Genomic DNA, 55,826 nt, shown 5'->3' on the forward strand with positions numbered 1-55,826 from the left:
CCTGACCCGGCTCATCGATTGTTTCGGAAGAAGCTTGCTGAGAGGCTAGGCGTAAATGAACAGGAAATTATAATTGGAAATGGAGCGGCGGAGTGCATGGCGTTGGCCCTTTTGGCTCTTCAGCCTAAGAAGGTAGGGGTCGTCTATCCCTGTTTTTCCGAATATGCCCAGTTGGCTAAGCAATTCGGGTCTGAAGTGGTCGGCATATACGGAAGAGAAGAGCTTCAATTTCGGCCGGATCAGGATGAGATGCGAGCTTTATTCCAAGGGACGGAACTTGTATTTATTGGACACCCCAACAACCCGACGGGGATTCTTTATTCCATGGAGGACTTGACTCGTTTGGCCGAGTGGACGGAAGAATTTGGAACGGGTTTGGTGATTGATGAAGCGTTTATCGATTTTTTGCCCGAAGAGAGACAGATCACTATGCTTTCTCGCCTTGGCCAATTCCCTCGGCTGATTATAGTCCGATCGATGACAAAGTTTTATGCGATACCCGGCCTTCGTCTTGGATTTGCCCTCGGCCATCCTAAGGTCATAAAAGGCATGACGGGAAAACAGGTCACATGGAGCGTTAATAGTCTGGCGCTTCAGGCGGGAGAGCTTTGTCTTCAGGAGCAGGAATATGAGAGGGCTACAATCCGTCTGATCAAAGAAGAGAGGAATTATCTGATCCGGGAGTTAGCAGGCTTTTCAGGTTGGAAGGTATGGCCGGGAGAGGCCAACTTTTTGCTTGTCCGCCTCCCTGCCCATTGGAAGGCGGATGATCTGCAATGGGCGCTTGGCTGCAAAGGAATCATGATTCGCAGCTGCTCCATGTATCCTGGCTTGACTCCGCAGGATATCCGTCTCGCGGTGAGATCGAGGGAAGAAAATGACCGTCTTCTTTCCGCTCTCCAAGAAGCAGATCAGGAAAGGCGGGAATGCCAATGAGCCTCATCCTCGTTACGGGAGGCGTTCGTTCAGGGAAAAGCCAATTTGCCGAAAAGCTAGCCCGCGATCAAGGAGACCGAATTTTGTATGTAGCCACGGGGATCCCATGTGATCAAGAGATGAAGCAAAGAGTTGAATTGCACCAAGAACGCCGGCCAGCAGGATGGGGGTTAGTCGAATCCCCTTATCACCTGGATGCAGTGCTGCCGAAGGCCCATGAATACGATGCGGTATTACTTGATTGTCTCTCTTCCTGGATAAGCAACCGACTAATAGAAGTGCCGGAAGAACGGATAAGGGATCTGCAAACTGCCCGACAAATACGTGAAGATTTGCTTCATTGGCTAGCCTCAGTCCGTCGTCTGCCGATCCCTGTCATTGTCGTTACCGGTGAAGTCGGACTTGGGGGAGTCGCGATGTCCCGTTTGGGCAGGTGGTTCCAGGATGTCTTAGGAGAATCCAATCAGCTGGTTGCAGGAGAGGCGGATGAGGTCTATGCCGTCATCTCGGGGATTCCCTGGAGGATAAAAGGATGAACCCGTTTTTTCATGCCGTGGCTTTCCTGACTCGCCTTCCGGTTCCTCGGCTCAGCGATTCCAAGGAGGACTGGGTAAGGAGCGTTCCTTACTACCCTTTGGTTGGTCTGCTTATAGGCGCCTTGCTCTGGTTGGCCGCAATCAGCTTTAGCTTTCTCCTCACGCCACCCGTTGCAGCTGTGCTGACTTTGGCCGTATGGATTTTTGTGACTGGCGGGCTGCATCTGGATGGTTGGATGGACTTGGCAGATGGGCTGGGCAGCCATCGCCCGCGAGAGGACATGCTGCGAATCATGAAGGATAGCCGAGTAGGGGCGATGGGTGTCATCGCAGCAATTTTGCTGATTCTTCTGAAGGCCGTTCTTCTCTATGAGATCATTCAAAAGGGACTATCGTTTCATCTCGTGCTAGTTCCGGTGTTAGCCCGCTTGATGCTCGTTTTTGCAATATGGCATTGGCCCTATGTCTCGGTTCAAGGGATTGGTACAGGGATGCGGGAAGGATTAACCCGATGGAAGATCGGGATAGGCTTTATTTTTGTGGCAAGCTTGGCACTTCTACTGGAAGGCGTTCCCGGTCTGCTTTCGCTGGTTGTCGTTTTGCTTATGGGGTGGATGTTTACTGTCGGGGTTTGCAAGAAATTAGGAGGTCTGACGGGTGACGCTTACGGCGCACTGGTCGAGTGGACGGAAGCGGTTGGTCTTTTGCTGTTATTCCTGTTTTGGAGGTGGCTCGGGTGAAATGGATTTGGATCCGCCATGGAGAAACAGAACCCAATGCCCAAAGAAAATACTTGGGTCATCTGGATGCCCCGCTTAACGACAGGGGAAAACGGCAAGCCCAAAAAACGGCTAGCCGCTTGAGCAATCTAGCGATTCACCGGATCTACTCCAGCGACTTGGCCAGGTGTATGGAGACGGCAAGATTATTGGGACAAATGCTCAATCTCGTACCGAATGCCATACCATCTCTTCGCGAGCTTGATTTTGGGGAGTGGGATGGGCGAACCTATGAGCAGATTGTGCAGACTAACCGTTCCCAGGTTGAAGCATGGTACAGCAATCCTTTCGATTGCTCCCCTCCTGGGGGGGAAACTCTGCATGCCTTCGGTCAAAGAGTAGACAGGTGGCTAAATCGGCTGTTTCAGGACACGTCCGAAGGAGAGACGATTGCGCTGGTTAGCCATGGCGGGGTTATCCGCTATTTCGAAAGCAAATGGGTGCGGGGCTCTGCGGATAAATTCTGGGATACGCAAGGGCTGCCCCATGGGAATTACCTGGAGGCGACGTGGAACGGCAGCCACTGGTCTGTTCATCGTCCGAATAACGAATGAATGGAGGAAAACGGATGGCACAACCCTTCCAATGGCAAGCAAACTACCGATCACAAGTTTGGCCGGACATTTCCATAGATTATAAGATAGACCATGTTTTAATCAGGTCCCGTGCCCCTCTTGCTTCATGCAGCAGCGCACTCTGGGGAGGCGGGCTTGCCCATGCCCGATACTTTTTCAATGGGTTTGTTTCCCATTCCTATCAAAGCGACGATCCGCAGGGGATGATCAAGGCAGAGCTGGCCCGCCGGGGCTATCCTCTCGGGGAAACCGTAGGATTGCTGACAGCGGCCAAGCTTGCGAATGCTTCTATCCATGAAGAAGCCGGAGACCAATTTCGGCTGGTCTGCTGCGCAACGGCAGGGACAGGAAACGCTGCGAGAGCGGGCATGGCGCGCCAAACCTTTCCTGCCTATCAATTCGGAACGATCAATATCCTGATTATGCTCGATGGCCGCCTTTCATCATCGGCGATCATCAACGGAATTATGACCGCATCGGAAGCGAAGGCGGCCGCGCTTCAGGACCTTCAGATCTGCGATGCGGAGGGAAGGATTGCGACCGGAACGACAAGCGATGCGATCGTTTTAGCGGCAAGCCAGCAAGGAAAAGCGGAGCATGAGCATCAATTTGCCGGAACAGCAACGACGGTGGGGAATGCCATTGGGAGACTGGTGTACCAATCGGTTTATGAAGCCGTTGCGACGCAAGGGAGATAAACAGGATGATTCAAGCCATGACTTTATTTTGCGCGTATCTCTTGGATCGCTTGATTGGAGATCCTCGGTTCCTGCCTCATCCTGTAGTAGGAATGGGGCGGTTGATCACCAGGCTGGAAATAGGGATCAGAGCTATTGGTTTAAAGGAAAAGCAACTGAAATGGGCGGGACTGTTATTTCCCCTGGTTCTCGTAGGAGGAAGCTTTCTTCTCGTATGGCTGTTCCTGATAGGGTTGAGCGCCATCCATCCCTGGCTGGCATGGGGAGTGGAGGTTTGGCTGATCTCGACTACGATTGCTACGAAGGGCTTGGCCGATGCAGGCATGGAGATTTTTCGGCATTTGAAGAGCGGTCAACTGGCGGAAGCCAGAAAAGCCCTTTCCATGGTCGTCGGGAGGGACACGGAGAACTTGGATGAGCCGGAAATTTCAAGAGGTGCGGTCGAAACGGTGGCCGAGAATATTGTGGACGCGATTCTTTCTCCCTTGTTTTATGCAGCCATCGGCGGTGCACCCTTAGCCATGGCTTACCGGGCAGCGAATACCTTGGATTCAATGGTTGGGTATAAGGATGAGCGATACATGAATTTAGGCTGGGCTTCAGCCCGCTTTGACGATTGGGCCAACTATATTCCGGCGCGGCTGGCTGCGGCTGTTCTCGTGGTCGCTTGCTGGATAAAAGGTCATAACGGCACGGCAAGCTGGCAGATCGTCCGGCGTGACGCAAGGCTTCATCCGAGCCCCAACAGCGGGTTCACCGAGGCTGGGATGGCTGGCGCACTAGGGATACAATTGGGGGGCTTGAATTATTATCAGGGAGTTCCGTCCCATCGGGCAAGGCTCGGCGATCCCCTGCGGCCGATCCGGGCTCAGGATATAAGAGAAACCGTACAGGTGATGAAGCTTGTATCCCTCCTGTTTCTCGCCCTGGTTATGATAGGCAGAATGGGATTCGAGAAATTCTGGTAAAGGAAAGAAGCAAATGAAACTCACCCTCTTAAGGCATGGACAGACAGACTGGAATGTACAGCGGCGAATGCAAGGGAGAAAAGATGTTCCGCTTAATTCGACGGGAATTAAGCAAATCCTGGAGATTGGTGAATTTTTTTCAACCCAACTAAACTATCGTTTTGATCGGATGATTGCAAGCCCTCTGCTTCGGACCCAGCAAACCGCGGCGCTTTGCAGCGAGATTCTGCGGCTTCCGGCCGAACTGCGCGACGAGTTTCAGGAGCGCTCCTTCGGGGATCTCGAAGGCCAGACCATCGATGAAATCCGCCAATGCTACCAGATCGAAGATGTGGAGGAAATGGCGGAAGGATGCTACGGGGTAGAGAGCCTGGATTCTTTCCGGGAACGGCTGCAGCAGGGCTTGCGCTATCTGGAGGCAGCCTATCCCAGCGACCGGATTTTGCTCATCACCCATGGCAGTGTAATCAAAGCCATCGCAGGGTTTTACGGGATAGAGACCTGCATTCTGAAAAATGGAACATATATCGAATTGAAATAAGGTGTTGAATGCCAACTGGCTTTTCTGTATGATTTAGGCATATTAAGAACTTTTGACCATATCTATAAGTTGTACAATTGAATAGCGAATGAAGAGATAGGTGCTGAATCTAGGTTCAGCTTAATAGGGAAGCTCGGTGTACAATCCGACACGGTCCCGCCACTGTGATGGACGCTAATGGAAAATTAGCGGCTTTCAGCAACAGCCACTGGAATCATAACTGGGAAGGCGCTGGAAGGAAGTCCTAAGTCAGGAGACCTGCCTATTTCTTTAACACGGTCAACCTACGAGGAATAGGAGAGTGTTAGGATGCAGTCTGCCATTTTGTCTTCTTGATGAAATGATTTTAGTAGCTATTAAAGCATCTCTAACCATTCATGGTTGGAGGTGCTTTTTTGGTTTTGCAGCTTTTTGTTGCAGGAGGTCTCGTTAGCTTTCGAAATAACAGGAGATTTTCCAGCTATTTAAGTGTTTGGCTAGAAAAAGGGCCAAATAATCGGACATATTTCCTGTTAAGCCAGGCAAAACTATCAAATTTTGCGCATTTCAAAGAAATAGCCGGGCTTTTTCCTGCTATTTTCATCGAAAGAACCCTCAAATTTCAGATAGCCGGATTTTCTCCTGTTATTTGATTGACCAACCGTATGGAAAATAAGAAAGGGTGGTACAGCCATGAAAGGGAAGCTGCTAGTCATTGGCTTTGGTCCCGGAAGCTTTGAGCATATAACCAAGAGGGCGCGGGAGGCGCTCCAGGAAAGCGATGTGATCATCGGCTACTCCACCTATGTGGAGCTGATTCAAGGACTGCTTACGGATCAAGAGGTAGTGAGCACGGGGATGACGGAAGAAGTCAGCCGTGCCCGGGAAGCGGTTCGCCAAGCCGAGACGGGAAAGAAGGTAGCGGTCATATCCAGCGGCGATGCGGGCGTCTATGGCATGGCCGGATTAATCTATGAAGTTTTAGTAGAGCAGGGCTGGAAGAAGGAGTCAGGGGTAGAAGTGGAGATTGTCCCCGGCATATCTGCCATCAATTCCTGCGCGGCGCTGTTAGGGGCTCCTATTATGCATGATGCCTGCACCATCAGCCTAAGCGATCACCTGACTCCCTGGGATCTGATCGCGAGACGGATTGAAGCGGCAGGCCAGGCAGACTTCGTGATTGCCTTATACAATCCGAGAAGCGGCAGAAGAACGAGGCAGATCGTGGAAGCGCAGAAGATTCTATTAAAATACCGATCCCCGGACACTCCGGTTGGCCTTGTCAAAAGCGCCTATCGGGATCGCCAGCATGTTATCGTCACCACGCTTGAAAGGATGCTGGACCATGACATCGGGATGCTGACGACGGTAGTGATCGGCAATACATCGACATTCCTTTATGACGGGTTGATGATTACCCCCCGCGGCTACCAGCGCAAATATACGCTCACGGCTGATGAACAGCCCTTAAAGCCGCATCAGCGCCTAAAAGCAGAGAACGAGCCCTGGGCCTTGGAACAGGAGACCTTCGAAACGCCAAAAACTCCTTTAGAGTGGGCGACTGAGGCGCTCTCCCTCATCAATCCGCCAACAGGACAGGCAAATCACCAAGCGGAACCGATATTGCAGCAAGAATCCATTTTTGAATTCGCCGTCAGCCCGGGCGTTGCCAACAAGAAATTCACGCCCCGGCAGATGATTGCCCTTGCGGAGGTTGCAGGGGAAAAGGGGAGCATTGAGTATACTCCGCATCACCAAATCATTTTGCGGATTCCCGCTGCACAGCCCGAGGAGGTTACGGAACGTTTAAGGACAGAAGGATTTATCCTAGCGCCCATCGGGGACGTGATTCAGGTAAAAGCCTGCGATTTCTGCGATGGGGAAAAGAATGAGCCGATCCCCTATGCGGAGCAGCTTCAGCAATCTTTAGGCGGAATGGAAGTGCCCAAAGAGCTCAAGATCGGGTTCAACGGTTGCGGAATGGCTTGCTATGGGGCGGTTCAGGAAGATATCGGCATCGTATTCCGGAAAGGAAAGTTTGACTTATTCCTGGGAGCGAAAACCGTAGGAAGAAACGCCCATTCCGGCATACCGGTCGCGGAAGGCATTGAGCCGGCAGAGATTGTTCCGCTAGTGGAAGAGATCGTGGCCCAGTTTAAACAAAATGGCTATCCGAACGAGCGGTTCCATAAGTTTTTTAAGCGAGTAGGAGAAGTCAAGGGATTTAGGTATCAGGAAATGCCGGCCGTCAGTATTGAACCTGCTGCTTGCGGCGATTAAACATGGGGGTGTAAGGAATGAAGGCCATTTTATTTGTCGGACACGGGAGCAAGGATGCGCAGGGAAATGAGGAAGTCAGGAAGTTTGTGGAAGGGGTTCTGCCAGAGCTGGAAGTACCGATCGCAGAAACGTGTTTCCTGGAGTTTGAGCAGCCGACTGTCATGCAGGGGTTGGAAGCCTGCGTCAAGCGAGGGGCCAGCGAGGTGGCAGTGATCCCGATGATGCTTTTTGCCGCTGGACATGCCAAGATCCATATTCCGGCAGCCATCGATGAAATCAAGGAACGTTTCCCTGGAGTGAAATTTACGTATGGGCGCCCGATCGGCATTCATGAAGAGGTGTTGAGCATCTTAGCCTCCCGGATGAAGGAGTGCGGATTCGATCCGCTGCAGGAAGATCCAGATATTGCGGTTCTGCTTGTCGGCAGGGGAAGCAGTGATCCCGATGCGAACAGCGACCTTTTCAAGATGGCTCGCCTGTTCTGGGAAAGAGGCAAAGCCAACTGGGTAGAACCGGCCTTTATGGGGGTAACTGCGCCTTTAGTGGATGAAGGGGTGGAACGATGCATCCGCTTGGGGGCAAAGCACGTCATTGTCTTGCCCTACTTCCTGTTTACCGGGGTATTGATCAAGCGCATGGAAGCGATGGTACAGCAGTACAGAGACCAATACCCAGATACCCGATTTACGCTTGCTCCCTATTTCGGATTCCATCCTCAGTTGAAAGAGGTCTTTAAGGATCGGGCGATTGAAGCGCTGGGCGGAGAAGTGAAAATGAACTGCGATACGTGTCAGTACCGAATCGCAGCGATGGAACATATCGATCACCATCATCATCACGACCATGATCATGGGCACCACCATCATCACCACGATCACGATCATCATCACCATGACACGGTACCAGTGAAGTAAGGGAAAGGAGGGAATAACGTGATTCTAGTATTGGCCGGAACAAGCGATGCCAGGGAATTGGCCCTAAAAATCAAGGCGGAAGGATTCCCGCTAATGGCGACAGTTGTCACCGAAAATGCGGCAAAAGCAATGGAAGAGGCGCAAATCCCAGTCCGTGTAGGAAGGTTAACAGATTCCGAGATCACCGAGCTCATCCAGAAGCAAGGATTTCAAGCTGTCGTCGATGCAAGTCATCCTTACGCAGAGGAGGCTTCTAAAAATGCCATGGCTGGGGCTCAAACTGTCGGAGTGCCGTATATCCGCTATGAAAGGGAAAATTTGGCCTACCCGAAGCATGAGCTGGTCACGGTCGTCGAGGATTATGTCCAAGCGGCAGAGCTTGCGGCAAAAAAGGGCGGCAACATCATGCTGACCACAGGCAGCAAGACCTTAAAAACATTTGCTGATCGCCTCTTAGGTTTACCGGGAACCAATCTAATTGCCCGGATGCTTCCGCGAAAAGACAATATGGAAAAATGCGAGGAGCTGGGCGTTGAGCAAAAAAATATTATCGCCATGCAAGGGCCTTTTACGAAGGACTTGAATAAAGCGCTGTACAGCCAATATCAGGTGACGCTCATGATAACCAAAGAAAGCGGAAAAGTGGGAGCAGTGGACGAAAAGGTGGAAGCGGCATTGGAAATGGAAATTGAGACGATCATTATCGCTCGTCCCCAAATTCAATACGGTACCAAGTTTTCCGACTTTGACGGTGTATTGTCGCAACTCAACCAAACCTTGAAAGGAGATCAGGCACATGGAATTTCATACGGAGTTTAAACCCCTAACGGTACAGCCCCAGGAAATTGAAGAAAAAAGCTTTCAGATCATTACGGAGGAATTGGGCGAGCATCCCTTTACCGAAGAGCAATATCCAGTGGTCCAGCGCGTTATTCATGCTTCTGCGGATTTCGACCTGGGACGAAGCCTCGTGTTTCATCCGCGAGCAGTTCAAGCCGGAATAGAAGCGATCCGCAGTGGCAAAATCGTTGTGGCTGACGTGCAAATGGTCCAAGTGGGAATCAGCAAGGGGCGGATCGAAAAATACGGCGGGGAAGTAAAGGTGTTCATTTCCGATCGGGATGTGATGGAGGAAGCGAAACGATTGAATACAACGCGCGCCATCATCTCAATCCGCAAAGCCATTAAAGAGGCAGAAGGCGGGATCTTTGCGATCGGAAACGCACCGACGGCTTTGCTGGAACTCATCCGCCTGGTCAAGGAAGGAGAGGCCAAGCCGGGACTGGTCATCGGCATGCCCGTCGGTTTCGTATCGGCAGCGGAGTCGAAGGAGGAATTGGCTAAGCTGGACATTCCCTTTATCACGAATATGGGCCGAAAGGGAGGAAGTCCTGTAACGGTTGCAGCTCTCAATGCCATATCATTAATGGCTGAACGGTTGGGGTAGAGGAGTATGGAGGAAAAAGAGCCGAAATCCCTGCGGCATGGTTATACGACGGGTGCTTGCGCGACAGCCGCGGCAAAAGCGGCACTTATAGCTCTCATCCGACAGGAAACCCCGTGCGAGACCACGATTTCCCTGCCGGTGGGACAGGAGGTCACATTTACCATCGAGAGAAGTGAATATAGCGCGGAAACGGCGATGGCCGGGGTAATTAAAGACGCAGGAGATGATCCCGATGCGACGCATGGGGCGCTCATCCTCGCTGAGGTTTGCTGGAACAAGGAGATGGGCGTAGAGCTTGACGGGGGAATCGGGGTAGGCCGGGTGACGAAGCCTGGATTGCCTGTTGCAGTCGGAGAAGCGGCGATCAATCCGGTACCCCGCATGATGATTCGGGAGACGCTTCAAGGGGTTTTGGAGGATTATGATTTAACTCGTCGGGGGGTAAAGGTGGTCATTTCTGTTCCCGACGGAGAAGAAATCGCAAAGAAGACGTTAAATGGACGCCTCGGCATTATCGGGGGAATCTCGATCCTCGGAACCCGCGGCATTGTCGTTCCCTTTTCGACCTCCGCCTATAAGGCGAGCATTGTCCAGGCGATTAACGTCGCGGTACAAAACGGCTGTGAGCATTTGGTGCTCTCGACCGGAGGCCGAAGCGAAAAATACGCCATGGAACTTTACCCAGGGCTCGCGGAGGAGGCCTTTATCGAAATGGGGGACTTTGTCGGCTTTTCCTTGCAGCAATGCAAACGGAAAAACGCAAAAAAGGTCACGCTGGTGGGGATGATGGGCAAGTTTTCGAAGGTGGCCCAAGGGGTGATGATGGTCCATTCCAAGAGCGCTCCCGTGGATTTCGGCTTTTTAGCCCAAGTGGCTCGAGAGTCTGGCGTTCCGGATGAGCTTGTTGCCGAAATCGCGGGTGCCAATACCGCTTCACAGGTAGGGGACCTGATGCGAGAAAGTGGTTACGAATCTTTTTTTCACACCCTCAGCGAATACTGCTGCCGTTCCGGATTGCAAGAAGTAAGGGGCGGAATGGAAATGGAAACCGTACTGACGACCTTGAAAGGTGAGCTGCTAGGAAGGATGAGTCTACATGGATAATCGAATGAAAGTCATTGGAATCGGCGATAACGGCAAGGAAAGTCTTCTCCCTATCTATTTGAACTGGATTAAGGAAAGTGAAATTCTGGTTGGCGGGGAGCGGCAGCTGGATTTTTTTCCGGAATATACAGGGGAGAAGATCGTCATTAAGGGGGGCCTAACGGCCTTAGCGGATCGACTCCAATCGGAAACCAGGCGAACCGTGGTCCTCGCCTCCGGAGACCCTTTATTTTATGGGATCGGAGGATATTTGTCCAAAAAATGCAACGCAGATATCTTTCCGAATGCCAGCTCCATCCAGCTCGCCTTTTCAAGAATAGGTGAGTCCTGGCAGGATGCTTACGTGACCAGCGTGCACGGAAGAAGCATCAAAGGGCTGGCCCAGCGCATAGATGGGAAAGCCAAAGTGGCTCTGTTAACGGATCAGGAAAATAGTCCCCCGGAGATTGCTAAATATCTGATTTCTTTTGGGATGGTAGAATATCAAGCATTTGTCGGTGAAAATCTGGGCGGTCAGCAGGAAAAAGCAGGCTGGTATTCCCTTGAGGAAATGTTGGATCGGTCGTTTTCCGAACTAAATGTCGTAATTCTCATCAAGAAGGGAAAATCACCCGCTTGGTCCCTCGGGATACCGGATGGAGAGTTTGCCCAACGAAAGCCTGATAAGGGATTGATTACGAAAAAAGAAGTGCGCGTGTTGAGTTTAGCCCAGCTGAACCTTCATTCCGCCAGCGTGGTTTGGGATATTGGGACATGCACGGGTTCCGTAGCGATTGAAGCGGCAAAGATCGCCAGAGAAGGCGCTGTATTTGCCATTGAGAAGAATGAAGGAGATCTGGAAAATTGCCGCCAAAATATGAGCAAGTTCCGGGCGGATCTCACGGTAATCCATGGCAAAGCACCAGAGGGGCTGGATCAGTTTCCCGATCCCGATGCCGTTTTTCTCGGGGGAACCGGTGGGGAAATGGAAGAGCTCTTGCATATTTGCTGCACGCGTTTGAAGCCGAACGGAAGAATCGTGCTGAACGCAGCAACGATCGAAAATCTTTATGATGCGATGCAAGCTTTTGGGCGAGAAGGGATGGATACGGATGTCATTCTGGCACAAGTATCCCGAAGCAAGCCGATCTTGAACATGACCCGCTTTGAAGGTCTCAATCCGATTTACATCATCACGGCTCAGCGCAAAAAAGGAGGACTCATCGAATGAGTAGAATAGGCACGCTATATGGTTTAGGTGTAGGGCCAGGGGATCCGGAATTAATCACGGTAAAGGCTTTTCGACTTTTAAAGGAGTCGCCGGTTATCGCTTACCCGAAGAAGCGAATGGGGAGCAAAAGCTATGCTCATCGCATCATGGAAATGTATGTAAACCCCAATGAAAAAGAGATGCTGGGTCTCGTCTTTCCGATGACGAAAGATAAGGAGATTTTGGAACGGGAATGGACAAACACGGTCCACCTGGTGTGGGAGCATTTGCGCCAAGGGAAAGATGTGGCCTTTGTCACCGAAGGGGATCCCATGTTTTATAGCACCTTTATCCATATGATGAGGCTCATGAACGAACTTTATCCGGAAGTGGAAGTCAAATCGGTGCCGGGCATCTCTTCTTTTCTCGGTGCAGCCTCGCAGTTAGGCCTACCGCTTGCAGACGGGGATGAGCAAATTGGGATCATTCCAGCCACAGAAGATATGGAGGCCATGCGAAAAGCGCTTCTTGACCACGATTGCGTCATCTTCATCAAAGTGGCGAAGGTGCTGGACAGCATTCTCATGGTCTTGCGTGATTTGAACTTAACGGATAAAGCTTCGGTCGTGACAAAGGTGACCTCTTCCGAAGAAATGATATGGAGAGATGTCCGGGAGCTAGAGCGGGCGGAGCTGGAATACCTAACTTTAATGGTGGTGAGAAAATGATGAAATTATATATTGTTGGGGCTGGCCCAGGGGATCCGGATCTGATTACGGTCAAAGGCTTGAAGCTGCTGCAGCAGGCAGACGTAGTGATGTACACCGATTCCTTAGTCAATGAAGAGCTGGTAGCTAAGGCAAAAGACGGAGCGGAGATTCTGAAAAGCTCAGGGATGGCCCTAGAGGAAATGGTTGAAACCATCGTCGACCGCCTTAAACAAGGCAAAACCGTCGTTCGTCTGCACACGGGAGACCCTGCGGTATACGGAGCCACGATGGAGCAGGTCGCTTTGCTTAAAAAGCATGGCGTGGGCTATGAGATTGTACCGGGAGTAAGCTCGGTGTTTGCGTCCGCCGCGGCTGTGGGGGCGGAACTGACGATTCCGGATTTGACCCAGACGCTTATCCTTACCCGAGCCGAAGGAAGAACGCCGGTACCGGATAGGGAAAAGCTGCAGGATTTGGCTTCCCATCATTGCACGCTGGCGCTTTTCTTAAGTGCCACCTTGACCAAGAAGGTAGTGAAGGAATTGGTTGCAGCAGGATGGAGCGAGGATACGCCAGTAGCTGTCGTCCAGCGGGCCACCTGGCCGGATCAGGTGATCGTGAGAACGACTCTTCGGAATTTGGATGAAGACATGCGAGCCAACGGAATTCGCTCGCATGCGATGATCTTAGCCGGCTGGGCGCTGGATCCCGATATCCATGAGAAAGACGAATACCGTTCCAAGCTGTATGATAAAGAATTTACCCATGGATTCCGCAAAGGTGTGAAGAACGCATGATTTCATTAAAAGAAGGCGAAATCCCATCCATCCGCCAGCAAGGGGACTATGCGATCATTGCCATTACCAAGCATGGAGTGGAACTGGCCAGAAACCTGAGCCAAAAGTTTTCCCATGCAGATCTTTATTATATGGAGAAATTTGCCCGCGGGGATGAAGCAACTCGTGCCATCCAGATGTTTAACGGCAGCGTCCGGCTGCTTTTTCCTGCGCTCTGGCCTGCCTATAAGGGACTCATCATCATTATTTCCTTAGGTGCAGTGATCCGCATGATTGCCCCTCTTCTCCAGGATAAAAAGACGGATCCTGGGGTAGTGGTCATCGATGATAAAGGAGAAAACGTGATTAGCGTTCTTTCCGGACATCTGGGAGGAGCCAATGAGCTCGCCCGTGAAGTGGCGGCGGCGATGGGGGCCAGACCGATTATTACAACCGCTTCTGATGTACAGAAAACGATCCCTGTTGACTTGTTTGGCCGTCGCTTCGGCTGGGAGTGGGATTCGGCAGAGAAGCTGACGCCAGTGAGCGCTTCGGTCGTGAATGAAGAACACGTGGCGATCGTACAGGAGTCAGGAGAAAGCCAGTGGTGGATGCATGATACCCCCATGCCAAGCCATATCCGGTTATATCCTTCAATAAATGAAGCCTTGGCAGCGCAGCCTCAGGCGGCGCTAGTGGTGACTCACCGCTTGCTCGATCGGGAAGAGGAAGCCATTTTGGATAATGGAGTGCTTTACCGTCCGAAGGTTCTAGTACTGGGAATGGGCTGCAATCGGGGCACGTCAGCGGAAGAGATTGAGGGAGTCATAAAGGAAACGCTAGATGACCTGCAGTTTTCAATTCGAAGTGTAAAAGCGATTTGCTCCATTGATTTAAAAAAGGATGAAGAAGGGTTGATCGCTGTCACTCAAAAATATGGCTGGGATTTTGTAACGTATTCCCCTAAACAGTTAAACGAAGTTTTCATAGAAGATCCATCGGATACCGTCTTTAAATACACGGGCGCTTATGGGGTAAGCGAACCTGCTGCCAAGCTGTATAGCGGTGCCGATCCGCTCGTATTGAATAAGAAAAAGTCCGGTAACGTCACCATCTCAGTAGGAATCATGTCGTTTGCATAAAGAGAAGAAGAGGCGGAGGGGTTTGCATGACACAGAGAAGAATCGTGATCGCTGGGACAGGGAGCGGTGCCGGAAAAACAACCTTAACCATTGGGCTCATGGCGGCTTTGCAGAGGAAAGGCTATAAGGTTCAAGGATTTAAGTGCGGGCCGGACTATATTGACCCGACCTACCATACAGCTGTCACGGGCAGAGCTTCGCGCAATCTGGACAGTTGGATGCTAAGGGAGGATATGGTAAAGGAAATCTTTCAGAGAGGCAGCCATGGGGCCGATATTTCGATTATCGAGGGTGTCATGGGCTTCTATGACGGCAAGGAAGCAACCAGCAATAAAGGGAGTACAGCTGAAATCAGTGCTTTGCTGCAGAGCCCTGTTATCTTGGTGGTGAACTGCCAGAGCATGGCTCGCAGTGTGGCTGCTGTAGTCAAAGGATTTCAATGCTTTAGCGAACAATCCCGAATCGCTGGAGTCATTGCAAATAAAGTCGGAAGTGAAGGACATTTCCGGATTGTTAAAGCTGCGATTGAGCAGGAGTGCGGCATTCCTGTCCTAGGATATTTAATGAGAGAAGAGGAAGTGGAAATTCCGGAACGCCATCTGGGATTAGTGCCCTCGATTGAGCGGGGAGAGCTGGAGCCTTTATTTCAGAGACTGGCAGACCTGGTTTCCGCAACGGTTGACCTGGATGAGATCCTGAACATAGCGGAATCTGTACCATTGGTGGAAGCAGAGACAAAGTTTTTTTCTAAAAAGCCCGAACCTTGCGTCACTATTGCCATTGCGAAAGATTCAGCCTTTCACTTTTACTATCCGGAAAATATCGAACTGCTGGAGTTGTACGGAGCCAAGTGCTTATTCTTTTCTCCACTAGCTGGAGAGGGCGTACCGGAGGAAGCGGATGGTTTGTATATCGGGGGAGGATTCCCCGAGGAATTTGCCGAGCAGCTTTCTTCAAATGCGGAAGTACTGGAATCTTTTCGTACAGCCATCAAGAGGGGGCTGCCTACCCTGGCGGAGTGCGGGGGATTCATGTTTTTAACTCGACAAATCAAGACCACGGACAACCGGGCATACCCTATGGTTGGCATAATTCCGGGCAGCGTAACCATGCAAAAGCGCTTAGCAGCTTTGGGCTATCGCGAGGTAACGGGGACTGAAGGCAACTTCTTGCTGGGGGATGGAGATCATGTGAAAGGACATGAATTTCATTATTCCACGTTTGCTGCAGACGCGGAATTAACCCATGCATACCAAACCAAAGGATTACGCGGAACGAAAACCGAAGGGGTTGTTCAAGGAAATTTAGTTGCAGGCTACACTCATCTGCACTTTGCTTCAAATCCTGAGATGGTGAAGCGTTGGATCGATAAATGCTTGGAGGTAAAAGTCCATGGCTAGAGCTTTGCCCCTAATGATTCAAGGAACAAGCTCCGATGCGGGGAAAAGTGTTCTGGTTACGGCCCTTTGCAAGATTTTTGCGCAAGACGGATGGGCTACGGCACCTTTCAAGTCGCAGAATATGGCCTTAAATTCCTATATTACCGTAGACGGAAAGGAAATTGGCCGTGCCCAGGGCGTTCAGGCAGAAGCCGCAGGAGTGCTTGCCACGACGGACATGAATCCAATACTGATCAAGCCCACGAGGGAAAACGAGTCGCAGATTGTTGTTCATGGTAAGCCCTACCAAAACATGAAGGCCAAAGCCTATCGCAGTGAGTTTTTTCCGATCGGCATCAAGCTGATTGAGGAAGCCTATCATCGCTTGGCTGCAAACTATGATAGAATCGTGATTGAAGGAGCTGGAAGTCCCGCGGAAATTAATTTGAATGACCGGGAAATGGTGAATATGCGAATTGCCAGAATGACCAATTCACCCGTGATCCTAGTCGCCGATATTGAACGCGGCGGAGTCTTTGCCAGCTTAGTGGGCACCTTGCAGCTGCTGGAACCGGAGGATCGGGAGCGGGTGATCGGTGTCATTATCAACAAGTTTCGCGGAGATGTTACCCTGCTGAAATCCGGTCTGGATTGGTTCGAGCAATATGCGGGAAAGCCAGTACTTGGCGTGATCCCGTATATCAAGGATCTGTATATTGATGCCGAGGACTCCCTCATTTTGCAGCAATACCGCACACATTATCAGGAAAGAAAAGAGCTCGATATCGCTGTTGTCCAATACCCGAGGATATCCAATTTCACAGATATGGACCCCTTCTCGGTAGAAACGGATTGCCAGCTTCGTTTCATTACCCGAAAGGAAGAATTGGGTGAACCGGATTTGATTATCCTGCCGGGGAGCAAAAACACAATAGAGGATCTGCTTTATTTAAGGGAAAAGGGCTTAGATGAAAAGATTCTCGATTTCCAACGCAAAGGGAAGTCCATCGTCATGGGAATCTGCGGGGGATATCAGATGCTGGGCCAAAAAATACGCGATCCGTATGCTGTGGAATCTCCTTGCGGGGAGATAGAGGGGTTAGGATTACTGCCCATTGTGACGACCCTGGAAAAGGATAAAGTGACTACCTGTTCGGCAGGTACCGCTTATTTTGCCGGAAGAGCATATCAGGTTGAAGGCTATGAGATTCATATGGGACAATCTGAACGCATCGGATCCGTTTCCCCTTTTATTCAAATGGACATTCGAGAAGAAGGAAGCTGCAATGAAGAACAAGATGTGATTGGCACGTATTTTCATGGCATTTTTCATAACGATTCCTTTCGGCATGCATTGCTGGATGGATTGCGGATCAGAAAAGGGCTGGCACCCCTGGAGGAACGGGCTTTTTTCCAGCAGCTTCGGGAGGAAGGCTTCGTGCGGCTGGCCGATCATGTCCGAAGTCATCTGAACATGGACCGTATTATAGAAATGATGATAAATTTCCAATGCCAGAATCGCGAGACTAGGGTATGATAAGATAAATAAAGGAGCGGGAGAAATCAACATTCTCTTCTGACAATGGTTTTCTTAGACTAGACTGGAAAGGGAAGAGAGCATATGAAAGGTAAAGTATACTTAGTGGGGGCAGGACCAGGAGATCCCAAGCTGATTACGGTTAAAGGTTTGGAATGCATCCAAGCGGCCGATGTCATCATCTATGACCGATTGGCTAACCCGCTGCTCCTTGAACATAGGAAAGAAGAAGCAGAACTGATCTATTGCGGAAAGCTGCCCCATCATCATACGTTGCGCCAGGAAGCGATTAACCAGCTGCTTGTGGAAAAGGCCCTCGAGGGAAAGATCGTTACCCGGCTGAAAGGCGGAGATCCCTGCGTCTTCGGCCGTGTGGGAGAAGAAGCAGAGGAATTGGCAAACAACGGGATTGAGTTCGAGATCGTTCCAGGTGTTACGTCGGGGATTGCGGTTCCTGCCTATGCAGGAATTCCTGTAACCCATCGGGACTATGGGTCCACCTTTGCCATGGTCACGGGTCATTTGGGTCAGGATAAAGATGATTCCGAGGAAAGATGGATGTCCTTAGCCCAAGGCATCGATACGATCTCCTTCTATATGGGTGTGGCTAATCTTCCGCATATCTGCAGTCAGCTAATCAAGTACGGTCGCCGACCAGACACCCCTGTCGCGGTCATTGCCTGGGGAACCATGCCTCAGCAGACAACCGTCATTGGCACCCTAAGCACCATCCAAGAAATCGTGGAAGCAAGCGAAATTTCAAACCCTGCTATAATCCTGGTTGGGGAAGTGGTCAAGCTGAGGGAGAAAATAAAGTGGTTTCAGGAAAATCGTGAATCCGTACCAACCAACTAGGGCTGTCCTCACTATGTAGAGGCAGTCCTTTCCTCTTTTATGATGGGACATGACCATTGGGAATTTGGTATAATGTGTTAGAAAATGGAACGAAGGAGTTGGGGATTCATGAAGATAAAAATTGAGCACGTGGCACTGATTGTCAGCGATATGGATGCATCGATCGAATTCTATTCGACCTTATTCGGATTTGAGCTGAGGACCAGGGGGCAGAGCCCGACCCGCGAAATGGCCTTCCTGTTTAATAGAAATCAGCCAGGGATGGAGATTGAACTTATTCGGGACCTTGATCCGACCCAGCATACGTATTCTGATAAGGGGATCGTCAATCATTTAGCTTTCACTGTTGATAATATGGAGGAAGCGATTTCGCATTATCGAGCAAAGGGAGTTCAATTTCAGACCGAACAGCCGAATACATCGATTGATGGTGGCAAGAACATCTTTTTTTACGGACCAAATCGAGAGCTATTACAGTTGGTTCAACCAGCAAGTTTATTATAAGGAGTAAATTAATATGAACTTTCATTTGGAAAACAAGGTAGCCTTAGTTGTTGCGTCAAGTCAGGGCCTAGGAAAAGCGATGGCTATCGAGCTTTTGAAAGAAGGAGCTCGCGTGATGCTGAGCGGAAGAGACGAAGAAAAGCTGCAACAGGTGCAGCAGGATCTGCAGCGATTGGGAACGGGATCGGTTGCGTACTGCCGTGCTGATATCACCAAGCTGGAGGATGTGCAGCAGTTAGTTCAAGCGACTCGCGATACATATGGAAAAATAGATATCTTGATTAACAATGCAGGGGGACCTCCTGGGGGCAGCTTTGAACAGCTATCGGATGATCAGTGGCAGCAAGCCTTTGAGCTTAACCTCCTGAGCTATATCCGCATGATCCGCGAGGTTCTGCCTGATTTGAAGCAGAGCGGCGGAAGAATTATCAATATTGCTTCTTCTTCTATTAAGCAGCCGATTCCTGGCTTAATCTTATCCAATACGTTCCGCACAGGTATCGTTGGTTTGACAAAAACATTAGCTGAGGAGTTAGCACCCTACAAGATTCTAATCCACACGGTGGCCCCCGGTCGCATCGCGACAGATCGCGTCGCTCATTTAGACCAGATCAACGCAGAGAAGTTCGGGATTCCTTATGAGGATGTCGTGGCAAAGGCAAAGGCGCAGATTCCGCTAGGCCGCTATGGTGAACCGGAGGAATTTGCCAAAGTTGTCGCGTTTCTAGTTTCTGATGCTTGTACGTATATGACGGGAGGATCCTTCCTGGTTGACGGCGGCATGGTGAAATCTATATAAAAGCGGGAGAGGACATGTGATGGAAAACATCCGCAATATTTACTGCGTGGGGCGCAATTACGCGTTACATGCCAAAGAATTGAATAACGAGGTACCTGACTCTCCGTTCCTATTTTCAAAACCGACTTATGCCTTAGTGAAGGCGGATGGACGGAATATTCCTCTCCCGGGTGATCGGGGAGGAGTGCATTACGAGGTAGAGCTGGTGATCCATATTGCCAAAGATTACGAAAAGGGCATGAAAGTGGACGAGCTAGTCGACTCGATGGCGCTAGGGATCGACTTTACTTTAAGGGATGTGCAAAGCGAGCTCAAGAAAAAAGGGTATCCGTGGCTCCTAGCCAAAGGCTTCCCCAACTCCGCTCCCATTACTACCTTTATTCCGTTTCCAGGGGTAGAAGAGTGCAAAAACAAGAATTTCTCCTTGATTAAGAATGGGGAACAAGGGCAGTGCGGTAACATAAAGAATATGCTGTTTGACATGCAGGCCCTTGTCGATTTTACTGCGCTGCATTTTGGACTAGGCAAAGGTGATATCATTTTTACAGGCACACCGGAAGGCGTCGGCCCGATCAGCCATGGCGATCACTTGTCGCTGGCATGGGGAGAAGATGTGCTTGGTGAATGTACTATAGTATTAGAAGGATAAAAAAAGGCTTCGCCCAGGTCAAGGAATGCGACCCTGGGTTGAAGCCTTCTTTTAGATTGAACTATTCACCTTCTAGGTAAGAATATCCATCTTCTACAACATCCAGCCTTCCTGTCTTAGGGTCAATAATTAATCCATGGACAGGGATCTTCGGTAAGAGGGGATGGTTGCGAATCACACGAACACTATTTTTTACACTTTCCCCAACAGAGTCAAACCCTTTCAGCCACCTATTGATATCGATGCCAGATGACTCAAGTGTTTTAAGGGTTTCTTCTTTAATCCCACTTGTTAAAAATTTTTGTTTAATTAAAGTCGGATTAACGCTTCCCATCCCGCAATCATAATGCCCGGCAATTACGATTTCCTCTACACCTAATTCATACACCGCTACCAGTATACTTCGCATGGCGCTCCCGAAGGGGTGTGACACTACTGCACCTGCGGTTTTAATGATTTTCACATCGCCGTTCTTGATATCCATAGCTGCAGGAAGCAATTCGACCAAGCGTGTATCCATGCACGTTACGATGACAAATTTTCGATCAGGGAACTTGGATGTAGCGTAGCGTTCGTATTTCTTTTCTTCAACAAAGCTTCGATTGTGCTCTAGAATATTTTCTAAAAGACTCATGTAATCACCACCTATAAGATAAGTTAATGTTAGCAGAAAAAACTATGGCAAGCATATTCCATTGTTATATTTTATCACAAACATTTTATCTTAACCTATAGTGAAATATAAAGCGGTGCTGTATCAAGGGGACGCGAATCAAGTTTTCTGGTATTCAAATGGGAGGAGTGCTACAGTGAGATCCCTAGCGACAGCGTTTCAAAAAAAGGAAAACCGGATGACATCCAGTTTTCCTTTTTTTATTTATGATACTTTAGAATCTGCATCTTGCATGGCTACGCGAACGCGTTCGGACAGCTCATCGGAACCATGGATACGGGCCCAAATATTATTGACATAGGCAGGCATTTGATTTTTATCCATGATGCTTACCAGATAGATTGACAAGAAACTCAAGGGGATAATGAAGATGGATGGGAAAGCCATCGCCCCAAGAGTTGCACCGAAACTCCCCGGAGCAAATACCCCCGTCTCCTTTAAGACATTCATCAGAATGAAGAACATACTGCCTCCGCCACCGACAATCATTCCAGCAATGGCGCCATTGCGAGTAGTCTTCTTCCACCAGATGGAGCAGAGCAGCATCGGAACGAATGCACCGCCTGATACCGCGAAGGCCCAAGTAACCATCATGGCGATGAGGGATGGATAGGCTTTATCCAGACCGATGGCCGGGATTCCGATTCCAACAAGCAAGGAGAATAATCCCATGATCACAACGGCAAGCTTCCCAACAACAACTTTTTTCCATTCAGGGGCATTGGGGTTCACGTAATTTTCGTAAATATCATGGCCCCAAGAGGCTGCTGAGGCGATCAATAGTCCGCCAACAGTAGAGAACATAGCGGCGAAGGCTCCTGCTGCAACATAACCCAGTCCAAATTCGCCAAACAAGAGCTTTCCTAACACAGGCATGATCTGGTCAGACTTGAGGAGATGACCGTCTACCGTTAGGGCTAAAATACTAGGATCTGTTGCGGCAAGATTAGAGACAAAGTTCCGGCCGCCCATGCCAACAACCGAGCTCATGATATAGAAGAATCCCACGAATCCAAGCACCCATAGTGTGGATATACGAGCAACTTTACCGGATGGATTGGTATAGTAACGGTTCATGATGTGTGGAAGTCCCATCGTACCTAGAATAAGGGCGAGTACCATCGAGAATTGGTTCAGCCAATCATAACGATGCCCAGGCTCTTGGAAGGTCATCGTGCGATCAGGGTGCAGTTTATTAGCTTGCGGCATAACAACCGCAACAGAAGCAGTCGGATCACCGGCTTGAACCTTCTGTTCCACGAGGGCAAAAGCTTCAGGGCTCATGACGGATTTTGCTTTATCATAAGGACGGCTGCCTTCTTCCCCAGCCATTAATTTTTCCACAGTCATAGTAGCCGGATTCGTTAATGGCTTGTTGTCAGAAGCGTAAGAACCAACGCCTTTCATTAAGACTAGGGCAAATACTAAAAACATGGCTGTAAATAATACCCAGAATTGGATCATCTGGTTTAAGGTGGTTCCCTTCATGCCCCCGACTGCTACATAAAAGATCATAATAGCTACAACAGCAACCACTCCGGTTTGGTAGGGAGTCATGCCGAGAAATCCTAGTCCTACGAGTACATCCCAGGTGTTTCCTGCTCCAACCATCTGCGGGGCAAGATAGAAGATACAAATCAGCTGAACCATAATTACTCCGATGATTCGTGCTGTATGGCTTTTTCCGAAGCGGGCAAAGAGAAAATCAGGAATCGTGTATTCCCCAAATTTACGAAGGGGGCTGGCAATAAAAAGTACAACAGGTACAAACGCAGCTCCAAAGCCAATGGCATACCACATGCCATCCACTCCAGAGGCATAGACTGCCGCTGCGACACCTAAGAAGGAAGCAGCTGAAAAGTAGTCGCCGCAGATGGCAGTAGAGTTCGTCAGCATTCCTACTTTACGGCCTGCAAGATAAAAGTTGGCCGTATTCGAATTGAATTTTCTGGAATAGATCGAAATTCCAATTGTAATCACCACTAATGCGAGAACCATAACAACAGCGGTAGTATTTAACATATAAAACCCCCTCTATTTTTGCTTGAGTTTTTCATCCAGTCTGTTTGCCTTTTGTACAAACACATAAGCCATTAACCAATAGACGATATGAAACAGCAGAAGTGTGGTCCAGAAGTTGAGGGTAAGTCCGCCAAGGATAGGTGTTGCATACCACCATTCCGAGGTAATGCTTAGGAAGGGAATTAGTAGAGTAATAAGAAAGAAGTAGGCCCCAAAGGTAAAGCTTAATTTCTTCTGCGCAGTAAAGGATCGTTCGACTTCTGCGAGTTCTTGGGTTGTGACAAACTGTGTTGTGAGTGAGGCAGGGTAGGAGCTTTGTGATTTTGCGGGCTGGACGACATTTTCCCCCAGGTTTGTTGTTGCCATAAATGACCTCCTTTATTTTGTTTGCACTATCATGTAAGCGCTTAAGTTGAGTATATTCGTAATCTAGTTAACTTTACAATAAGTTTGCGTGATTTGTAAAAAATCATGTGTAAACGGTATGAAAAGAAAGGTGTTTAGTGCGTTTGGGAGCTGTCTCCATTTTTTGAAGCTAATTTTCCTTTCTATTCCGTCCTTATCCAAAATATAAATAAAGTGTTACCACCACATTTTGCTCCAGCATTGAGCAAATCTTGGATGGGAAGAGGTGTGCTTACGTGACAGAAAAACTGCTAGAAGTAAAGGGGCTGCGCACTCATTTTTTTAGTGATCAAGGAGAAGTTCCTGCCGTAGATGGGATTGATTTATACGTAAGGAAGGGCGAAGTTTTAGGGGTAGTAGGCGAGTCGGGATGCGGGAAAAGTGTTACCTCGCTTTCCGTGATGAGACTTGTGCCTGACCCACCTGGAAAGATTGTTGGGGGAACGATGTTTTTTAAAGGGGAAAATTTAGTTCAAGTCTCTGAAAAAAGAATGAGGCAAATTAGGGGAAATGAGATTTCTATGATTTTTCAGGAACCAATGACTTCATTAAATCCTGTATACACGATTGGAGACCAGATAGGGGAAACCGTTCGGCTTCATCGGCGGTTAAGTAAAAAAGACGCAAAGCAGCACGCCATAGATATGCTTAGAAAGGTAGGGATCCCTCGCCCTGAACAAATCGTGAAGGAATATCCGCATCAATTGTCGGGGGGAATGAGACAAAGGGTAATGATCGCCATGGCTATGTCTTGTGATCCCGAATTGCTGATTGCCGATGAACCGACCACCGCATTGGATGTCACGATCCAAGCCCAGATTCTAGATCTCATGAGAAACTTAAACAAGCAAACGGGAGCAGCGATCTTGATAATTACGCATGATCTTGGCGTTGTGGCCGGAATGTGCGATCGAGTGGCAGTCATGTATGCCGGGAAGGTTGTGGAAGAGGGGGATGTCCAAAGCATATTCAAAAATCCCAAACACCCCTACACGAAAGGATTAATTCAATCCGTTCCGCGCATGGATGACGAGAGAGACCGGCTCTACTCCATACCTGGCAATGTTCCGGTCCCTGGCTCCATGCCTAAAGGCTGCCGTTTTGCCCCTCGCTGCCAATATCTTGTAGATAAGTGCAAGGAAGAGATGCCGGAGCTCATTTCTTTATCGTCTGGACATAAGTGCCGATGCTGGTTGTACCCATAAGGAAAGGAGGGCTCAAAATGGCGCAGGATCTGCTTCAGGTCAAAAATTTAAAAAAATACTTTCCTATAAAAGGGGGGTTACTGGGCAAAGTGGTCGGCCAAGTCAAAGCGGTCGATGATGTATCGTTCACGGTAAGAAGGGGGGAGACGTTAGGCTTAGTAGGAGAGAGCGGCTGCGGAAAGTCAACAACAGGACGCTCCCTGCTTCGGCTGATTGAGCCTACATCCGGGCAGGTATTGTTTAACGGCACAGATGTAACAGCTATGACAAAGGAGGAACTGAGGCAGATCAGAAGAGATATGCAGATTGTGTTTCAGGATCCCTTCGCTTCCCTAAATCCCAGGCACACAGTGGAAAAGATTTTAGAGGAACCTTTAATTGTCCATGGAATAGGCAATATGCAGGCAAGAAGGGAGCGGGTCAAATATTTGTTAGAAGTAGTAGGATTAAATGCGTATCACGCAAAGCGGTATCCTCATCAATTTTCTGGCGGCCAGCGACAGCGCATTGGGATTGCGAGGGCCCTTGCATTAAATCCTAAGCTTATTGTTGCTGACGAGCCTGTATCCGCGTTGGATGTTTCCATTCAATCACAGGTTTTGAATTTGCTTCAGGATCTGCAAAAGGAGCTGGGGCTTACGTATATCTTCATCGCTCATGACCTGAGTGTCGTCAAGCATATATGTGATCGAGTGGGCGTAATGTACTTAGGAAGGATCGTCGAATTAGCGGATAAGAAGAAGCTTTACGCCGATCCGAAGCATCCCTACACAAAAGCCCTCCTATCTGCCGTACCCATTCCAGACCCGGACGTAAAGCAAGAGCGCATCATCCTTCAAGGGGATGTTCCGAGTCCGGCTAATGCCCCGAAGGGCTGTGCGTTTCACACTCGATGCAGCGCTGCGATGGACATTTGCAAAAAGGAAAGACCGGCGTTATCAGATAATAAGGATGGCCACTTTGTTGCCTGTCATCTATACTAGACCGCTTAGCCTACTAGTACTCGGATTTCTTGATTCCACTTGTCCAGGGCATGAAATACATGTGGATTAGCCTTATATACCATCGGTTTTCTTCCTGTTTTGTTGGTCTTATAGGAAGAACGCTCCTCAATGATCAAGTTTGCTTGTTCCAAGGTTTTTAGGTGATCCCTCATTACATTAGGGTGAATGGAGAAAACTGCAGCAAGCTCTTGGCAATTAAACGTTTCTTGGGTATCCACTAAGTAGTTATATACACGAATGCGGGTATCGTCTTGCAAAGAACGGAAAATAGGCAAAAGTAATTCTAGTTTCATGGTAAAAGACCTCTCTTTTTTAAAATTGTACGTTGTTACGCTTACCATGATGCTAACATGGATTTTTATCACCAGCTATGACAAATGTCACACTGAAAAAAAACTAGCCTGGAAAAAGCTCCAGGCTAGTCTTCTTGATTCATTCTTTTCATCATGTTTTTTGCCGCATCTTCCATTCCATCGACCGCATTCATCGCAGCGCTTTCGGTTGCTTCCAAGCCTTGCTGGGCGGCATTTGCGGCAGTCTCAACTGCATTTTCTACCGTATCAAACGCGGTGTCCGCCCCATCTTTAATCGCCTCAGCGGTCTGTTTGATCATATTCTTATTTTCATTCTGTTCCATACTATCCCTCCTCTAAGTGAAGATAACCATATTGTTTACTTTGATCTTTTCCTCTATTCCTTTTGGAAAAGCGGGATTAACTATTTTACATTCTGTCAATACTGAGTGATAGAATAGTATGGAAATGATGAGCGAGGTGTAAGTTGATGGAGGCTATGCCTGTAGACCAATTTTTAAACCGCTGCGTAGAAGGAGATCGTATTGTCAGATGTCCCAATTGCCAAAGAATTAATGTGGGACAAGTGGCCCCCAAATATTTTTATTGTTCGGATTGTTTCATTGAGATGAAGCTGGGAGAGAAGATCACCTTTTATGAGCTTGATGAAAACGGAGAATTAGCTTGTCTGGATGATATCTTCTATAATTAATATTTTAAAGACCAGTTATCCATTCCCTCAATGGTCCCTGTTTCTCGTATGGAATCAGGGACCATACTTATTTTCAGTTGGGAATTTCTTTAATTCTAGCCGAGTTTCCTATGCTGCTGAAGGAAGGTTATGCGTTCATTGATTACCCGGACTTTATAATATAAGGTCATCCGCTCTTGCCAGCTTAGTGCAGGATCCACGACTTGGTCCTTGATTCCTTTTTTGATTTCCTCGAGAGCTGTAATGCTGGAAATAGTATATATTTGATCCTGGAACTCATCCACTCTGATTGCCCCCTTTTTTTTCCTCGAAGTTTGTATTTTTAGCCCGATGCTAAAATATATCCAGTAAACGAGATAATATGACAAAAAGATACATGTATAAAAATTTTCTGTAGTCCTTTTTCCTGTTTAAAAGCTGTTATAATGATGGAAGGTCAATAATAGATGATAATTCTCTGGTTAAGGGGAAGCCGATATGGATTTTAAAGTAGAATATCTTTCTTTTTTTGTCGTGAAAGTGGAAGGAGAAGGGGATCAGGCATCTCAAACCTTCCGACATTATCAGACATTCGATGAAAATAGCTATGGAGACAGCAATGTAAAGTGGTTCCTTGAGGGCGAGTTTGCCCGGACGGTGAAGAGAAAGGCAGATCGAACGCCGAAGACGGATCAGGCTCCCACCAAGGTAGGCAAATTCATTGTCGAACCTGGATATGGATTGGATAGCAATCCGAATTACAATATGTTTGCTAGGTTAAAAAAGGCAGGGAACATGGTGGAATTCCAAGCGGCGAGTGATGATGTGATTCGTGCCTACATTCAAACTACAGCAAGCCGAGGTGGAGCCCTCATCATAGCCAGAGCCAAATTAAGCAAGTATTTTGATGAGCCATTGATTTTTATCATGAAGTGTGACTTTGAAAATAAGATTGCCCGGATTTCAGATGAGCAGCACATTATCCAGGAAGTTCAAATGGCCATCAGTGCCAAAAATATAAAATCTATTCTTTATCCGTATATGCCGGAAGAGGGAATGGTCAGTGAGTGGGAATTAAAGATTTTCCAGTCTTCACACGCGCGCTACTTTGAGGATTTCTTAAAATTTGTCGATTACGAGCCTTCTGTTCCAGAAATGATGAATACCCAAGTTATGGGGATGGTTCAGGAATTTATCGAGGAGTCCTATCCAGTTGAGCAAGAAGAGAAAGAGAAGGAACTGGAAGAAATGGACATTTGGGCCGGCAAGAAGGAACGTGAGCTTCAGGAAAAATGGTCCCATGATCAGGTGGCTGCTGCAACTCAAGCCTTGGTTGACTCAAAGCCTGATTTAGAAATGAAGTTCAGGCTTGATGGAGTGACGATTAAATCCTTATTGTCAGACTATGGAGAGAATATCCATTTTGCCAAACTGGGGAACCGGTATGTTGTCATGATTGAGGGAGATTCCTTTCAGTTTGATAAAGGAATATCGCCTATAGAGCTTCTTCGCCCGGATCAGCTGGATGAAGTGATGCAAAGAATTTTAAAAAAGCAATCGCCTCATACTCAGCTTACAGAAGCAGCGGCTGCTAGTGATGAGGAACCGCCATTCTAATCCCGGTTGTATTGGCTTATGCATAGATTAAAGAAAAACACCAGGTAAAATTTACCTGGTGTTATGCGTTAGTTTTTTTTCGGGCTGCTCTTTCGGAAATTTTCTTCAGCCTGTCGTGGTGTTTCAGCATGTTGGCTCTCGCTTCTTCCGCTCTAGGGTCTGTAGGGTTCAAATCACGAATTCCCCAAAACTCGACAAGAACATCAACTACCTGAAGGAAGTATTGTTCCGGTCCATAGTTTGCTTCGTGGCCGATCACTTTCATGCGTTCATCAAAGTCAGGCATGTTCCTGCCCGGCATGCCAAAGTGTAAAAGCACATAGGATACGTGGTAAACATAGTTCGCATCCAATTCTAAGTGAGCCTTCACAGCGTCGCGATAAAACGCATAATGCAAGCTTTCATCTTTGGCCAATCGGCGAAGCAAGGTCGCTAGGTCACGGTCATGGGGCTGTGCCACTTTGGCTACGTTGTTATAGTAAACCATCGTAGCAAGTTCCTGGATAGCCGTATAAGCCATAACTTGTACCGGTTCTGGGAATTCGCACTCAAATCCCTGTTCTACTACATGCTTTCTTAGCTTGCGCAGCTCATATGGGTTCGCATTTCGCGTAATGATAAGATACGTTTCCAATAAGCTGGAATGCTGATCCTCCTCGGAAACCCAGGTATGAATAAAATCTACTAATGGTTCTAATGCACCCTTGAAGGTCACGTTGAGATGAGTAGTAAACCATGGAAGATTAACCTCGGTCAACAAAGCCGTTTCAATCGCTGTATAAATCGCAGGGGGCAGAGTTCTTTGGCTCTCATCCCACGGTTCTTTCTTGAAGCAGCGAGCTTTGTCCCAAGGAATAAAATCGTGGTAACTCCAGTCAATTTTCTCTGCTCTTTCGCGGTGTATTTTGTATAATTCCAATAAGCGCCCTTCAAGTCTGGCGTCTACATTGCTGTATTCAAGCATCAACTTTCCCCCTTTAAGAAAACTTGGTTTAGCGCCAAGTACAAGTTTCTTCGTACTGTGCAAATAATATAACGTAGTTATATTCTGGTAGCACAAAAAAACACTATAACTTATATTATAATCATTTTTGAGGCTAAAAGAAAATTGTTTTTAGAGTATTTTCGTCTATTTTTTGAATACAAATACTGTAATTTTCTATTATCGCTTACATAAAGAGTAAGGAGGGAGATCTTTTGGACAGTTTTACTTTATTTTCCGAGGGGAAAGATCCGGTTTGGGGTTCAATTCTGTTGGTTCATGGCTCAGGTGAGCATGTAGGGCGATATAAATGGGCCATCGAGCAATGGAATCAAGGAGGTTTGGATGTATTAGGAGGTGACTTGCCTGGGCATGGCCAGTCTCCTGGCAAGCGCGGGCACATCCAATCCTTTAATGAGTATATCGAAGCGGTAAATGACTGGTATGATGCCCTGCGGGAGCGCTCTGATCATGTCCCTTTTGTTTTTGGACACAGTTTAGGAGGCTTGGTGGTCAGCCGGTTTATGGAAATCAATAAAAGAGAAGCAAGGGGAGTCCTATTGTCCTCGCCTTGTTTTGGGTTAAGGGTGAAAGTTCCTGCCTGGAAAGAATGGATTGCTAAAAGTTTAAATGTTCTTCATCCCGCTCTCGTTCTTCCTTCAGAGGTGAAGTCGGAGTCGGTTACAAGAAGCCAAGAGATTCGTGACGCTCTTGAAACCGATCCTTACCGGGTCAATGGTGTAAGTGTCCGGTGGTATAGGGAGCTGCAAGTCCACATGCAAAAAAACTGGGAGGAGCAACATCAATTTCCTGATATTCCTTTGGTTATTCATCAGGCTGGCGACGATTCCGTGACGGATCCGGATGTGGCGAAGAGATGGATGGAAGCAATAGCGGTTAGTGATAAACTATTTACAGAATGGCCGGGCCTGTATCACGAGTTGCTGAATGAGCCTGAGAGAGACGAGGTTATGGCTGCGATGATCGCTTGGATGAAAAAAAGACAATGAAACGAAAGAAGCCTCACGAAGAAAAACTGCGAGTTGCAAAGCAGTTTTTTTTGTTTTTGAACGAAACCTCTGGATCGCTGGCAACGTCTATTCTTATGAAACCTTTGTTTTTAACTTACTATTATGGGAAATTTATTTCCTTCCCATACATAGGATATTGCATAATTTGTGCATGTACATTATGCTTTAAAGGGTGTTATATAGTTGCGTGGGGGTACAACAATGCAGATTGAAACAAATCGCTCTTTAAAACATAAGCAAGGGAAAAAGAAGAAAAAGAAAAAGCGCTGGATTGGCATGCTGCTTAGCTTTTTCCTCTTCGCTTCCGTTGCAGTAGGTGCTTCTGTTTGGTGGAAGGTCAATAATGTTTTAGATGAAATAACGGTTGAAGCTGAGCCAGGAGTAACCGATGAGGAAATGACGAGGCCAGCAAATTATAGCCAAGAGCCGATTTCGATTGTCATGATCGGCAGGGACTCAAGAGAAAATCTAGGGTTGATGAATACAGACGTCCTCATTGTAGCGGCGCTAAACCCAAAGACGAAGCATGTGACCATGATGTCGATTCCACGCGATACCGGAGTGAAGATTCCGGGTTATAACGGCTACCATAAAATTAACTCGGTTTATTCTAAAGGTGAAAGAGAGCGTCGAGCGGCAGAAAAAGCCGGAAAGCCGGTCACCGAAACGGGAACTACGCTGCTGAAGAAAACCTTAGAGGAAGCGCTGGGTATACCGATTCATTATTATGCTATGGTGGATTTCGAAGGATTTACTAAAGTTGTCGATAAATTAGGCGGCTTGGAAATTGATGTAGAGAAGAGTATGAAATATACCGACCCGGGCGATGGGACGAACATTAATTTAGAACCAGGCTTGCAGGTTTTAGATGGAAAAAACACGCTAGACTATGTACGCCATCGTTTGGATAACCGAGGCTCAAAATTTTACTCCACCGATTTTGATCGCGGGAAGCGACAGCAGATTGTGATCAAAGGCATGGTGGATAAGATGAAGTCCTTTACGGGAATATCCAGCTTTTTCAGCGTATTGAATGTAGCAGGAGAGCATGCCCGTACAGATTTGTCCAAGGATCAAATCAAAGGGCTGATTATGGACTTTAAATCAGTCGGGTCTGAGAATATTGCCAGTTTGGATACAGGTGGATATTGGGACCGTGCCAGCTCCCATACCATTATCCCAAAGGAAAACTTAAAGCAAATCCAGCTGTCTTTTCAGCAGGAAATGGGAATAGAGGGTGCTGAGTTCGAATCCACGCTCCGAGTTGATGGAGGATCCACGCAGACTCGTACGGTACAAAAGTCAGAACCAAAGAGAAAAACAGCGCCTAGTACAACAAACCAGGCCCAAGAGGCTCCAGTTAAAGAAGCAACCCCAAAGGCAGAGGAAAAGGCTCCAGAACAGCCAGAGCCAGCTAAACCGCTTGAGAATCAAGAGCAGCCAATCGAATCTGCTCCTGAATCCAGCCCCAAGACACAGGAACCGGCTAGTCCGCAACCGAGTCAACCTGTACCAGCTCCGGCACCGGTTACTCCAGCTCCAGCTGAACCAGGATTGCTGCAGCCGCCGCCTTCCATCCCAAAGGAGCCTCCGGTACAAGAAACACAAGGATAAAAAGAAAAACATAAAAAAGAGGACCAAATGGTCCTCTTTTTTATGTCATGCTATATTTCTGTGCCTTTTTCGCGCTTTCACGCTCGTTTTTCTTCAGATACTTCTTACGTAGACGAACAGACTTAGGTGTAACTTCACAGTATTCGTCGTCGTTCAAGTATTCTAACGCTTCTTCCAAGGAAAGGGTTCTAGGTGTTTTCAGTTTTACAGTGTCATCCTTGGTAGCACTGCGCACGTTTGTCGCATGCTTTTCCTTGCAGACGTTAACTACCAAGTCGTTATCGCGGTTGTGTTCCCCTACGATCATTCCTTCATAAACGTTCGTGCCTGGGTGGATGAACATAACTCCGCGGTCTTCCACGGAGAGAAGGCCATAGGTTGTAGCCACACCGGTTTCATGGGAGATGAGAACGCCCACTCTGCGTCCTCCGACCTGAGCCGATATATAAGGCTGGTAGCTATCAAAGGAGTGATTCAAAATGCCATACCCTTTAGTTAAAGTCATGAATTCGGTACGATAACCGATCAGACCTCGAGAAGGGATTAGGAATTCGAGACGGACAGAACCGAAACCGTTGTTGATCATATTGATCATTTCAGCTTTGCGATAGCCGAGGGACTCCATGACAGAACCGGTAAATTCCTCAGGAACATCAATCAGCAAGCGCTCCGTAGGCTCCATTTTCTTCCCGTCGATTTCACGAATGATTACTTCCGGTTTGGATACTAACAATTCATATCCTTCTCTTCTCATTGTTTCGATAAGGATGGACAAATGGAGTTCCCCGCGACCAGATACTTCGAAGGAATCGCCGCCTTCGGAGTCGTCTACTCGAAGACTAACATCAGTCTCCAGCTCTTGATAAAGACGATCTCTGATTTTTCGGGAGGTTACATGCTTTCCTTCCTTACCGGCAAATGGTCCGTTGTTTACGGAGAAGGTCATTTTCAAAGTAGGCTCATCAATTTTGAGCAGAGGCAACGCTTCTGGTGTCTCTACATCAGCAATGGTTTCCCCTACGTTGATTTCGGCAAGGCCAGGTACAGCAACCAGGTCGCCTGCTTTCGCTTCTTCGATCTCAATTCGCTTAAGTCCTGCAAAACCGAAAAGCTTCGCGATGCGAACTTGTTTAATGGATCCATCTCGTGTAATTTGAGCGACCATCTGACCTTTGCGAATCACTCCGCGATGAATTCGGCCGATCCCGATTCTTCCTAGATAGTCATTGTAATCCAAGATAGTGGCTTGCATCTGCAGAGGTCCGTCAATGTCGACTTCTGGAGCAGGAATGTGAGATATAATCGCGTCAAATAAGGATTCCATGTTCTCGTTCTGGTGATGAGGATCAGTACTTGCTGTTCCATTAATCCCGGAAGCGTAGATGACAGGGAATTCCAGTTGTTCTTCCGTGGCATCGAGATCTATAAACAGGTCATATACCTCATTAACCACTTCATCTGGGCGAGCATTCTCCCGGTCGATCTTATTAATGACAAGGATTGGCGTTAATTGCTGCTCTAGAGCTTTCTTCAACACAAAGCGGGTTTGCGGCATGCAGCCTTCAAAAGCATCAACGACTAACAAAACACCGTCGACCATCTTCATGATCCGCTCTACCTCACCACCGAAGTCCGCGTGGCCAGGAGTATCCAAGATATTAATCGTATGGCCTTTGTAATTGACAGCTGTATTCTTTGCCAATATAGTAATGCCGCGCTCTCTCTCCAAATCATTGGAATCCATGACGCGTTCGTGAACTTGCTCATTGGAACGGAATATTCCAGACTGTTGCAGAAGCTTATCTACAAGAGTCGTCTTGCCGTGGTCAACGTGGGCGATGATGGCAATATTACGTAAATCTTCTCTTTTCATTCAGGTTTCTCCTTCAGATCTTTCTTACATAGAAAGTTTTACATTCAACTCACATATTATACACCATTTCTTTTCAAATACCTAAAAGAATATATGGATAGATACTCCCAAAGGGAAGTTTATACCAAGGATAGTACAGGGAAGCAAAATTCATACTATGCTTAGGAAAGGGGATGATGTCCATGCAAAGAGGATTAATGATGCTTTTGTTGGGTGGAGTATTTACTTTATTTGGCTTGTTTATGATGCCAATGCGACGAGTGAATCCAAGACGAAATTTGGTTGACAATCCCATTGGATGGGGCCTTTTTGGATTTGGCCTATCTAGCTTATTAGTGGGAATAACCCAATCGGCAAAAAAAAGGGATAAAGTGGATGTTGAGGTAAAAAAATTTGATTACCCTATTGTTAAAGAACAAGAAGGTAAACCTCAGGAAGAGGAAAAACCTGCTGTCCATTAAATGGAAAAAAGAATTAGTCAGCTCTAGGAGCTTTTCGACTAATTCTTTTTTATCTCTGCTTATTCCACGGGAAATAGATAGGATTCTGCCGAGTTTTGACTGAATTCAGCTGCTCCCTTACCTGCTGCAAAGCCTGTCGCAAAGGCAGCTGTAATATTGAACCCGCCAGTATAGCCATGAATGTCCAAAATTTCTCCGCAAAAAAAGAGTCCTGGCATGATTTTAGATTTCATTGTTTTGGGTTCAATCTCTTTCAAATTCACACCGCCACCTGTAACGAAAGCTTCTTCAATCGACAAGGTACCATTAACTTGCACAGGGAGTTCTTTCAACAATTGGGTGAGCTTCTCCAGCCCATCCTTGGGCAAATGGGAAGAAACAGTATTTTCGTCTAGATCCGCCCATTCCAGCAGCAAAGGTATCATGCGCTCTGGGATATAACCCTTTAAAAGATTTTTCACCGCTTTTTTCGGTTCGTTTTCTGCTCGGTTTTGAATATCCAGTACAACATCCGCTAGACTTTTCGAAGGAAATAAATCGATAGTTACGGTGACTTCTTTTTTCTGATGCTTTTTCAGCGCTTTGATAACAAACTGGCTGCAACGAAGGGCAGCGGGTCCGGATAAGCCAAAGTGGGTGAAAATAATATCTCCTTCATGTTCAATCAGTTTCTTTTTCTTAACCGGATCAAGCACAGCCAGATGAATGCTCCGCAAGGAAAGTCCTTGCAATGTTTTTTGTCGTATAAAGGGCTCACTGGAAGTCAGGGGCACCTCTGTCGGGTATAATTCGGTGATGGTATGGCCAGCTTGTTCAGCCCAAGCGTATCCATCACCTGTCGATCCTGTGTGAGGTACAGATTTTCCTCCTACTGCAAGGACGACGGCTGGAGCGTGCAAAGTGGTTCCGTTTTGCAGGCGTATCCCCTTAACATGTCCATCTTCGTAAAGGATTCGATCGACTGGCGCGTTGGTTAGAATCTCCACCTTGAGGGCTTTGATTTTATTTACTAAAGCCGACACGACATCTTTAGCTTTATTGGAGACGGGAAACATTCGCCCGCGATCCTCTTCCTTTAAGGGAATCCCAAGGCCTTCAAAAAAATCAATGATATCTTGGTTATTGAAGACAGAAAAGGCACTATGCAAGAAACGTCCATTTCCAGGAATATTCTTGATAATAAAATCAATGCTTCCCGCATTGGTTACGTTACAGCGGCCTCCTCCGGAGATCGCCAGTTTTCGGCCTAGCTTATCGCCTTTGTCCACTAGCAGGACCTTTCGGCCTGATTGACCGGCAGATACTGCCGCCATCAGACCGGATGGGCCTCCACCAATGATGATTACATCATAGTCCATGATTTGTCCCTCTTACTTTTTTCGCATACTCCCTAACTCACTTACAATAGCTTCCATTTCACTAATACTGATGCGCTCTTTGCGCATCACCATATCAAACAGGTCATAAAGATCCTCATACGCATCTAGTTCAAATGCATCCGGATTCAGTACGGAGGTATTTGCCATAGTGAGCTTTTTTTGCAATTCATTGAGCATATGGATCATATTTTCGCGGCTAGGGTTTTCAAGATTCATTTATTATCATCTCCAATTGGTTAAATCGTATAGCAATAATTTTACCATATTGTCAAGGGAATACTATCAAATGATGTGTTTCGTATTTTGCTTGAAATATAAAGCCCTTAAAAGCTATCATAAATAGTTAAGATTAATGAAATGACCAGTTTTTCGAAATGGAGCCATAGAGAGGGGGCATGAAGCATTCATGGAGAAAATCATGGATATACAATCTCCACGACTCTGGGGAGATAAACGCTACCATACTTGGAATTATCATCTGAGACAGCTTTTTGGGGAGAAGGTATTTAAAGTGATGCTGGATGCTGGCTTTACTTGTCCCAACCGAGACGGAAGAGTAGCGATAGGCGGATGCACTTTTTGCAGTGCCAGGGGTTCCGGAGATTTTGCTGGGGCGCGCCGAGATGACTTGAAAAAGCAATTTCATGACGTGGCAGAGAGGATGCATGCGAAATGGCCGGAGGCAAAATATATCGGATACTTCCAGGCATATACCAACACATATGCCCCTGTAGAAGAACTGCGGGAGTGCTATGAAACCATTTTGGAAGAAGATGTTGTTGGTTTAGCTATTGCAACCAGACCCGATTGCCTCCCCGACGATGTGGTGGAATATTTAGCGGACATTAATCAACGAACATATCTTTGGGTGGAACTGGGGCTTCAGACGGTGCACGAGTCAACGGCTGAACTCATCAACAGGGCCCATGATTTTCAAACCTATGTAGAGGCCGTAGAAAGGCTAAGGAAGCATGGCATCCGTGTTTGCTCTCACATTATTTTAGGTTTGCCTGGGGAAACAGAAGAGATGATGATGCAAACAGCGAGAGCGGTTGCCACGCTTCCCGTCCAGGGCATCAAGATTCATCTCTTGCATCTGCTGAAGAAAACACCTTTAGTTAAGTTATGGGAGCAGGGAGGACTCGAGTTTCTTGACCAAGAAACCTACACTCGCCTCGTAGTTGATATACTTGAAATTCTTCCTCCCGAAATGATTATTCATCGTTTGACGGGAGATGGCCCTCCAGATCTTCTCATCGGCCCCATGTGGAGCAGGAGAAAATGGGAAGTGTTGAATGGGATTGACCGAGAACTTCGCACACGAAATACGTGGCAAGGGCGGTTATGGAAAGAGGCTGGAATGGGGGAATAACAATGCAAGTAGGTAGGTCATCTTAAGATATAAGGAAGAAAGTCCGACTATTCCTAGCGGACTTTCTTCCACTATCCAAACTCTATTCAAAACTCCATTAGGAGATAAAACGTTTTTTAAATTCTCTCCACTCTTCCTCTGTTTCAAGGTTGGAGACTTCATCATACAGTTCTTCTAATATTTCCTCCTCTTCGAAGGAAACAGGAGTTTCGTCCGCCGAGATTAATTTTTCCATTCTCGCTAGGTCTTCTAACTGTTTTTGAAAAATGGGCAGCAGCGGGGCGGACAGCTCTGCCATAAGCTTTCGTTCCTGTGCAGGGTTTCGTTCGACCTTTTTCTCGTATTGTTCGATGTACTCCTCTTGGGACAGCGGCTGATAGTTTTCGGGTGGAGCCTCTCCTATAAATAAGGCGTGACGAAATCGCTCTAACTGGTTTTCAATGCTCAATGGTTTTCATCCTCTCTTCACTTTACAGCATACTGTGATGAATTTAACAGCATGGGGAAGGTGTATATGGTAAATTACATTGGGGTTATAAAATTTCTTAAAATACCTATATCATAAGATAGGATTCTATGCAAAATCTGGAGAGAGGAAATAGGGTGATGAATATTATAGATTCCTTTACGCTTTTCCTAGAACAGCACAAGCAAATTAAAGAAGCGGCTAAGAAGGCTCAAGTTGCACTGGAACGGATAAAAGAGCAGGGTACAGTAGAAGGGTATCAGGATGTTTTAGATAAGCTGATCGAGCTGAAAGCTAGCCTGGTTGATCATGGGAGGCAAGAAGAGGAGGTAATTGTCCCCCTTGTAAAGGAAATGTACCACTCACCAGAAATGGCACAGTATGTGGAAGAAGAGCATACGCAGATGGAAGAAGACCTGAAGGAAATAAAAAATCAGCTGCGGCTTCATATTAGCCAAGGAAGAGAGCGATTAGAAGAAGAGGTCTACATCAAAGCGAAAAGTTTTTTAACCCAGACAGTGACTCATATCTTTGAGGAAGAAAGTGGCTTATTCCCTATGCTAAGAGGATATTTACTGCAAGCCGGAAAATTGAAATAATATCCCCCAGAAAAACAAAAAAGATTCCTTTACGGAATCTTTTTGTTTAAATGCGGCATATGTCTTCAGGACAACCGTCACATTCTAAAAATTCTTTAAGATATGTGATATTATGGACTGTAATATAACCATTATCGACGTTAATCACATTATTCTTGCGCAGTTCATTTAACATCCGGTTGACGCTTTCTCTCGTTGTACCTATAAAGTTGGCAAGATCTTTGTTGGTTAGGAAGAGATCGATCAAGATGCCATCCTTCACTTGAATGCCGTACGTGTTGGTCATTCGGATCAGGGTCGAGTAAAGGGCGCCATGTTTTCCCATTAGCATGAGGTCACGGAATTTGGATTGGTTTCTCCGATAAGCAATCCCCATCCATTTCATGAACTCAAGGGCAAGCCTGCTGTTTTTGGTCAGAAGCTCTTCCAGCCCGGTTCGGCTAATCACGCCAACGGTACCGTCGTCAAGCATTTCTGCAGTTGAGGTATAGGTTATATTAGGCTGGAAAAGGGCAAGCTCGCCAATGAGTTCTCCAGGTGTACAAATGTATAGAGTCAGTTCTTTGCCTTCAAGCGTGGTTTTGCTGATTTTCACGTTACCTGAGCGAATGAAGTAAAGATTTTCTGCTTTTTCTCCGTCCATATAAAGGATGGAATCCTTCGTGTAGTTCATATCAACAGCTATCGCATTCAATTCTTCGCGGAATTCATCAGGGATCAATTGGAGGAAGGTTTTATCCGTTATATTTTCCAATCTAAGACCTCCCTTCTTGATTTTATTATTATTAATATTATCATAGGTTCAATAGGAACAAAATGCTTTTTACTTATACTTTTTATATATAAAAAGTTCCAAAATAACTAAAAGGAGGTGTCCAATGAGTAAAGAAAGCGAACAAGCCGATTTGCACTTAACGGAACATCTTGCCGAGATGAGAAAACGAATTATTTATTCTATAGTTTTCTTTTTCTTTGCCTTAATTGGCGGATTTGCTTTCTCGGGTAAGGTGGTCAATCATTTGAAAAATGATCCAGCTGCTCGACATTTAGATTGGCATGTTTTTGGGATTTCGGATGCTTTATCTGTTTATGTGAAGGTTTCTCTTGTTTTAGGTCTTATTATTTCTATTCCTTTCTTTCTTTATCAAATTTGGGCATTTGTCAAGCCGGGATTAAAGAAAACGGAACAAAAAATTGCCTTGCGATTCATTCCAGGAGCCACTCTGCTATTTATACTCGGCATAGGTTTTGGGTATTATATTCTGTTTCCTATGGTAACGCGTTTTATGCTTATTATGACAGAAACCTTGCAAGCCGAGGAAATGTTTGGCTTAAAGGAATATTTCAGTTTTATGTTTTCCATTGTTCTGCCTTTTGGGGTTTTATTCGAGATGCCGATCCTGGTCATGTTTCTTACTCGCCTAAGAATTCTAAATCCTATACGGTTGGCGAAAATGCGCAAGATAGCTTATTTTGTTCTCGTCTTGGTTGCCGTGACCATTACCCCGCCGGAAATCATTTCGGATTTTCTGGTTACGATTCCCTTATTGCTTTTGTATGAATTTAGCGTATGGTTATCCAAGGGTATTTACAGAAAGCAGCTGAAAGAGGATGAAAAATGGCTCGAGAACGAAGAGAAAACCTCTTAACAAGAAAGGAGTCTTAGTGTATGTTTACAAATATAGGAGTTCCTGGGTTGATTTTGATTTTGATTATTGCGCTGGTCATTTTTGGACCAAAGAAACTTCCTGAGATCGGGCGCGCTTTTGGCCAGACCTTAAGAGAATTCAGAAAATCCACGAAAGAGCTGACGTCAGATGTGAAAGAAGAGATCGACGAGGCCAAAAACACGGTAAAAAACGCAACAGATACGAAAAAGTAAAACCGTGCATTCAGGGGGTAGGACATGGCGGAGAAAGCTGTCATACAAATCGTAGGCTATAAAAATAGCGGCAAAACAACAACGAGTTGTGAAATCATTCAACGTTTTGCAGAGAAAGGCTGGAAAGTAGGCAGCATTAAGCATGATGCCCACCGCTTCGAAGTTGATTATCCTGGAAAAGACACCTGGCTGCACAGGGAGGCAGGGGCTGAGGTCGTTGCGATAACCTCGAAAGATCGAACGGCTATCATGGAGCAGCGCCCCTCCAGTCTCCAAGATTTGCTGGAGCGTATCAATGGAGTGGATATTGTCATTGTAGAGGGATATAAGTTTGAGAGTTACCCCAAAGTGGTTCTGCTGCGGAACGAAGGGGACTTGCCTCTTCTAGAACAAGCTCAACATGTCCTTGCTGTTTCCACCTGGTTTCCGTTTCGCCACCCAACGCTGCCGGTCGTAGAAAAAGATCAATACCAGCAATTGTTTGAGATTATTGAATGTTATATTGAAAAGAAACGTTGACAGGAGGTCTTTTTGTGCGAAATTTTGCCATTACACGAGAAAAAATTGAGATCCAGCCCTTGATTGATTTTGTGACTCACTCGAATGCGGGAGCAATCTGCACATTCATTGGCACTGTACGAGAAATGACAAAGGGGCTTAAAACATTATATCTTGAATATCAGGCCTATGAAGAGATGGCAGAAAAGAAGCTAAAGCAGATTGGCGATGAAATCAGGGAGAAGCATCCGGAAGCCAAAGTAGCGATTGTCCATCGGATTGGGCATCTGGATATCTCGGAAGTGGCTGTAGCAATTGCCGTTTCTACTCCGCACCGGGACGCTTCTTTTGAAGCTTGTCGCTACGCGATTGAGCGCATCAAGGAAATCGTGCCGATCTGGAAGAAGGAAAATTGGGAAGACGGCCAGAGCTGGATTGGAGACCAGAAGGAAAAGGTTGCTTATCCTGCAGGGAAGCCTGACCTCAAGGAGGAAGTATAATGATTCGAGTATTGTTATTTGCCGGGTTGGCAGAGACGGCGGGTTCGTCTTCCATCACCTTAGAAGGAATCCAAAAGCCATTGACAGTACAGGCCGTTAAAGAACAGCTTTCTGCTAAATATCCGGCTATGAAAGAACTGCTGGAAAAAAGTATGGCGGCAGTCAATCAGGAGTACGCGAATAGCTCTGATTCCATCAAGGAATCGGATGAGATTGCCTTTATTCCTCCCGTTAGCGGAGGGTAAAGAAAAAGGATGAACCATCCCTGTGACTTTTCAATACTTCAGATCGGGAGTATAATGGAAGCAGGGATGGAGCTGATTGACAGTGGAATTATGGAGACGTAATTTATACATATTATGCATTGCTCAATTTTTTGTCATGGCTGCGATGAGTCTAGTCATTCCTTTTTTGCCATTGTATTTGCAGCAGGACATGGGAATCGTCGATGAGAAGGCACTGCACCTTTGGACGGGTGTTATTTTTGGTGCCAACTTCTTATCGGCGTTTTTGTTTTCGCCATTATGGGGAAAATTGGCCGACCGGCATGGCCGAAAGATTATGCTGATTCGCAGTGGATTTGGGATGGCTTTAGTCGTGGCCAGCATGGGATTGGCAACCTCTCCCATCCATCTGCTCGTGCTACGCTTTTTAAATGGAACGATTTCCGGTTTTATCCCTGCTTCCATTGCGCTAGTATCCACAAATACGCCTAAGGAACGGTCTGGATATGCTTTAGGCATCCTGCAAGCCGCTACTGTAGGAGGATCCGTCTGCGGACCTTTTCTCGGAGGCGTGATGGCCGATTGGATTGGATTTCGGAACATATTTTTCGTAACAGGAGCCTTGCTGTTCCTAGCTGCTATTTTAGTTGTCTGTTTCGTCACCGAAATTAACAAACCAGACAAAAAAAATGTACAAGAAACAGGGTATGTGGAGGACTTCAAGAAAATTTTCCGGCAAAAGCCACTGCCGACTTTGTTCGTATCCGGATTTTTAATTCAAATGGCTATGCTCGGAACGACCCCTTTTATCACAAGCTTTGTTCAGGAGTTATGGGGAAGGGAAGAGATGCTTTCGCTTATGGCGGGTTTAGCCGTCTCGATTACCGGTTTTGCTACGATGATTTTCTCTCCTGTGTTGGGAAAGTGGGGAGATCGAGTGGGGTCCCAATATGTTTTATTTTATTCCTTGCTCGGAGCAGGTTTATTTCTTATTCCGCATGCGTTCGTGCTGAGCTTATGGCAGCTGTTCCTCTGTCGCTTCCTGCTGGGTATGTTTGTGGGAGGCATGCTGCCTAGTGTCAATGCGCTCATTCGGCATTATGCTCCAAAAAATATGGAAAGCCGTACCTACGGTTATAGCAATATGTGTGTTTTTCTGGGAAATTTGCTTGGTCCGCTGACGGCAGGATTGCTCTCAGGGTGGATTGAACTGCGAGGAGTTTTCCTATGTGCGGCGTTTCTCATTCTGCTCAACGCCCTTTGGGTGAAAGTGCAGCTCGTTGGCTTAAGGAAAAGGCAAACGGCAGAGAAGGTCAGCTGATGAAAGTAGAGGGTGCCCCATAAGTGTCTACCACTTATGAGGCACCTTTATTTATGTTGAAGAGTGAAAAGCCTATCTTTCCATTCCCTCGATTAGAGAAGTCCTTCTTCACGGAAGTGCTGGATATCGTGGATGAGGGCTTCGGCATAGTCCAAGTCATCCGGTATTTTTTCAAGGGTATCCATAAAGGTTCGATTGACCAGTTGCTTGAGAATCGCGACCTGGAACTGAAAGCTAAAATCACGGTAACCATCTTCGGCCATCGCACTTAAATCCGCTTGCTCAATCAAGGCCAGGATCGCTTTTAAGTACAAGTCAGCGCCGCAGGGATGCTGGCCGGGCCCTGAAAGGCTGACCCCTACGTCTCTTGCGATATCATGAACCGTAAAACTCATATTTTCCATTGCATATCACCTCCGCGGTATATCCTCCTCTTATTTATCCCAAAATAGATGGAGAACATGCTGGAAGGAGTGGAAACCATGGCTAGAATTGAACTATACCCTGAGCTCCGCACGACGGGAGGGGAAGCTCTATCCATTCACCGTGAGGGAGAATGGATAGGTGATGTATATTTGATTTACCGTGAAAATGATTTACTGACGGGAACCATTCACTTGGATGAAGAGTACGTGGAAAAAAATGAGGCATACAGTATCATACAAGAGGTACAGTCCTATATTACAAGCTTGTCCTATGCGCTGAATGTAACCGACCACAACATTAATATCCTCTATGGTGAGTATTCCTTGCTGGAAGACTATCTTGACGGGATGGACGAAGATGAGGATGCGGACGACCTGGTCGAGGAAATCAAGGGTTATGAGCGCTGGATTGTTGGCCAGGGAAAACAAGGAATTGAATATCAAGTCTACGATGATGAGGGCGATCTTGTAGCGGAGGCCGTGGTTGATATTAAAGGAACACGGATTGTAGGGGACATCCACTTCACCAGTGAGCCGACGGAACAGGAAATGGAAGACGTTGAAGCCATTCTTCTTAAGGACTATGACCATGATCTAATCGATCAGTATAATTTTACTTTTTTTGTTAACGGGGAAGAGTATGAGGAAGTGGAAATTGAAACCGAAGATGATGATCAATTGGACGATTCGGAAGAAGTAGAGTCTGACAGCATTGTTCAAATGCTGGAGCGTCAAGAAGAAGAGGACGATTACGAAGAAAGGGAACGGGCAGAGGTAATCTTTGACCTTGTCGACCCAAAGGATCGTCCGCTGGGGGAAGCGACGTTCATTTACTCGGAGGATGGCGTCGATGTAAATGTGGAATTGGCCATTAAGCCAACCGAGGATACGGCTCATCATATCATGAAAAGCGTTTTTGAAGAAGCTTTGACAGATCCGATGGAGTGGGTAAATATTCGAATGAACTACAAGGGTCAAGTCGTCGATGGATTTCATTTTGAGCGAGGAAAAGAACCGTCTATAGAAATTTAGGAAGGAAGGGTGCCGGACCAGCGGTTCGACACCCTGTTATTTTTTTGCAGGTGATAAATTCTCGATCTGTACGCTAAGGATAAAATTAATCTGTTTCATCTCATGATAGATATCCGCCGTAAACCGATTTTCATGAACCATGATGACGAGCTGCACCTGATGCGTTCCTTCCTTGCCCGAATCAGGCCGGATATCATTAATTCTTACATGCTTGATTTTGATATCTTTTGATTTGATTTCATCCAAAATTTGAATGACTCGATTATCTTCTTTTTTTACGATCAATTCGAGCCTGATTTCTTTTTCACTGAGGGTTGCGGGTCCAAGCCGCTTGATAAGCATCGGAAAAAGTTCAACGCAGAGGATAATCAGGCAAACGCCGACGAAGGCCTCTACATAAAACCCGGCTCCTGTCGCAATGCCTAACCCGGAGGCAGCCCAAATCATGGCCGCGGTGGTGAGACCGACGATAATATCGTTTTGCTTTCTCAGGATTACCCCAGCGCCCAGAAAGCCAATCCCAGATACAATTTGCGCAGCCAAGCGGAGAGGATCCATGGGTGTAACGTAAGCCTGTGCATATCGATGGGCGGATTCAATGGAGACGATGGTTAGCAGACAACTGCTTACGCAGATGACAAGGGATGTTTTCAACCCCAATGGCTTTTTCCTGAGCTCTCTTTCCAAACCAATGATCAGGCCAAACACGATGGAGGCACCAAGCTTGACCAGCACAGAAGTTTCAAGCGTGAACATGCGTTACTCTCCTCTATATTCATATTCTTTCTCGGTTAACTGTCGTACATTATACTATATCCTTCCTTGAAACATGAAAAAAAATCAGGTTTTCAGTTCCAGTCGCCTATGCTATACTGAAATGCAAAATATAAGAGTTATTTGATAATTATAGAGTTGTTTTTAGTCAGGAGGGAACGATACGTTGGATCAAGTATTACTCTATGATACAACCTTACGAGATGGGACACAGGGAGAAGGCATCAGCCTATCCGTGGATGATAAGCTAAAGATTGCGCTCCGGCTGGATCAGTTTGGTGTGCATTATATCGAGGGCGGCTGGCCTGGCAGCAACCCAAAGGACATGGAGTTCTTTGAAAGGGCCAAGCAGCTGAACTTATCCCACGCGAAAATCACTGCTTTTGGAAGCACCAGACGCCAAGGCGTAACGGCCGATCAGGATGAGAATTTGAACAAGCTGATTGAAAGTGGCGTTTCGGTCGCTACGATCTTTGGGAAGACCTGGGATTTTCATGTCACCCACGCATTGCAGACCACTTTAGAAGAAAATTTATCAATGATTTTTGATTCCGTTCAGTTTTTAAAGTCGCGAGGTCTTGAAGTGATCTTTGATGCTGAGCATTTTTTTGATGGATATAAGAATAATCCAACCTATGCTTTAGAAGCATTGAAAAGCGCAGAGTCTGCAGGTGCGGACTGGCTTGTGCTATGCGACACAAACGGCGGTACATTGCCGCATGAGCTGGAAGAAGTAGTACTTGCCGTGAAGCAAGCTATCACGATTCCGATTGGCGTACACTGTCATAACGATTCTGAATGTGCTGTGGCCAACTCCCTGGCTGCCGTGAGAGCGGGAGCCCGACAAGTGCAAGGAACCATAAACGGGTATGGAGAACGATGCGGTAATGCGAACCTGATCTCCATCATTCCGAACTTGCAGCTCAAGTTAGGCTACACCTGTGTAAAAGAAGAGCAGTTAAAGCAACTGACTAACCTTTCTCGCTTTGTCCATGAAGTGGCTAACGTCATTCCGCCGAATACGCAGCCATTTACCGGAGTGAGCGCTTTTGCCCATAAAGGGGGTATGCATGTCAGTGCGATCTTGAAATCTCCGGAAACGTATGAGCATCTTCAGCCTGAACAGGTGGGAAATCACCGCAGAGTTCTGGTTTCGGAATTAGCCGGACAAAGCAACCTTCTCTTTAAAGCCCAAGAACTGAATGTGGATCTTAGCAAGTCTGATCCGAAGACCAAGTCCATCATTCAAAAAATCAAGGAAATGGAGCACGCAGGCTATCAGTATGAAGGTGCGGATGCTTCCTTTGAGTTATTGCTGAAAGAAGGATTGGGCGAGCTGTGGGAGCCGTTTGCGCTAGAGTCTTTCAAGATTCTCGTTGAGAAATCAGCGGATTCGGCCATTCATACCGAAGCTACGGTTAAGATTCGGGTAATGGATGAATTGGTCCACACAGCAGGAGAAGGAAATGGTCCGGTGAATGCGCTGGATAATGCCCTTCGAAAAGCATTGGAAGCCTACTATCCTGTTATCAATGAAATGCATTTGTCGGATTATAAGGTTCGGGTGTTGGATGAAGGGGGCGCTACAGCGGCCAAGGTTCGCGTATTGATCGAGTCCTCTGACGGTAAGGAACAATGGAACACGGTCGGGGTTTCAGGCAACGTCATTGAGGCCAGCTGGCAAGCCCTGCTTGATAGTATTCGCTTCTTCCTGCAGGATAAGGATAAACCGGAGATTATTGCAAAAGAAGAAGAGCGAGTAGGAATTGTGAATCATTAGATAAAAAGCCGTTGCCGTTAGGGCAGCGGCTTTTTGACGGAATAAGAATGTATAAACTTCCCGAACTATCATCCTTATTCCGCATAAATTTCCCTAGCTTTACATCAAGGGTAAACCCTCAAATTTATAAAATTATTTTATTAAATTTAACCCGCAGGGTTGGTGTAAAGCTAGGAAAAGCTTCCTCTAAAGGTGGTCTGGCTGCCCTGAAATGCTTCAATGAAGCTTTTTTATGTTTTCCCAAATAGAAAAAGGGCAAGGATAATAAGAGTGAAGAGGTAATCCTTGCCTTGCAGGAAAATTACGGTACAATAAGGTGGGCATACCAATTGAAAGGAGCTAATCCATGAAAGGATTTGCAAAGTTCGGATTAAAGCAAGAGATCCTGGAGGGAATAACGGATCTTTATTTTACAGAGCCAACCCCGATCCAGGAAAGAGCCATTCCCCTAGCTTTGGAAGGGAAGGATCTGATCGGGCAAGCGCAGACGGGGACGGGAAAAACAGCCGCATTCGTGATCCCGATGCTGCAAAAAATTCAATTAAACAGTCAGGATATACAGGGGCTCATTCTGACCCCAACCCGTGAGCTGGCGATTCAAATCGCGGAAGATGTGCAGGATCTGGCTAAGCATATGGATCTTAACGTTCTATGCTTGCATGGCGGCCGCGACATTCAAGCGCAGATTAATAAATTGCAGGACCGAGTTCACATTGTCGTCGGAACGCCGGGCAGAATTCTTGACCATCTTCGTCGGGATACCCTGCACTTTGGCCGGATCAAGATGCTGGTCCTCGATGAAGCGGACAAAATGCTGGAGATGGGCTTCCAGGAAGACGTAGAGACGATTATCCGGCAAACCCCTGAGAAAAAGCAGACGCTTTTATTTTCAGCTACCATGCCGGATCGAGTGAGATTGCTTGCTCATCGGTTCATGTTCCAGCCGCCCCATATCAAGGTAGAGATGAAGCAAGCTACGGCTGAAAAGACCAAACAATATTACTATGTGGTCAATCAAAGCGAGAAAGTCGAAGCTCTTCAAACGTTACTAGGTGAATTGAATCCCTACTTAGCCGTTATCTTTGTGAATACCCAAGACCGCGTCGAGTTCATCACTGAACAGCTTCAGCAGGCAGGCTATGAAGCGCAGGCTTTGCATGGCGGGCTTTCCCAGAATAAGCGAGAACAGCTGATGGATAATTTCCGTAAGGTTAAGTTCCAGTTTTTAGTCTGTACAGACATTGCTGCCCGGGGGGTTGACGTGGAAGGCGTAACCCATGTCTTTAACTTTGATCTGCCTTCTGATCCGGAAAGCTATATTCACCGCGTAGGGAGAACCGGAAGAGCCGGTCAAGAAGGAACGGCCATTACGTTTGTATCGCCGCGCCAGAAGCAGATCATGAAAAAAATTGAAGCCGCCATTAAACAAAAGATTGAAGAGCGTCTTCTGACCGGTACGAAGGGCAATGCCCCGGTGCCTGGAAAGGAAAGAAGGAATCCGAGAAGAACGGATAACAAGGTGGCGGATCAAGCGAAAGCAAAAGATTCCCGGGAGAACCGCCCACAGAGAACCGAAGCCCAGCCCAAGGCTGCAGCGGATAAGAAGAAGGTTAAGCCAGGTTATAAGAAAAAAGCGGTCTTGGAGAAGCAACGGCAGGAAAATCAGGAAAAGCGGAAGCGAATCCAGCAGTCCATTAACGAACAGATTCGAAAGAAGAAGAGAAAAGAAGCCAAAGAAGTGAAAGGCAGATAAAAGAGGCAGCTTGACTGCCTCTTTATTTTATACCTAAACCCATCGAAGACCTTTGGGATAATGATTCTTTAACTGTCCATTGGAGATTTTCCCCCAACCTACAGGAAATTTCTCTACACACACTAAGGCCCATCCTTTTTGTTCGGTGTCTACCATTAAGGATTCTCCCCTGAGATAGCGAAGAAGTCTTTCATCTGTAGGCTGAAAGGTTTGGCTGTACAGGGCTTGTTCTTTTTCTAAGCCGAGCGCTAGGGCATGGCTTGGTTCAAATCTTCCCTTTTTCACTGTTCCTAAATGCCAACCCGGACGGAGTACTTTAAGCTTTTCGATGGAAGGGATCTCCAAAGGATGAAAATAAAGCTGATCCCCAAACAGAAGAAAACTTCCCTCTCCAGTCCATTCATTTATTAAATACTCTTTACAAAACTCGTAAAATAACCCTAACGCCTGTTTCTCCACCTTTGCAGGCCGAACTTTCTCTAAACTGTCTTCGTTGCCCTCCGTTTTGCGCAATCGGGCGGCGAAATGCCCCTCGCCTTTAAGCAGATGGGGCCATAGCCTCACCGTTTTTCTCACTTCTTCCCGTCCGCCAGCCCATTCGGCCCGGCCTGAGGCCATGCCATGAAGGGGCGGCAAGGCTTCCAGCTCGAATGAAGGGTGATTATACAGAAAGGAAGCGATCTTTTTTTCGTTTTCTTCCGGAGAAAAGGTGCAAGTGGAATACACGATGACGCCCCCAGGCTTAAGCATGATCGCGGCCGCATCGAGAATGTCCGATTGCATAGCGGAGCAGTGAGCAATTTTGTCAGGCGACCAATCTTCACAAGCTTCATCGAGCTTACGGAACATCCCTTCCCCTGAACAAGGGGCATCGACAAGGATGCGATCGAAAAAAGCTGGAAAACGGGAAGCTAGGCGCTCAGGGGTTTCGTTGGTCACAAGGGCGTTGCGAACTCCGCACCGTTCGATGTTCTCAGATAACGCCTTAGCGCGGGTAGCATGGATTTCGTTGGTGACAAGGAGCCCTTGTCCTTGCAAATAAGCAGCAATGTGTGTGGATTTGCCTCCTGGAGCTGCGCATAGATCCAATATTTTTTCACCAGGCTTAGGCTGTAGAAATTCAACCACAGACATGGCACTAGGCTCCTGAATATAATAAACCCCTGCAGCATGGTAGGGATGTTTTCCTGGGCGGTCTTTTTCCGAGTAATAAAAGCCGGACGGGCACCAAGGCACAGGCTCAAGGGAAAATCCGGAACCGTGCAGAAAAAGTTCTGGATCGACTTTTAGCGTATTCACGCGCAAGCCTTGCTGCGAAGATTCTTGGTATGACGCCATAAAGGAGTCGAATTCGCCTTCCAGGAGATTTCTCATCGTTTGTTCAAATTCAGCGGGTATCTTTTTCATTCATTCACCTCATACAAAACTAATGCCATTATTTTACCCTTGAAAGTTATTCAGTAGAAGCTCAAAATTAAAATTGGTATACTCTTGGCACAGCTGTTAAAATGAGCTTATCTGTTGTGTCAAGGGCATACCGAAAGGATATGGACGAAAAAAGGAGAATTAGTATAGTATGCCATTGGAAGAGAAAGTGAGGTGACAAACGTGGAACTGATGTCTCGGGTAGAGAGACACAAAGTGAGCCAAGGCCAAACTCCGAGAGTTGGGATATGGCTTGGTATAAGCCTATTATTTCTAGCCGTTCTCTATTGCCTGTGGGCATATGTCCGAATTCCGGAAGCGCTAGAGTTTCGGCAAACGCTACAAATCAGTTTATTTTTTTGCAGCATATTGTTTTTGGATTTATACCTATTAGCTTTTATCTTTATTTCCACTAAAAAGTTTGTCCAAACGGAAGAAACGGTTGCAAGAGTGAACCTGAATATTGTCATCCTCTGGGTCCTTTCTCTCTTATACCATTTCATCCTTTGGCTTGCTACCGAGAAGTCGATGGCTCCCTATTATTACTATGGAGGGCTCGGATTAACTTGGGGCGTCCTGTTATTGACACTGGTCCATTTTTTCTCTTATTTTTCTTTTGTGAGAAAAGATCTGAAAGCACAATCCAAAGTCAATTACTTGGAAAACCGCCGTCAGGCCTACGAAATGATAAAACGAGTGCTCAATATATATCAAATTATTCATGATGTCATGAACCGTGATGCAGAAGTCAGGCAAATGATGAAATGGAATCAATTCGATGACAAAATGGAGCGTATGGTTCGGGAGCTGGAGCCTTACATTCACGAGCTGTCCTTCAGTCGGGATGACCTGGAGCATATCTTGGGAATTAAAGCCTGGATGGACAACCTTTTGATGATTATCGAGCAGCATCCGATGCATCATGATCTTTACAAAAAAATCAATTTTTAAAGGAGCCAGCATGGATTTTCGCAGTGATACCGTAACGAACCCAACCGAAGAAATGAGGCGGGCCATGGCCGAGGCTGTGGTCGGGGATGATGTGTATGGCGAGGACCCGACCGTCAACAAGCTGGAAGCACTGGCAGCTGAAATCTTAGGGAAGGAAGCAGCCTTGTTCGTGACGAGCGGTACCCAAGGCAATCAAGTGGCTATTCTTACCCATTGCCGGCCAGGGGACGAAGTGATCCTGGAGGCTGAATCCCATATCTTCCTTTACGAAGCAGGAGCCTCTTCGGCATTAGCTGGTGTGCAGACTCGGCCAATAGCCGGAAGCAGAGGGGCGATGGACCCGAGAGATGTCAAACGGGCCATTCGCGGCGAAGATATTCATTATCCTTACAGTGGTTTAATTTGCTTGGAGAATACCCACAACAAATCCGGGGGAAAAATCGTTCCATTAGAAAACATGAAGGCCATTTATGATATGGCTCGCGAAAAGCAAGTCCCCGTTCATTTGGATGGAGCCCGCCTATTTAATGCGGCTGTTGCCATAGGTCAACCCGTTATAGCTTTTACGCAGTATGTGAATACCGTTCAAGTCTGCCTATCCAAAGGGTTGTCAGCACCGATCGGCTCTGTTTTAGCAGGGAGCCGCGAGTTTATCCGGGAAGCAAGGAAGTGGAGAAAGCGTCTAGGCGGTGGCTTGCGCCAAGTGGGGGTCATTGCGGCTCCAGGAATTATCGCACTTGAACAAATGGTTGGCCGACTGGCGGAAGATCATGCCCATGCCCGCAGGCTGGCTGAAGGGCTGGCATCCATCAGCGGTTTGGAAGTGGATGTTCAAGGCGTGGAGACCAATATTATTCTATGTGATATCAAAGGAACTGGACTAACTAATGACGAGTTCCTCGACCGGTTAAAACAGGCTGAGGTACTGGCCTCTCCATTTGATGATGGAATGATCCGTTTCGTCACACACCGCGAGATTACAGCGGAAATGATTCAGCGTGCTTTGACTAGCATAAGGAATGCGCTGAAGTAGGCGGGGAGGGATGGAATAACAGGAGAAAATCCGGTTATCGCCTAGAAATAGGCCAAAAAACCTTACTTTGCCACTCTTAACAGGAAAAAGTCCGCCTATTTTGTCCTTTTTCAATAGAAAAAGGTAAATAAGCGGAAATTCTCCCGTTATCTCATGAACCCGAAGATAAGGGGCTGTCCCTAAAGGCGGTAGAACCGACTTAGGGGCAGTCTTTTTTGCAACATCATTCTATGTTGATAAGAAATTCGTTGATTTGCGAGAGAAAGCTGAATAGGTCTGAAGTAGGTGGAAAATCTCCAATTAAATGTCCAGATCATTTCCTTAACTTGTAAATAGGTGGAGAAACGACCACTACTAGCACGGTGAGACGATCGAAATCATGGGATTAAGAAGAAATAAGTGGAGTTTTCTCTCCAATTATTCATCATGGAATGGGAAATGGACTTTACATTCTTTCTTCCAACTGGCAGAAGTGGACATTACTGTAATAAAACCGACCTCTTGAGCATCTCTTTATTTTTTTCGCAAGATAAAAAGCCATAAAAAAGTAAGAGCTTGCTTTAATTCAAGCGATAAAGAGGCCACCATTTCCTCCCGTACCCCCTTCTTATATACCCCCTCTTGTTCTATAATCTCAAATCCATTTTCCTGGACTAAACGGGCGCATTCCCAAGGCATCATGGTATTGCAGATCACCTCTTCACCATATAGGCGTTTATAGCTATGCTGTCTTGGCGCAGCTGTGGGTCCGAGGACGCCTAAGCAGAGGATTCCACCAGGCTGGAGAACGCGTTTTAATTCACTAAGGCCTACAAGAGGCGATTCCGTCCACTCCAAGCAGTTAATGGACATGATCCCAGCAAAGGATTCAGCTGGGAAGGGAAGACGAACAATATCTGCTTGTTCAAAACGCATGGGTAGTTGGTTTTCTTGGCGGGAGCGCGCTTTTTCTATCATCTCCTCCGATATATCTATGCCAACACTATTAAAGCCTAGATGGGCAAGCTTGCCCGTTCCATATCCGTCCCCGCAACCGGCATCAAGAATGGAACCCATGGCTGGTGAAAGGTGCTTTGCAAACAACGGAATCACGGTTTTTCGACTGCCTTTTTCCCACATTTCTTTACTGTTTTGCTCCCAAGTTTCCGACATCTTGTTCCATTGGGATGCACTTTCCGCGTGCCACTCAAAGCTCATCGTTCCATTCCCTCATTTCTATTGATTGATTTAAATCTGTTATTCGAGGGTTACGCCTTAAATCCTGCCGACTCTTGCTGCTGAAAGTTAAAAGCAAACCCACTAATTTTGGATCCGCAGGAGGTTTTTTTGGTAAGACAAGGGAATACAATACAATAGGAGAGACTATCTTATGGATAAAGGTGTGTCGGAATAATGCTGGATTTTAAAGACATGTTGTCAAAAGCCAAGGAATGGGCCATTGAAGCGGGTAAAATAAGCTTAAAGCGTGCAGAAAATCCTCTCGAGTATACATTTAAGTCTTCACCGTCGGACTTGGTGACCCAGGTCGATAAGGAGGTAGAAGAATTTATCATCCAGAAGATCCTCAACCAATATCCTGAGCATGGGATTATTGGAGAGGAGGGGACTTTTGAGAGGGATCCCAAGGAGTTCGATACGTTATGGGTCATTGATCCGATTGATGGCACAATGAATTTTGTCCATCAGAAAATAAACTATGTCGTATCTGTCGCCGTGGTTCACAAAGGTATCGGTATGTTAGGGGTGATTTATGATCCTTCGCGAGATGAGCTGTTTTGGGCCTTGAAAGGGGAAGGTGCCTACTTGAACGGCAGTCCGCTAAAGCTAGACAAGCCTGTCAATCTTCAGGAAGCGCTGATCTGCAGCAGCCTTTTCTGGAATCAGCGCGCTGAGGAGTTAGGCCTAGTGAACGTGCTGTACGATCTGCCCAAGAAATCAAGGGGGATTCGCGTTTACGGCTGTGCAGCTCTCGAAATGGCTTACGTTGCGGCAGGCAGGGTGGATGCTTATGTTAGCCTTTTTCTCAATCCATGGGATTTTGCCGGAGGGAAAGTCATCGTTGAGGAAGCGGGAGGGAACACCACGACATTGGATGGCTCCGAGATCCCTTTAACGGAAGTCAGTACGGTCGTAGCAAGCAATCCATTTCTTCACCCCCAGCTCATCGAATATTTGCAAGGGTAGCCCCCAAATTATTCTGGTTGCAATTCTTTAAGGAATCCCTCATAATAGCAAAGGGAAAATAGAATCGTTGTTTAGTGGGGAAACCAACGGAAAAAACATCCACCGTATATCGGAATATTTCAACCGTCCCACTTTAAGTCTGCCTGTTTGTGCAGGCTGGTTGTATAGGACGGTTTTATTTTATTTGAGGGGGCTATTATCCATGGCGCAAGTTGAACACAATCATGATAAATATAAAGGTATTCGTTTCGATATCCAAGATGAATCTGTTATTTTAGTAGATATTTTAGAAACCATTCCTTATGAGTACGTTGGAAAGAAAACGGAAGTCATGATTCCGACGAATGAGTTTACTTCCGTTTGTCCTTGGTCCGGACTGCCTGATTTTGCGGATATCAAAGTGACCTACGTCCCGAATGAGAAGCTGATTGAAATGAAATCTCTTAAGTACTATCTTACTTCCTACCGCAACGTGGGGATCTACCAGGAGCATGCTACAAACCGAATTCTAAATGATTTGGTTCAATGCTGCGATCCGCTGTATATGAAAATTGATGCGGATTGGAATGCAAGAGGCGGGCTTGGCACGAAAGTCGTTGTAGAATATACGAAAGAAGGATAAGCCAGATGAGACCCATGTCCTTTATTGAGGTGAAAGAATTGCTGAGGGCATTTGGGATTGTGATTTATACGGGTAACGCTATGGGAGATTGCCTGCTGATGGAAGATGAACTAAAGGAGCTTCATGAAGCGGGTCTTCTGGGAGATCCAGATATTTTCCGATCAGCTCTCTTGGCCGTCCGCAAGAGAAAGTCAGAATTGAATCAAAATCCCTATGCGTAGAAGGTACACGGTTGTACCTTCTTTCTCGTTTGATATGTAAAAATAAGGAAATTTTAAATTATAACTTATTCCCCCCTAAAAAGTCAATGTTGTTGCGAAAGATTTTTTACTGGATGAAATGAAACTTTTACGGTCTTCATAGAGTAAAAAACTAAAGGAGGGAGAGAAATGACAAGAAAAAAGAAAAAGCGGAACCTTTGGAGATGGTTTGGCATCCTTGCAGGAGCTCTAGTGCTCCTTGTTGTCGGGGGATGTGCAGCGATGCTGTCTGTAGGCAACGCGTTAGTGGATCAAGGAAAAGTAAAGGAACAAATTGAAACAACCGTCTTATACGATAGAAATGAACAAGAGGTATATCGGTTATACGTAGAAGACCGGGAATACGTTGAGTACCAGGAAATCCCCCCCATTATCGTCAGTGCGTTTGTAAACGTCGAGGATGAACGTTTCTTTACGCACCGTGGGGTAGATGTTATTGCCATTGGGCGAGCCCTTTATAAGGATATCCTAGCAGGAAGCAAGGTGGAAGGGGCAAGTACCATTACTCAGCAGCTGGCAAAGAATGTCTATTTGACTCATGAAAAATCTCTTTGGAGAAAGACCAAAGAGGCCCTTATTGCGTTAAATTTGGAACAAAACTATTCCAAAGAACAGATTCTTGAATTTTATTTGAATGAAATTTTCTTCGGTGACGCGGTGTATGGGATCAAAGCTGCTTCTCGATATTATTTTGGGAAGGATGATCTCAACGAGCTGACGCTGGCGGAAGTGGCAACCTTAGCAGCCTTGCCAAAAGCACCGAATAGCTATTCTCCGCTCAAAAATTACGAAAAATCGCTTGAGCGACGCAAGGTTGTTCTCGCCCTGATGGAGAAAAATGGGGCCATTACGAAAGAGCAACGAGAAGCCGCTGAAAAAGAGGAATTGAAGCTTGTTGGCGCCAGCAAAGGGGATAAGGCGGTCCGCGCTTATGTCGATTACGTGCTGCAAGAGGCACAGGAAAAGTTCGGCATCACGGAAAACCAATTATATCGCGGAGGATACCAAATCTATACGGAAATGGACTCCCAGGCACAAAACGCAATGATCCGTGCTTTTGACAATCCCGAGCTGTTTCCGAAGTCAAAATCGGAAGATTTAGTTCAAGCGGGAATGGTCATCATGGATCCTTACACCGGTGGAGTCGCGGCGATGATGGGCGGCCGGGACTATGTCTC

63 protein-coding genes and 1 riboswitch (2 of these 64 cut by a window edge) are annotated in these 55,826 nt (G+C 46.8%); of the genes, 47 read left to right on the top strand and 16 right to left on the bottom strand.

Annotated features, from left to right (window positions below; translation table 11 throughout):
* The 23 genes from cobD to ABLT31_RS24855 all read left to right on the top strand — a co-directional run.
* On the top strand, positions 1-936 hold the 3' portion of the coding sequence (gene cobD / locus ABLT31_RS24745; RefSeq protein ID WP_367756798.1) for a threonine-phosphate decarboxylase CobD. Its footprint begins 171 nt before the window's first position; 936 of the gene's 1,107 nt are visible here — the last part of the coding sequence; the start codon falls outside the window, past its left edge; it ends in the stop codon at positions 934-936.
* The gene (gene cobU, locus ABLT31_RS24750; RefSeq protein ID WP_367756800.1) at positions 933-1,472 is read left to right on the top strand and encodes a bifunctional adenosylcobinamide kinase/adenosylcobinamide-phosphate guanylyltransferase; all 540 of its coding nucleotides are present in this window, start codon (positions 933-935) and stop codon (positions 1,470-1,472) included. The genes cobD and cobU overlap by 4 nt, the downstream gene beginning before the upstream one ends.
* Entirely contained in the window at positions 1,469-2,212 is a 744-nt protein-coding gene (gene cobS, locus ABLT31_RS24755; protein ID WP_367756802.1) for an adenosylcobinamide-GDP ribazoletransferase, read from the top strand. Before cobU ends, cobS begins: the two co-directional genes overlap by 4 nt.
* On the top strand, positions 2,209-2,805 hold the full coding sequence (locus tag ABLT31_RS24760) for a histidine phosphatase family protein (protein ID WP_367756804.1): 597 nt from the start codon (positions 2,209-2,211) through the stop codon (positions 2,803-2,805). Before cobS ends, ABLT31_RS24760 begins: the two co-directional genes overlap by 4 nt.
* Before the next feature lie 14 nt (positions 2,806-2,819).
* Entirely contained in the window at positions 2,820-3,524 is a 705-nt protein-coding gene (locus tag ABLT31_RS24765) for an adenosylcobinamide amidohydrolase (protein ID WP_367756806.1), read from the top strand.
* Positions 3,525-3,529: 5 nt separating this feature from the next.
* On the top strand, positions 3,530-4,492 hold the full coding sequence (gene cbiB / locus ABLT31_RS24770; protein ID WP_367756808.1) for an adenosylcobinamide-phosphate synthase CbiB: 963 nt from the start codon (positions 3,530-3,532) through the stop codon (positions 4,490-4,492).
* A 13-nt stretch (positions 4,493-4,505) separates the two neighbouring features.
* Positions 4,506-5,033: a histidine phosphatase family protein gene (locus tag ABLT31_RS24775; protein ID WP_367756810.1), complete on the top strand. Its 528-nt coding sequence runs from the start codon at positions 4,506-4,508 to the stop codon at positions 5,031-5,033.
* Positions 5,034-5,114: 81 nt separating this feature from the next.
* Positions 5,115-5,313, top strand: a riboswitch (cobalamin riboswitch).
* 115 nt (positions 5,314-5,428) lie between these two features.
* Positions 5,429-5,665: a hypothetical protein gene (locus tag ABLT31_RS24780; RefSeq protein ID WP_367756812.1), complete on the top strand. Its 237-nt coding sequence runs from the start codon at positions 5,429-5,431 to the stop codon at positions 5,663-5,665.
* A gap of 40 nt (positions 5,666-5,705) precedes the next feature.
* Positions 5,706-7,292 carry a precorrin-3B C(17)-methyltransferase gene (gene cobJ, locus ABLT31_RS24785; protein WP_367756814.1) on the top strand — a complete coding sequence of 529 codons (1,587 nt, stop codon included), beginning with the start codon at positions 5,706-5,708 and terminating at the stop codon, positions 7,290-7,292.
* A 17-nt stretch (positions 7,293-7,309) separates the two neighbouring features.
* Positions 7,310-8,206, top strand: a complete 897-nt coding sequence (locus ABLT31_RS24790; RefSeq protein ID WP_367756816.1) for a sirohydrochlorin chelatase — start codon at positions 7,310-7,312, stop codon at positions 8,204-8,206.
* A gap of 18 nt (positions 8,207-8,224) precedes the next feature.
* On the top strand, positions 8,225-9,025 hold the full coding sequence (gene cobK, locus ABLT31_RS24795; RefSeq protein ID WP_367756818.1) for a precorrin-6A reductase: 801 nt from the start codon (positions 8,225-8,227) through the stop codon (positions 9,023-9,025).
* Entirely contained in the window at positions 9,003-9,653 is a 651-nt protein-coding gene (locus tag ABLT31_RS24800; protein WP_367756820.1) for a precorrin-8X methylmutase, read from the top strand. The genes cobK and ABLT31_RS24800 overlap by 23 nt, the downstream gene beginning before the upstream one ends.
* A gap of 6 nt (positions 9,654-9,659) precedes the next feature.
* Entirely contained in the window at positions 9,660-10,757 is a 1,098-nt protein-coding gene (locus ABLT31_RS24805) for a cobalt-precorrin-5B (C(1))-methyltransferase (protein WP_367756823.1), read from the top strand.
* Complete coding sequence (gene cbiE / locus ABLT31_RS24810) at positions 10,750-11,967, top strand: precorrin-6y C5,15-methyltransferase (decarboxylating) subunit CbiE (RefSeq protein WP_367756825.1); 1,218 nt, start codon at positions 10,750-10,752, stop codon at positions 11,965-11,967. The genes ABLT31_RS24805 and cbiE overlap by 8 nt, the downstream gene beginning before the upstream one ends.
* On the top strand, positions 11,964-12,674 hold the full coding sequence (gene cobI / locus ABLT31_RS24815; RefSeq protein WP_367756827.1) for a precorrin-2 C(20)-methyltransferase: 711 nt from the start codon (positions 11,964-11,966) through the stop codon (positions 12,672-12,674). Before cbiE ends, cobI begins: the two co-directional genes overlap by 4 nt.
* The gene (gene cobM / locus ABLT31_RS24820) at positions 12,674-13,453 is read left to right on the top strand and encodes a precorrin-4 C(11)-methyltransferase (protein ID WP_367756936.1); all 780 of its coding nucleotides are present in this window, start codon (positions 12,674-12,676) and stop codon (positions 13,451-13,453) included. Before cobI ends, cobM begins: the two co-directional genes overlap by 1 nt.
* Positions 13,450-14,574, top strand: coding sequence for a cobalt-precorrin 5A hydrolase (locus ABLT31_RS24825; protein WP_367756829.1), 1,125 nt, complete (start codon positions 13,450-13,452; stop codon positions 14,572-14,574). Before cobM ends, ABLT31_RS24825 begins: the two co-directional genes overlap by 4 nt.
* Before the next feature lie 26 nt (positions 14,575-14,600).
* Positions 14,601-15,974 carry a cobyrinate a,c-diamide synthase gene (locus tag ABLT31_RS24830; protein ID WP_367756831.1) on the top strand — a complete coding sequence of 458 codons (1,374 nt, stop codon included), beginning with the start codon at positions 14,601-14,603 and terminating at the stop codon, positions 15,972-15,974.
* Entirely contained in the window at positions 15,967-17,490 is a 1,524-nt protein-coding gene (locus tag ABLT31_RS24835) for a cobyric acid synthase (protein WP_367756833.1), read from the top strand. The genes ABLT31_RS24830 and ABLT31_RS24835 overlap by 8 nt, the downstream gene beginning before the upstream one ends.
* Before the next feature lie 84 nt (positions 17,491-17,574).
* A complete protein-coding gene (gene cobA / locus ABLT31_RS24840) occupies positions 17,575-18,345 on the top strand; it encodes a uroporphyrinogen-III C-methyltransferase (RefSeq protein ID WP_367756835.1) in 771 nt (256 codons plus the stop codon).
* A gap of 108 nt (positions 18,346-18,453) precedes the next feature.
* Positions 18,454-18,849 carry a VOC family protein gene (locus ABLT31_RS24845; protein WP_367756837.1) on the top strand — a complete coding sequence of 132 codons (396 nt, stop codon included), beginning with the start codon at positions 18,454-18,456 and terminating at the stop codon, positions 18,847-18,849.
* Between the two features lie 13 nt (positions 18,850-18,862).
* Positions 18,863-19,648, top strand: a complete 786-nt coding sequence (locus tag ABLT31_RS24850; RefSeq protein ID WP_367756839.1) for an SDR family oxidoreductase — start codon at positions 18,863-18,865, stop codon at positions 19,646-19,648.
* 19 nt (positions 19,649-19,667) lie between these two features.
* The gene (locus ABLT31_RS24855; protein ID WP_367756938.1) at positions 19,668-20,297 is read left to right on the top strand and encodes a fumarylacetoacetate hydrolase family protein; all 630 of its coding nucleotides are present in this window, start codon (positions 19,668-19,670) and stop codon (positions 20,295-20,297) included.
* Between the two features lie 61 nt (positions 20,298-20,358).
* On the opposite strand, the gene ABLT31_RS24860 is transcribed toward ABLT31_RS24855, so the two are convergent.
* The 3 genes from ABLT31_RS24860 to ABLT31_RS24870 all read right to left on the bottom strand — a co-directional run bounded on the left by ABLT31_RS24860 (position 20,359) and on the right by ABLT31_RS24870 (position 23,358).
* Entirely contained in the window at positions 20,359-20,931 is a 573-nt protein-coding gene (locus tag ABLT31_RS24860) for a beta-class carbonic anhydrase (RefSeq protein ID WP_367756841.1), read from the bottom strand.
* A gap of 243 nt (positions 20,932-21,174) precedes the next feature.
* Entirely contained in the window at positions 21,175-22,992 is a 1,818-nt protein-coding gene (locus ABLT31_RS24865; RefSeq protein ID WP_367756843.1) for a solute symporter family protein, read from the bottom strand.
* 12 nt (positions 22,993-23,004) lie between these two features.
* A complete protein-coding gene (locus tag ABLT31_RS24870) occupies positions 23,005-23,358 on the bottom strand; it encodes a DUF485 domain-containing protein (RefSeq protein WP_367756845.1) in 354 nt (117 codons plus the stop codon).
* A gap of 275 nt (positions 23,359-23,633) precedes the next feature.
* Between ABLT31_RS24870 and ABLT31_RS24875 the strand changes: the two genes are divergently transcribed.
* The gene (locus ABLT31_RS24875; RefSeq protein WP_367756847.1) at positions 23,634-24,602 is read left to right on the top strand and encodes an ABC transporter ATP-binding protein; all 969 of its coding nucleotides are present in this window, start codon (positions 23,634-23,636) and stop codon (positions 24,600-24,602) included.
* Positions 24,603-24,619: 17 nt separating this feature from the next.
* Positions 24,620-25,585, top strand: coding sequence for an ABC transporter ATP-binding protein (locus ABLT31_RS24880; protein WP_367756849.1), 966 nt, complete (start codon positions 24,620-24,622; stop codon positions 25,583-25,585).
* A gap of 5 nt (positions 25,586-25,590) precedes the next feature.
* On the opposite strand, the gene ABLT31_RS24885 is transcribed toward ABLT31_RS24880, so the two are convergent.
* Positions 25,591-25,899 (bottom strand): winged helix-turn-helix domain-containing protein, encoded by a 309-nt coding sequence (locus ABLT31_RS24885; RefSeq protein WP_367756851.1) that lies wholly within the window; start codon positions 25,897-25,899, stop codon positions 25,591-25,593.
* A gap of 125 nt (positions 25,900-26,024) precedes the next feature.
* Positions 26,025-26,243 carry a hypothetical protein gene (locus ABLT31_RS24890; RefSeq protein WP_367756853.1) on the bottom strand — a complete coding sequence of 73 codons (219 nt, stop codon included), beginning with the start codon at positions 26,241-26,243 and terminating at the stop codon, positions 26,025-26,027.
* 146 nt (positions 26,244-26,389) lie between these two features.
* On the opposite strand from ABLT31_RS24890, the gene ABLT31_RS24895 reads away from it, so the two are divergent.
* A complete protein-coding gene (locus tag ABLT31_RS24895) occupies positions 26,390-26,611 on the top strand; it encodes a hypothetical protein (protein WP_367756855.1) in 222 nt (73 codons plus the stop codon).
* Between the two features lie 95 nt (positions 26,612-26,706).
* Here ABLT31_RS24895 and ABLT31_RS24900 read toward each other — a convergent pair whose 3' ends face one another.
* Positions 26,707-26,895: a hypothetical protein gene (locus ABLT31_RS24900; RefSeq protein ID WP_367756857.1), complete on the bottom strand. Its 189-nt coding sequence runs from the start codon at positions 26,893-26,895 to the stop codon at positions 26,707-26,709.
* Between the two features lie 193 nt (positions 26,896-27,088).
* Between ABLT31_RS24900 and ABLT31_RS24905 the strand changes: the two genes are divergently transcribed.
* Positions 27,089-28,207, top strand: a complete 1,119-nt coding sequence (locus tag ABLT31_RS24905) for a DUF3900 domain-containing protein (protein WP_367756859.1) — start codon at positions 27,089-27,091, stop codon at positions 28,205-28,207.
* Positions 28,208-28,268: 61 nt separating this feature from the next.
* On the opposite strand, the gene ABLT31_RS24910 is transcribed toward ABLT31_RS24905, so the two are convergent.
* A complete protein-coding gene (locus ABLT31_RS24910) occupies positions 28,269-29,171 on the bottom strand; it encodes an acyl-ACP desaturase (protein ID WP_367756861.1) in 903 nt (300 codons plus the stop codon).
* Positions 29,172-29,404: 233 nt separating this feature from the next.
* Between ABLT31_RS24910 and ABLT31_RS24915 the strand changes: the two genes are divergently transcribed.
* The gene (locus tag ABLT31_RS24915; protein WP_367756863.1) at positions 29,405-30,199 is read left to right on the top strand and encodes an alpha/beta hydrolase; all 795 of its coding nucleotides are present in this window, start codon (positions 29,405-29,407) and stop codon (positions 30,197-30,199) included.
* 222 nt (positions 30,200-30,421) lie between these two features.
* Positions 30,422-31,834, top strand: coding sequence for an LCP family glycopolymer transferase (locus ABLT31_RS24920; RefSeq protein ID WP_367756865.1), 1,413 nt, complete (start codon positions 30,422-30,424; stop codon positions 31,832-31,834).
* A gap of 40 nt (positions 31,835-31,874) precedes the next feature.
* Here the strand turns inward: ABLT31_RS24920 and typA are convergent, their stop codons facing one another.
* Positions 31,875-33,707 (bottom strand): translational GTPase TypA, encoded by a 1,833-nt coding sequence (gene typA / locus ABLT31_RS24925; RefSeq protein WP_367756867.1) that lies wholly within the window; start codon positions 33,705-33,707, stop codon positions 31,875-31,877.
* Between the two features lie 182 nt (positions 33,708-33,889).
* On the opposite strand from typA, the gene ABLT31_RS24930 reads away from it, so the two are divergent.
* On the top strand, positions 33,890-34,168 hold the full coding sequence (locus tag ABLT31_RS24930) for a hypothetical protein (protein WP_367756869.1): 279 nt from the start codon (positions 33,890-33,892) through the stop codon (positions 34,166-34,168).
* 59 nt (positions 34,169-34,227) lie between these two features.
* Here the strand turns inward: ABLT31_RS24930 and ABLT31_RS24935 are convergent, their stop codons facing one another.
* A complete protein-coding gene (locus ABLT31_RS24935) occupies positions 34,228-35,526 on the bottom strand; it encodes a BaiN/RdsA family NAD(P)/FAD-dependent oxidoreductase (RefSeq protein WP_367756871.1) in 1,299 nt (432 codons plus the stop codon).
* 12 nt (positions 35,527-35,538) lie between these two features.
* Positions 35,539-35,763, bottom strand: a complete 225-nt coding sequence (locus tag ABLT31_RS24940) for a DUF1128 domain-containing protein (protein WP_367756873.1) — start codon at positions 35,761-35,763, stop codon at positions 35,539-35,541.
* A 190-nt stretch (positions 35,764-35,953) separates the two neighbouring features.
* Between ABLT31_RS24940 and mnmL the strand changes: the two genes are divergently transcribed.
* Positions 35,954-36,919, top strand: a complete 966-nt coding sequence (gene mnmL, locus ABLT31_RS24945) for a tRNA modification radical SAM protein MnmL/YtqA (RefSeq protein ID WP_367756875.1) — start codon at positions 35,954-35,956, stop codon at positions 36,917-36,919.
* A 97-nt stretch (positions 36,920-37,016) separates the two neighbouring features.
* Here the strand turns inward: mnmL and ABLT31_RS24950 are convergent, their stop codons facing one another.
* A complete protein-coding gene (locus tag ABLT31_RS24950; RefSeq protein ID WP_367756877.1) occupies positions 37,017-37,367 on the bottom strand; it encodes a hypothetical protein in 351 nt (116 codons plus the stop codon).
* Between the two features lie 158 nt (positions 37,368-37,525).
* Between ABLT31_RS24950 and ABLT31_RS24955 the strand changes: the two genes are divergently transcribed.
* Positions 37,526-37,984 carry a hemerythrin domain-containing protein gene (locus ABLT31_RS24955; RefSeq protein ID WP_367756940.1) on the top strand — a complete coding sequence of 153 codons (459 nt, stop codon included), beginning with the start codon at positions 37,526-37,528 and terminating at the stop codon, positions 37,982-37,984.
* A gap of 46 nt (positions 37,985-38,030) precedes the next feature.
* Here ABLT31_RS24955 and ABLT31_RS24960 read toward each other — a convergent pair whose 3' ends face one another.
* Entirely contained in the window at positions 38,031-38,657 is a 627-nt protein-coding gene (locus ABLT31_RS24960) for a Crp/Fnr family transcriptional regulator (RefSeq protein WP_462976535.1), read from the bottom strand.
* A 205-nt stretch (positions 38,658-38,862) separates the two neighbouring features.
* On the opposite strand from ABLT31_RS24960, the gene tatC reads away from it, so the two are divergent.
* The 6 genes from tatC to ABLT31_RS24990 all read left to right on the top strand — a co-directional run bounded on the left by tatC (position 38,863) and on the right by ABLT31_RS24990 (position 42,409).
* Positions 38,863-39,633, top strand: coding sequence for a twin-arginine translocase subunit TatC (tatC, locus tag ABLT31_RS24965; RefSeq protein ID WP_367756881.1), 771 nt, complete (start codon positions 38,863-38,865; stop codon positions 39,631-39,633).
* A 20-nt stretch (positions 39,634-39,653) separates the two neighbouring features.
* Positions 39,654-39,866: a twin-arginine translocase TatA/TatE family subunit gene (locus tag ABLT31_RS24970; RefSeq protein ID WP_367756883.1), complete on the top strand. Its 213-nt coding sequence runs from the start codon at positions 39,654-39,656 to the stop codon at positions 39,864-39,866.
* A 24-nt stretch (positions 39,867-39,890) separates the two neighbouring features.
* Positions 39,891-40,385, top strand: a complete 495-nt coding sequence (gene mobB / locus ABLT31_RS24975; protein WP_367756885.1) for a molybdopterin-guanine dinucleotide biosynthesis protein B — start codon at positions 39,891-39,893, stop codon at positions 40,383-40,385.
* A 14-nt stretch (positions 40,386-40,399) separates the two neighbouring features.
* Entirely contained in the window at positions 40,400-40,864 is a 465-nt protein-coding gene (locus ABLT31_RS24980; RefSeq protein ID WP_367756887.1) for a molybdenum cofactor biosynthesis protein MoaE, read from the top strand.
* Positions 40,864-41,109, top strand: coding sequence for a molybdopterin converting factor subunit 1 (gene moaD, locus ABLT31_RS24985; RefSeq protein ID WP_367756889.1), 246 nt, complete (start codon positions 40,864-40,866; stop codon positions 41,107-41,109). The genes ABLT31_RS24980 and moaD overlap by 1 nt, the downstream gene beginning before the upstream one ends.
* An 82-nt stretch (positions 41,110-41,191) precedes the next feature.
* Complete coding sequence (locus tag ABLT31_RS24990; RefSeq protein WP_367756942.1) at positions 41,192-42,409, top strand: MFS transporter; 1,218 nt, start codon at positions 41,192-41,194, stop codon at positions 42,407-42,409.
* Between the two features lie 92 nt (positions 42,410-42,501).
* On the opposite strand, the gene ABLT31_RS24995 is transcribed toward ABLT31_RS24990, so the two are convergent.
* On the bottom strand, positions 42,502-42,813 hold the full coding sequence (locus tag ABLT31_RS24995) for a hypothetical protein (protein WP_367756891.1): 312 nt from the start codon (positions 42,811-42,813) through the stop codon (positions 42,502-42,504).
* A gap of 78 nt (positions 42,814-42,891) precedes the next feature.
* Here ABLT31_RS24995 and ABLT31_RS25000 point away from each other — a divergent pair, with 78 nt between their 5' ends.
* Positions 42,892-43,866: a hypothetical protein gene (locus ABLT31_RS25000; RefSeq protein WP_367756893.1), complete on the top strand. Its 975-nt coding sequence runs from the start codon at positions 42,892-42,894 to the stop codon at positions 43,864-43,866.
* 36 nt (positions 43,867-43,902) lie between these two features.
* On the opposite strand, the gene ABLT31_RS25005 is transcribed toward ABLT31_RS25000, so the two are convergent.
* The gene (locus tag ABLT31_RS25005) at positions 43,903-44,622 is read right to left on the bottom strand and encodes an MgtC/SapB family protein (RefSeq protein ID WP_367756895.1); all 720 of its coding nucleotides are present in this window, start codon (positions 44,620-44,622) and stop codon (positions 43,903-43,905) included.
* A 184-nt stretch (positions 44,623-44,806) separates the two neighbouring features.
* Here ABLT31_RS25005 and cimA point away from each other — a divergent pair, with 184 nt between their 5' ends.
* Both cimA and ABLT31_RS25015 read left to right on the top strand, forming a co-directional pair.
* Complete coding sequence (gene cimA / locus ABLT31_RS25010; protein ID WP_367756897.1) at positions 44,807-46,420, top strand: citramalate synthase; 1,614 nt, start codon at positions 44,807-44,809, stop codon at positions 46,418-46,420.
* Positions 46,421-46,766: 346 nt separating this feature from the next.
* The gene (locus ABLT31_RS25015; RefSeq protein WP_367756899.1) at positions 46,767-48,173 is read left to right on the top strand and encodes a DEAD/DEAH box helicase; all 1,407 of its coding nucleotides are present in this window, start codon (positions 46,767-46,769) and stop codon (positions 48,171-48,173) included.
* Positions 48,174-48,206: 33 nt separating this feature from the next.
* Here the strand turns inward: ABLT31_RS25015 and ABLT31_RS25020 are convergent, their stop codons facing one another.
* The gene (locus ABLT31_RS25020; protein ID WP_367756901.1) at positions 48,207-49,580 is read right to left on the bottom strand and encodes an RsmF rRNA methyltransferase first C-terminal domain-containing protein; all 1,374 of its coding nucleotides are present in this window, start codon (positions 49,578-49,580) and stop codon (positions 48,207-48,209) included.
* Between the two features lie 192 nt (positions 49,581-49,772).
* On the opposite strand from ABLT31_RS25020, the gene ABLT31_RS25025 reads away from it, so the two are divergent.
* Together ABLT31_RS25025 and ltaE are read left to right on the top strand one after the other, a co-directional pair.
* Positions 49,773-50,549, top strand: a complete 777-nt coding sequence (locus tag ABLT31_RS25025) for a hypothetical protein (RefSeq protein ID WP_367756903.1) — start codon at positions 49,773-49,775, stop codon at positions 50,547-50,549.
* A gap of 10 nt (positions 50,550-50,559) precedes the next feature.
* On the top strand, positions 50,560-51,582 hold the full coding sequence (ltaE, locus tag ABLT31_RS25030; protein WP_367756905.1) for a low-specificity L-threonine aldolase: 1,023 nt from the start codon (positions 50,560-50,562) through the stop codon (positions 51,580-51,582).
* Positions 51,583-52,095: 513 nt separating this feature from the next.
* Here the strand turns inward: ltaE and ABLT31_RS25035 are convergent.
* Entirely contained in the window at positions 52,096-52,779 is a 684-nt protein-coding gene (locus ABLT31_RS25035; protein ID WP_367756907.1) for a class I SAM-dependent methyltransferase, read from the bottom strand.
* A gap of 195 nt (positions 52,780-52,974) precedes the next feature.
* Here ABLT31_RS25035 and ABLT31_RS25040 point away from each other — a divergent pair, with 195 nt between their 5' ends.
* The 4 genes from ABLT31_RS25040 to ABLT31_RS25055 form a co-directional block, all read left to right on the top strand.
* The gene (locus ABLT31_RS25040; protein ID WP_367756909.1) at positions 52,975-53,766 is read left to right on the top strand and encodes an inositol monophosphatase family protein; all 792 of its coding nucleotides are present in this window, start codon (positions 52,975-52,977) and stop codon (positions 53,764-53,766) included.
* A 202-nt stretch (positions 53,767-53,968) separates the two neighbouring features.
* A complete protein-coding gene (gene queF / locus ABLT31_RS25045; RefSeq protein ID WP_367756912.1) occupies positions 53,969-54,388 on the top strand; it encodes a preQ(1) synthase in 420 nt (139 codons plus the stop codon).
* A gap of 5 nt (positions 54,389-54,393) precedes the next feature.
* A complete protein-coding gene (locus ABLT31_RS25050; RefSeq protein ID WP_367756914.1) occupies positions 54,394-54,609 on the top strand; it encodes a YqgQ family protein in 216 nt (71 codons plus the stop codon).
* Positions 54,610-54,777: 168 nt separating this feature from the next.
* Positions 54,778-55,826, top strand: partial view of a transglycosylase domain-containing protein gene (locus tag ABLT31_RS25055; protein ID WP_367756917.1) — the 5' portion only. The gene runs 1,348 nt beyond the window's last position; the window shows 1,049 of its 2,397 coding nt (coding positions 1-1,049); it begins with the start codon at positions 54,778-54,780; its stop codon lies beyond the right edge, outside the window.

The sequence above is a fragment of the Ammoniphilus soli genome (genome assembly GCF_040813775.1).

Bases quoted from the DNA above. Each gene is read 5' to 3' on its own strand.
- ABLT31_RS24960 (WP_462976535.1), bottom strand. From the start codon at position 38,657: ATGAACTACACGAAGGATTCCATCCTTTATATGGACGGAGAAAAAGCA.
- cobI (WP_367756827.1), top strand. From the start codon at position 11,964: ATGAGTAGAATAGGCACGCTATATGGTTTAGGTGTAGGGCCAGGGGAT.
- ABLT31_RS25040 (WP_367756909.1), top strand. From the start codon at position 52,975: ATGCTGGATTTTAAAGACATGTTGTCAAAAGCCAAGGAATGGGCCATT.
- tatC (WP_367756881.1), top strand. From the start codon at position 38,863: ATGAGTAAAGAAAGCGAACAAGCCGATTTGCACTTAACGGAACATCTT.
- ABLT31_RS24850 (WP_367756839.1), top strand. From the start codon at position 18,863: ATGAACTTTCATTTGGAAAACAAGGTAGCCTTAGTTGTTGCGTCAAGT.
- cobS (WP_367756802.1), top strand. From the start codon at position 1,469: ATGAACCCGTTTTTTCATGCCGTGGCTTTCCTGACTCGCCTTCCGGTT.
- ABLT31_RS24800 (WP_367756820.1), top strand. From the start codon at position 9,003: ATGGAATTTCATACGGAGTTTAAACCCCTAACGGTACAGCCCCAGGAA.
- ABLT31_RS24870 (WP_367756845.1), bottom strand. From the start codon at position 23,358: ATGGCAACAACAAACCTGGGGGAAAATGTCGTCCAGCCCGCAAAATCA.
- ABLT31_RS24920 (WP_367756865.1), top strand. From the start codon at position 30,422: ATGCAGATTGAAACAAATCGCTCTTTAAAACATAAGCAAGGGAAAAAG.
- moaD (WP_367756889.1), top strand. From the start codon at position 40,864: ATGATTCGAGTATTGTTATTTGCCGGGTTGGCAGAGACGGCGGGTTCG.
- ABLT31_RS24970 (WP_367756883.1), top strand. From the start codon at position 39,654: ATGTTTACAAATATAGGAGTTCCTGGGTTGATTTTGATTTTGATTATT.
- ABLT31_RS24995 (WP_367756891.1), bottom strand. From the start codon at position 42,813: ATGGAAAATATGAGTTTTACGGTTCATGATATCGCAAGAGACGTAGGG.
- cobJ (WP_367756814.1), top strand. From the start codon at position 5,706: ATGAAAGGGAAGCTGCTAGTCATTGGCTTTGGTCCCGGAAGCTTTGAG.
- mnmL (WP_367756875.1), top strand. From the start codon at position 35,954: ATGGAGAAAATCATGGATATACAATCTCCACGACTCTGGGGAGATAAA.
- queF (WP_367756912.1), top strand. From the start codon at position 53,969: ATGGCGCAAGTTGAACACAATCATGATAAATATAAAGGTATTCGTTTC.
- ABLT31_RS24825 (WP_367756829.1), top strand. From the start codon at position 13,450: ATGATTTCATTAAAAGAAGGCGAAATCCCATCCATCCGCCAGCAAGGG.
- ABLT31_RS24880 (WP_367756849.1), top strand. From the start codon at position 24,620: ATGGCGCAGGATCTGCTTCAGGTCAAAAATTTAAAAAAATACTTTCCT.
- ABLT31_RS24830 (WP_367756831.1), top strand. From the start codon at position 14,601: ATGACACAGAGAAGAATCGTGATCGCTGGGACAGGGAGCGGTGCCGGA.
- ABLT31_RS25020 (WP_367756901.1), bottom strand. From the start codon at position 49,580: ATGAAAAAGATACCCGCTGAATTTGAACAAACGATGAGAAATCTCCTG.
- cbiE (WP_367756825.1), top strand. From the start codon at position 10,750: ATGGATAATCGAATGAAAGTCATTGGAATCGGCGATAACGGCAAGGAA.
- ABLT31_RS24895 (WP_367756855.1), top strand. From the start codon at position 26,390: ATGGAGGCTATGCCTGTAGACCAATTTTTAAACCGCTGCGTAGAAGGA.
- ABLT31_RS24910 (WP_367756861.1), bottom strand. From the start codon at position 29,171: ATGCTTGAATACAGCAATGTAGACGCCAGACTTGAAGGGCGCTTATTG.
- ABLT31_RS24835 (WP_367756833.1), top strand. From the start codon at position 15,967: ATGGCTAGAGCTTTGCCCCTAATGATTCAAGGAACAAGCTCCGATGCG.
- ABLT31_RS25000 (WP_367756893.1), top strand. From the start codon at position 42,892: ATGGCTAGAATTGAACTATACCCTGAGCTCCGCACGACGGGAGGGGAA.
- ABLT31_RS24885 (WP_367756851.1), bottom strand. From the start codon at position 25,899: ATGAAACTAGAATTACTTTTGCCTATTTTCCGTTCTTTGCAAGACGAT.
- ABLT31_RS24940 (WP_367756873.1), bottom strand. From the start codon at position 35,763: ATGAATCTTGAAAACCCTAGCCGCGAAAATATGATCCATATGCTCAAT.
- ABLT31_RS24890 (WP_367756853.1), bottom strand. From the start codon at position 26,243: ATGGAACAGAATGAAAATAAGAATATGATCAAACAGACCGCTGAGGCG.
- ltaE (WP_367756905.1), top strand. From the start codon at position 50,560: ATGGATTTTCGCAGTGATACCGTAACGAACCCAACCGAAGAAATGAGG.
- typA (WP_367756867.1), bottom strand. From the start codon at position 33,707: ATGAAAAGAGAAGATTTACGTAATATTGCCATCATCGCCCACGTTGAC.
- ABLT31_RS24865 (WP_367756843.1), bottom strand. From the start codon at position 22,992: ATGTTAAATACTACCGCTGTTGTTATGGTTCTCGCATTAGTGGTGATT.
- ABLT31_RS24855 (WP_367756938.1), top strand. From the start codon at position 19,668: ATGGAAAACATCCGCAATATTTACTGCGTGGGGCGCAATTACGCGTTA.
- ABLT31_RS24905 (WP_367756859.1), top strand. From the start codon at position 27,089: ATGGATTTTAAAGTAGAATATCTTTCTTTTTTTGTCGTGAAAGTGGAA.
- ABLT31_RS24955 (WP_367756940.1), top strand. From the start codon at position 37,526: ATGAATATTATAGATTCCTTTACGCTTTTCCTAGAACAGCACAAGCAA.
- ABLT31_RS24805 (WP_367756823.1), top strand. From the start codon at position 9,660: ATGGAGGAAAAAGAGCCGAAATCCCTGCGGCATGGTTATACGACGGGT.
- mobB (WP_367756885.1), top strand. From the start codon at position 39,891: ATGGCGGAGAAAGCTGTCATACAAATCGTAGGCTATAAAAATAGCGGC.
- ABLT31_RS24775 (WP_367756810.1), top strand. From the start codon at position 4,506: ATGAAACTCACCCTCTTAAGGCATGGACAGACAGACTGGAATGTACAG.
- ABLT31_RS25050 (WP_367756914.1), top strand. From the start codon at position 54,394: ATGAGACCCATGTCCTTTATTGAGGTGAAAGAATTGCTGAGGGCATTT.
- ABLT31_RS24765 (WP_367756806.1), top strand. From the start codon at position 2,820: ATGGCACAACCCTTCCAATGGCAAGCAAACTACCGATCACAAGTTTGG.
- ABLT31_RS25005 (WP_367756895.1), bottom strand. From the start codon at position 44,622: ATGTTCACGCTTGAAACTTCTGTGCTGGTCAAGCTTGGTGCCTCCATC.
- cobM (WP_367756936.1), top strand. From the start codon at position 12,674: ATGAAATTATATATTGTTGGGGCTGGCCCAGGGGATCCGGATCTGATT.
- ABLT31_RS24935 (WP_367756871.1), bottom strand. From the start codon at position 35,526: ATGGACTATGATGTAATCATCATTGGTGGAGGCCCATCCGGTCTGATG.
- ABLT31_RS25035 (WP_367756907.1), bottom strand. From the start codon at position 52,779: ATGAGCTTTGAGTGGCACGCGGAAAGTGCATCCCAATGGAACAAGATG.
- ABLT31_RS24860 (WP_367756841.1), bottom strand. From the start codon at position 20,931: ATGAGTCTTTTAGAAAATATTCTAGAGCACAATCGAAGCTTTGTTGAA.
- ABLT31_RS24930 (WP_367756869.1), top strand. From the start codon at position 33,890: ATGCAAAGAGGATTAATGATGCTTTTGTTGGGTGGAGTATTTACTTTA.
- cobA (WP_367756835.1), top strand. From the start codon at position 17,575: ATGAAAGGTAAAGTATACTTAGTGGGGGCAGGACCAGGAGATCCCAAG.
- cobU (WP_367756800.1), top strand. From the start codon at position 933: ATGAGCCTCATCCTCGTTACGGGAGGCGTTCGTTCAGGGAAAAGCCAA.
- ABLT31_RS24790 (WP_367756816.1), top strand. From the start codon at position 7,310: ATGAAGGCCATTTTATTTGTCGGACACGGGAGCAAGGATGCGCAGGGA.
- cbiB (WP_367756808.1), top strand. From the start codon at position 3,530: ATGATTCAAGCCATGACTTTATTTTGCGCGTATCTCTTGGATCGCTTG.
- ABLT31_RS25015 (WP_367756899.1), top strand. From the start codon at position 46,767: ATGAAAGGATTTGCAAAGTTCGGATTAAAGCAAGAGATCCTGGAGGGA.
- ABLT31_RS24845 (WP_367756837.1), top strand. From the start codon at position 18,454: ATGAAGATAAAAATTGAGCACGTGGCACTGATTGTCAGCGATATGGAT.